Genomic DNA, 57671 nt, shown 5'->3' with positions numbered 1-57671 from the left:
AGTCGATGTTCATCCCATTTTTAAGCAGGTATTGCGCCTCGAATCCCGATTCCATCAAATTACCGATGTTCAATATAAGCAAGACGACGATAACCGACTTGATACCCGGCAGCGTAACGTTCCACATCCGTCTGAAACGTCCTGCTCCATCCATTTCCGCCGCTTCGTATTGTGAGGGATCGATCGTAGCCATCGCAGCCAAATACACGATCGTATTCCACCCGAGGTCTTTCCACACGGTCCCAAGTCCTAATATGGTCCAGAAATCTTTCGGAATGCCCAGGAACAATAATTCTTGGCCTTTCTCGATCATTCCCAATTTAATCATCAACACATTGATAATGCCATCCGGCGCAAGCGTCGCTTGAATAATCCCTGCGGCAACGACCCAAGAAAGAAAATGCGGCATATAAGTAACCGTCTGTACGACACGCTTAAACAAAATTCCTCGCAATTCGTTGAGCAAGAGAGCAAGGGTTATCGCGGTTATGAAGCCAAGAACGAGATTGATTCCGCTCTGTGCGAGCGTATTTCTCAACACACGAATAAATCGGTCGTCGTGAAACAGAAACTTAAATTGATCGAAACCGATCCATTCTTGTTCCGAGAAGCTTTTGTTCGGTCTATATTTTTGAAAGGCTGTCGTCCAACCCCATAACGGCAAGTATTTGAAAAGAAAGAGCCATATGAGAAATGGAACGGACATCAAGACGAGTATCCGTTGTTGCACGAGTTTCTTGAAGAAAAGCTTCAGTCCCGTCGGCTTTTGATTAGACGTCATGGAAGACGTTGCTGATTTGATGTTGCTCTCCATTTTCATTCTCCTTCCGGCGGACCTTACTAATGGAATACGCGAAAGGCGGCTTGTGCGAGCTAACAGCACGCATAAGCCGCCCTTTCGCTTATTACTAATATTAGGTTACTTGGCAGCTTCGATAGCGGCTTTAATTTGTTCCGTATACCACTTTTCATATCCAGCCGTGTCAAGCTTGCCGAACGCGGCTAAGTATTGGTCCCAAATTTTATCGAATTCGGCCGGTTTCGCCAGGACGAGTTTCGGGTAGTACTTCTTCGTAACTTCGTCTTTCGTCGTTTCCCAAATTTGTTCAGGCGAGCCTTGCGGTTTCGGAATCCCCCAAGCAGGGTACCATGGACGGTTATCCGGAGCAGCGAAGAGCTCGGAGTACGTTTTGACGCCGTATTTGTCGAGAATCGATTTGTCCGCATCCGTCAAGTTCATTTGGAATACTTCTGGTTGGTAGCCAGGCGCGAACGCGTTGCCGTCAGTCAGCGTGGAGTTCGTGCCGTATTGCGGCCAATCCCAATTGTAGTATCTGAAGCCGAATTTCAAATTGAACGGCTCGTCGATTTTTTTGATTTGCTCAGCCGTACGGTAGAAGCGGCCTTTGTCGTCCACTTCGTACGTTTCGCCTTTGATTCCCCAGCTTTTAAGGATTTGGTTCTCTTCTTTCAGCAAGTTATCCCAGTACGCCATGATCCGTTCAGGATCTTTCGCGCTTGTGCTAATGCCGATACCGCGGTTCATAACGAATCCCGGAGGATCCAGAAGCTGGTCTTTAGAGCCATCCCATGTAAGCGGCATCGGGAAGTATACGAAATCGTCTTGCGTTGGATCCTGTCTTGCAGCGTCTTTCAGCAGGTTGCGGGCATTGGCCGATTGCCAGCCGTAGTCGAAGAATCCGACGACTTTTTTGGAAGAGAGCTTCGCGATATATTGGTCGAAGTTGTCTACGAAGGAAGCTTTGTCGAACAGACCTTTGGAATTAAGATCATTCAATTTTTGCAACCAACGCTTCGTGGAGTCGGTCGTGTAATACGTTTTGGCTTCGAACGTCGTCATGTCGACTTCGACGTTACCGTCGTTCGGATAACCGTCCAAGTGCATCGGTACGTTGGAGGTCGAGAAGAATCTCCAGTCATGCGTCAAGGAAACGAGTCCGGTCAAATTTTCGTCTTTATGTTTGGCTACGAAGTCTTCGATCAGTTTCGTGTATTCGTCCAACGTTTTGATCTTCGGATAACCCGCTTCTTTCAACACGCGGCGTTGAATCCAGAAAGCGCCTTGGTTGATTTCAGGATCAGGCGTATAGTCGCCGACTTGGCTGGAGAACGGGATGAAGTAAATTTTGCCGTCCGCCGCTTTCATTTGGTTGAGATATGGGCCGTAAACGCGCTTGACGTTCGGGCTCTTATTAATCAAATCAGTCAGGTCAATAAACGCGCCAGCGTCAAGAAGCTGGGCGATACCGTCATCCGGATCGATGACGTCCGGATAGTTGTTGGAAGCGATCATCGTACCGACTTTCGCTTTCAGGTCGCCTACCAAGTGTTCCATCTTGAAGTTAACGCCAGTTTGATCTTCGAGGATTTTACCGATTGTCGTTTCGTTCATATTAGCGTCCGGAGCGTTCGCTACGCCGTTGAAGAACGTGAAAGTCACTTTATCCTTAGGCGTTTCAGAAGCTGGAGCGCTTTCAGATGTTGAAGGACTGCCGTCGACCGTGCTTGGCGCAGCAGTGTTCCCGTTATTCTTGTTGTCTTTCGAACAAGCGGCGGTGAACACCAAGATTGCGGCCATGCAAGTCAATAATAATTTCTTAGCCAATTGATTCGAGCCCCTTTCAAAGATGTTATTTATTTTTTTGTAAGCACTTTCATTATAAAAGCAATCAGGGGCCTTGTTTACCCAATAAACTATAGATCATATTGTGAAAAATATATATGTCAATGCAATAGCCTATCATTCGACTGGAATTTGCAAACGAATGTACGTTCCTTTACCAGGTGCGCTATTGATCAAGAGCTGGAAACGGTCGCCGTAAATCAACTTCAGTCGGTAGATGACGTTCTGCATGCCGATTCGCTCCCCGATGACCTCCTCGCTTTCCAGATAGGAGTAAATCCGTTTCACCCGCTCCTCGTCCATCCCTATGCCGTTGTCCATTATCGCTAGTATCAATTTGTCCGCTTTCCGTTCGATGCGGATATCTATTTTTCCACCGTTCTTAATCGGCTCGATGCCATGTATACTCGCGTTTTCCACAAGTGGCTGAAGCGTCATCTTCGGGATTAACTCCTCTAGGCTCGCCTCGTCTGCTTCGATCCGATAATTCAGCTTATCCCCGAATCTGTATTTCTGAATTTGAAGAAAACTTTCAACCAGCTCCAGCTCATCCTTCACCGTTACTAAATCATTGCCCCAAGTTAAAGATTTGCGGAAGATTTTCGCCATGTGATGAATGATCTTGGCGGTTTCCTTCTCGGACTTCATTAAGCTCCTCATGCGGATCGTTTCAAGCGAATTGAAGAGAAAGTGCGGGTTGATCTGGCTTTGCAAGGCATGAAGCTGGGTCTGATTCCGTTGCAGTTCCAACTCCTTCTTCTGGATATCCGCCTTATACACATCGTGGATCAGACTACTGATTTGCGAAGTCATTCGATTGAATTCCGTCGTTAACTGACCGATCTCGTCCTTCGTCTCCTCGTTGTCGATCGTTTCGAAGCTGTGATTTTTCACGCGTTTCATCTGTTTCAGAATCCGAATGAGACGAACGTTCAGCGAACGCGTGAACCAAATAATGATCAAGGTCGGAACGAGGACATTCGGGAGCGCCATATAAATAACGAATTCTCTGGATTTTCGCACCTCCTCAAGCACTTTCCATTCTTGGAATTCACCGCTGATGCGCCAGCCTTGGAGGTATTCCACGGAAGGAAAGTTTTCTTCCAGCACGATAGCGCCATCCTCCGTTGCATGATGAGCCGTGTCGCCCTGCTCCTCATTCTCATCCGGCGAGGATTCATATTGCACCACATCGTCCGCGAGTAAGATTACATTTCCTTCGAACATCAAATTGCTGAACACTTGCTTGATCAGCTCGGGATGGAGATCGATTTTGATCACTTTTTCATAGTGGGCTTGTCCGACCGCGGTGTTCATTTTACGAACGATGCTGATCGTCGGTTGAATGGTCGAGTTAGAATCGCGTACGATGATCGGATTAGAGGTTCTGGAGCTCTTCAGTCTCTTATACCAGTCTTCTTTCTCTATATCCGAGATCGCAAGAACGGATCCCCCGTAAATAATCGTATTGTTGTCCGTGAAGAGACTGATGTTCTGGATCGCTCTATACACCGGCGCGTATTTCTCCAGCATATCCGTGATATAAGAGTGATAATTAAAAACATAGTCCGATGAGATATCATATTGCTGGTCCAAATAACCGTTTAATATCGAGTCATTGTATAGAACGGTTGAAATTCCGACGACTACGTCGATTTGATACAGAAACTCATTGCGCATCTGCTCGATAGCCAGCGACAAATCTTGCATCTTCTGCTTCTTAACGTTGTTCGTCGTAATATTATAAAAAATGACGTTCGTGAGAATCACCGGAACAAGGACGGATAAAAAGTAAATGATCAGCATTTTATTTCTAAGTCTTATATTGTGGAGCGCGCCGCTCAACTTCATAGTCCTTGTTCCTCCTGCAGCCGTCTAAGCTTTTGCGATCATGGCATTCTTATATTCGGTCGGCGTTTTTCCTTCTACCTTCTCGAATTGGCTGACGAAATAATCCGCGTTGCCGAATCCGACGTTCGCGGCGATCTCGTAAACCCTCTTATTGGTTTGCCTGAGCTGCTTCTTGGCCTCGTCTATTCGGATATGAAGCAAAAACTCATTGAAATACACTCCGTATGTTTTCTTGAAGAGCTGGCCCAAATAAACCGGATTCATATAAAATCGCTTGGATATGCTTTTCAGGCTCATATTCTCGTTATAATGATTTTCGATGTAAAGCTTGATTTTTCCGATATCTCCCTTTCCTTTGGAGCATCGCAGTTCCGAGATATAGCCAGAGCATTCGGATAAGAAATCGATAAACAGCCGTTTCACGCCTTGCAACGTTCTTGGTTCATGTTGCCATTGCATAATCGGCTTCAGGTTCACGATCGTATTCTCGCTACCTTGCATGGTCTGAATAATGCGGGTAATTCCATGCACGCATCTGGATATCGAGGATGTTATCGATTCCGGAGTGAATCTGTGTTCTTTGAATGCCTCGAACATTTGGTCTACGTGTAAGGCCATAGTTTCCTTATCATTCAATTCCAAGCTTTCCATCAATCCGGAAAATAGCGATGTATCGATATCCCTTAACTGTAATACGACGTCCTTGGTTTCTTCGTACAGCGTTATGCGCCGGGCCTCCAAAGCGTATTTATAGGCCATCGCTTCTAATGCGGTCAAATACGAATTCCTGACGAGCGTAAGCTCAGGGGACGTCGCCCCCACATAAATACGTACCTCTCCCTCGATCTTCTTGCTAATCGCCCGGAGAAGCTCTTCGGCGAGATTTATCGCACTTTCCGTTCCCGTCTCTAACGCCAGAAAACCGATTTCCGATGAGCTGCGCGCATATAAGAACGGCTCCTTTCCAGGCGAGCGTCTGGCCAGAACCGATCCCGCTGCCTCTTTGGCCATCTCCAATCGTTCCAATCGATCGGCCTCGGTTAGCATCGTCGGAGCATCGTTCAATTCCAGCGTAAAATAGCGCATCGGCTTATCTTTCGACAGTCCTAGCATCCGCGCAGCCTCCGATATGCCCGTATCGTCCAACTGTCCCGACAGCAGCCGCTCGAACAGCGAAGAATGAATGAGACGATCGCCAGCTTCCGCCCAAGTTGGCTTGCTTGACTCCGCGATTCTTTGTAAGGTATCCGTCAGTTCGATCTCGTCGATCGGCTTAAGCAAATAATCCTGAACTCCGAACCTAACCGCTTGTTGAGCATATTTAAAATCTCCATAACCGCTAATGATAATGAACTTCGTTGATTTGTCTCCGCGTTCCCTTATGGTCTGGATGAGCTCAAGTCCATCTATAACGGGCATTCGGATATCCGTGATGACCAAATCCGGCACAAGCCGCTCGATGAGTTCAAGCGCTTCTTCGCCGTCTTCCGCTTCACCGACAATTTCATAACCATATTTCTCCCAAGGAATAAGACCTAATAGACCTTTGCGCGCGAAATATTCATCGTCGACTAATATCGTTTTTTTCACTAGATGTCCCACTCCCGGCCTCTAAAATGTAATCGCTTCCATAATTAAGAGACAGAAGATTCATGATTAGAACAATTGAATTAGACTAACATTCTAATCGATGAATCAAACCTTTGTATACCATATAAATTAAAGATTTTTCTTTGAAAACTTTACATCGAACGATTCAAACTACACTACGGGGTAAATCCCGGCATTGCTGCCGGGATTCCACAATCGTATTCCATCATCCTTTTACGGATCCTGCCGCAATGCCCTCGACGATCCGATTGCTTAGTAGGAAGAACGCTAGCAATATAGGTAAAATGCTGATCATGAGCGTTGCCCCGATAGCGCCCCAATTGGTCGTATACTGTCCGACGAAATTTTGCACGCCGACGGTGAGCGTCTTCAGGTTATCGGAGCTGATGAACGTATTAACGAAAATAAACTCGTTCCAGTTGTAGATCATATTGATAATCGCCGCAGTCACGATCACGGATGCGGTCATCGGAAGCACGATTTGGAAAAATACCCTATTCACGCTGCACCCGTCCATTACGGCCGCTTCTTCGACTTCCCTTGGCAGCGCATAATAGAAGCCTAACAAAATCATAATCGTAATCGGCAAGTTAAAAGCCGTATAAGAGAGGACGAGGCTCGCTTGGTTGTCCGTCAGATGAAGCTTCTGGAACAGGTTAAATAATGGAATCAACGTGGAATGGACGGGAATCATCATTCCGACCATGAACAGTCCGAGCACGAACGGCCGCAGCTTCCATTTCATACGCGTTATCGCGAAAGTAACGAAGCTAGCTAGCAGGATCGTGAGCGCGACGGACACGACTGTTATCCATACGCTGTTTATGAAGTATTTGCTAATATTGCCCTGAGACCAGACGCTTTCGTAGTTCTCCCAACGAAGCTTCGTCGGCAATGAGAACGGAGGAAGATTAAACACTTCTTGGTTGTTCTTGAGCGAGAAGAACAAAAGCCAGACGAGCGGAAGAATCTGTACTACGGACGCTATGATCAGCACCGCGTACAAAATTCCGTTGACGATTCCGCCCCCGATCGAGCGGGATGTAGAGTTCGTGCGGCTGCTTACGGCCATTTTGGCGGTTGTCATTCGGATTTCCTCCTCTTACGAATATTGGATCGAGTCTTTCGTTTCGGTTAGCTTGCGAATTCCCCATGTAGCCACCAAGCAAATGAGAAGCAGGAAGAATCCGATCGCGCTGCCATATCCGAATTCGAATCCGCGGAACGCCTTGTGATACATATACGAGGCCATAACCTCGCTCGCTCCGTTCGGTCCTCCATCGGTCATGACATAGATCAAATCGAAATATTTCAGCGACCCTACAACTGCAAGCACGATCGTCACCTTAATAACCTCGGAGATAAGTGGAATCTTAATCCGCAAGGCAATCTGTATCGGTGAAGCGCCATCTATGCGAGCCGCCTCGATAAGAGATGCGGGAATGTTCTTGAATGCCGCGTAATAGATTAAGATGTAAAACCCTGCGTATTGCCACAAGATCGGAACGAATAATGCACCTAGCACGATTGAGGGATCCGCCAGCCATTCAGGCGTTTCCTTTACTCCGAGGGAAGTCAGGAAATCATTAAGAATCCCCGTTGTCGGATGATAGATTTTCAACCATAGCTGCGCGATGGCGACGGATGACAGAAGCATGGGAAGCAAATAAATTTTACGAAATAGATTAGCTCCGCGAATGTTGCCCGACAGAACCAACGCAACCGCCATATAGACGCTCAGGAATACCGTTGAAAGAACCGCGAACAAGAAGGAATGATACACGCTGCTCCAAAACTTCTCGTCGTGCAGAAGGGTAGAGTAATTTTCTAAACCGATAAATGTCATCGGACTGATTCCGTCCCATTGCATAAGCCCGTAGTATCCCGTTAATACGATCGGCAAATAAATGATAGCAATGATCAAGAGCAAAGAGGGAAGCACGTAGAGAGCTATAATTCCTTTGTTTGACATGACTTTTTCCATATGGGTTAGCCTCCTTATGCTATGCAAAGAGGAAGGACATAGCCGGAACGCTCCGGTACGTCCTTCCCCCTTTCATTACCCGTCTTTATTTTCCGGCTTTCAATACATCCTCTTGTTTCTTCGCGAATTCCTCAGGCGTAACCGCTTTGCCGAATAGCGCTTGTACGAGGTTATGATGCTCCTCGGAGGCGACTGGTTTCATTTGAACGTCCGCATAAAGCGTAACTTTCTTAGCTGTATTCAGCTCGTTCAGCAAGTCGATGAACATTTGCGGAAGTTTGACCGTAGTCGTGTCGACTTTCGTTGCAGGGATGATGCCCGCATCGGTTACGGAGTGCTCTCCCCACTTCTGAACGAAGAAGCTTACGAATTTCTTAGCTTCGTCTTTGTATTTGGACTTCTCGGATACGAAGAGTCCTACGCCTACTCCGCCTACCCAATCGGATACATCGCCTTTGCCGCCTGATACCGTCGGGAATTTGAAGTAGCCGATCTTGTCTTTGAATTCTTGCGGTACGTCCGGATTCGTCGTATAGTTCGGCACTTCCCATGTTCCCATTGCGTACATAGCCGCTTTGCCGTTCATGAATTCGGATTTGGCCTCGTCGTTAGACAAGCCGTTAAAGCCTTTGACAAATGCCTTCATATCCACAAGTTCCTGTGCTTGCTTAGCTGCTTCGATCAAGGATGGATCAGAGAATGTGTTGCTCGCGATCGATTTATCGAGCAGATCCGGTCCTCCGAAGCGGTCGACAAGGTACATGTACCAGAACGAAGCCGTCCAAGCATCTTTAGCGCCAAGCGTGATCGGCGTAACGCCTTTATCATTCAAGGTTTTGATAATGTTCTTGAGATCATCCAGAGTTTGCGGAGGTTGCAAATTGTTCTGGGCGAAAATTTCTTTATTGTAATACACCGGAACAATGTTCAATTCTACCGGGAGACCATACGTTTTACCGTCGAACGCATAACCGTCCGTCGTCCCCGCGACGAATTTATCTTTCAGATCGCCTTGGAGAAGATCATCCAGCGATGTGAACATGTTCCCTTTCACGTAAGGCTCCATGAATCCGGCTGCCCACGTAAAACCTACGTCCGGAAGATCGTTCGAAGCCGAGAGAACTTTCAGTTTGCTCTTATATTGTTCGTTCTCCAGCACTTCCGTTTTAATCGTGACGTTCGGATTAGCGTTCTGATATTCTTCGATGATTTGCTTGATGACTTTGTTCTGCGCGGAGTTGCTTCCGTCCGGCCACAAGTGCATCAGCTTAAGCGTAATTTTCTCATCCGACGACTTGCTTGCGCCGCTATCGCTGCTGCTCGGCGAGCTGTTCTTTTTGCCGTTGTTGGAACCGCTTCCACAAGCGGTAACGACCAATACCAATGCGAGAATCAAAGTACATGCGGCTAACATTTTTCTTTTCATGTTTCTTTCCCCCTTGGCGGTATGAGAAGGTTGTATGCGCTTTCCTTCTGGATCCAGTGTATCACCGGGCAACCATCGGGAATAAGGGTACAACGATTAGATATTAGTCCACTATTTTTAGGTAGCTATTCCTGTTCCGATATTTCCGAACGATACTGGCCAGGACTACACCCTTCGTATTCTTTAAATAGCTTGTGAAAATATTTCGTCGTCTGGTAGCCTACCCTTTCGGCGATTTCCGCTATCGGAAGCTTCGTGCGAAGCAGCATTTCCTTGGCATTCTGAAGTTTTCTCCGCGTGACGTATTCGCTGAAGTTCATATGCATTTGTTCCTTGAACAAGACGCTGAAGTAACTCGGATTTAATTGGATATGGTCGGCGACCTCCCGCAGTCCGAATACTTGTCCCATATGCTCGTCCACGTACAAGAGCGCATCTCCGATAGGCTTGCTAAGAGCGGAATAGTCCTCCTCCATGAGCCTTGAATCTACGATTTTGCTCATCACGCTGACGCGGTTGCGTTCCTCGCCGGCTTCGAGTGCCTGTTCGACCGCGGCGATAAGCTTATCTTTGCTTATGGGCTTCAGCAAATAGTTAACGACGCCTAGCTGGATCGCCTGCTGCGCGTAATCGAATTCGGCGTAACCGGAGATCAAGATAACAACGGGTTTATGCGGAAGTTGCTTGTCCGCGATTTGGCTCACCAAGCTGAGGCCATTGATCCCAGGCATACGAATATCGGTAATGATGAGATCGAATTCCTGATTGTCCAATAGCTCAAGCGCGGCAAGCCCATTGTCAGCCATCACGATCTGATAGCGCCCGCTCTCTTTGGTTTCGAGAATTCTCTTCAGTCCCTGCCTCGTTCTCGGCTCATCGTCAACGATCATAATCGTTTGCGTTCTCATAACTGCCTTCCGCTCCTCTTGGAATCGTTAGAATGACCCTCGTTCCTTCTCCGCTTCGGCTGTGAATGGCTATGCGACCCGGCGTTCTCGCATCGTCAGCGTAATAGAGCTTGATTCTACGATAAACGTTGCCGATTCCCATGCCGGATTTTTTCGTCGAAGGAACCTGGCCGTACTCCAAGCTTTCGGTAACCGACCGTAGCGTCGCTTCGTCCATTCCCGCTCCATTATCTTCGACGGTGATTGCAAGCTCGTCTTCATTCTCGGTTCGCGATACCGATACGATGACCGTCCCCCGGCCGATATTATTTTCCACGCCATGCAGGATGGCATTTTCCACGAACGGCTGAATCAGAAGCTTAGGCAGCCTAACCGAATCGAATTCGGGCAAAGTGACAATGTCCCACGTCAGTCGTTCTCCGAAACGCATTTTCATGATCAGCAAATATCTTTCGATATGCTCCAACTCATCTCCCAAAGACACCCATTCGTCCTTATTCGGCCCCACGATCGTGTAACGAAACAGATCGGACATCGCAACGACGAACTCCGCAAGCTCATCCTCCGCTTTTTCCTGAAGCGACCAGTACAACGCCTCCAAAGTATTAAACAAGAAGTGCGGATTGATCTGCGCCTGCAGCGCCTTCAGTTCCGTTCGGCTTTGCAACAACTCTTTCTCGTATACGAGCCGGATCAACTCGTTGATGTTGTTTACCATCTGGTTATAAGTGTGGTTGAGCTCATTGATCTCTATCGTCGACGTAACGATATCCGTAGGCTTCAACACGCCTAACCGGGTACCCCTCATCGTCTTGATCAGCTTAAATACCGGTCTCGTGATGATAGTCGAGAGCAACAAGGAGAGTAATATGAACAGCAATGTTCCGATACCTGCCGAAACGAAGATCGCCGTCCGCAACACGGTAATCCCCTTCGTAATCGCGCTGATCGGGGTGAGAATGAACAAAGTCCATCCGGTTACATCGGACTTCTGGCTTACCAGGATATACGATTGTTTACCGATATTTACCGTCTGACTCTCGGATCCTACCCAAGCGGCGGCATCGGCTTTGGAAATCGATGGATCATTCGACGCAATAATTTGTCCGTCATTGCCAAGGAGCAACATCGTCTCGCGTTCGCCTTCGCCGGACAGCGGCTCCTGGAAAGTGAACACGTCGGGTTTAATCCGTACCAACAAATAACCTCCCGACGAGAAGTTGTTATCTATCAGGCTGATTCTGCGAATGGCCAGAACGGAATCCTTATCCGCCGGATCGATACCAAACCAGATAATGCCGCCCTTCTCTGCCGTTGTCTGGGCGATTCTCTCCTCGCTGATCTTGTCTTCGAGCTGGGCTTCATCGAGAGGAAAGATTCGCTTGCGGTCATAGTTATAGAGTTCCACGGATTTAACGCCGTCCGAGTAGATTTGAATCACATTTACGATAGGCGGAAGCGCCTGCCGCTCGGTAAAGGTCGCCGGCTGTCCGTTTAGTTCTTTAAGCAGTAGGCTTTGAACGTATGAATTGGTCGAGACCAACGTCGTAAGCGAATCGATCTGTTCGAGAATTCCCTCCAACCTTCCGTTCGCTTGAACCGCCGTTTGCTGAATATGCACTTCCGCCTTGTTCTTGAGCAAGGTGGATACGGAATCGAACGTAACGATCCCGACAACCGCGAGAATGATGATCATGACGAGAAGAAATCCGAACAGCATCTGGTTACGGAGCGTATTGAATTTGATAATCTGGCGCAGCCACACCTCGATCAACCTTTCCTCCGGCTAGCGGAAATGGATTGTTTCGCTATTGTTGCACCATTATTCCCAAGCTGTAAAGAGTCGAATGCGGCAAAGCGAGGAAAGGCGCCTATAAGTTACTGAACGTAACAGAAACGGGACGGTGAGGGTTCGCACCCACTCCTTCCCGTTTCTATCCCTTAACTACGTATTACTCTTCCAGCCACAACACGTTGGTTACGCCCCTTGGATAATACTTGCTGCCGATAATTTCCCCGGACAGAATCTGGTCGCTCCAGCTCCAGTAGGATAACTCGGGATGCGTCAGCCATCCGACGTGAGCCGCGTCTGCCGCGCGCCCGGAATCTCCGAAGGAAACACCCATAATTTTTCTAGCGATAAACTGGGACAAATAGATTTTACTAAGCCACGAATTGTTACTCGTAGAGCTCAGCTTCCAACCTCCGTCTTCGAATAAACAAACTCCAGGTACGAGTACCGTATCCAGATGGGTTCTTAAAGCTTGCAGATAACTCGCGAAACGGCCTTCCGGTTCGAGAGCCTCCCGACATCCCGTCGTATACGGGAAAATAAGGCCTTCGATCGCGGGAATGATCCGGGAATCGTTCCCTTCGCCGATAACCGCGGGAATATAACCGCCATCCGTCAACTCGCCGGTCATCGTAACGGCGCAGCGCTCCGCTTGCAGCCCGGCTTCCTTGGCAAGCTCCGTTAAGCCGCGGCCTAGGAACAGCTTCTCCAAAGCTACGTACGCAGCCCAGCATTTGCCCGCCATATAAATATTGTTCCTGGATTGCCCTAAGGAGACATCTAGGCTATCATACGTCGTAATCTCGGCCCCGCCCATCGTGCGGGAGCTGTCCAAGCTCATTAAGCCGTTGCGCTTAAACGGATCTGGATTATCCCTGTTCAGCATGCTTTGGAAGCAATTCTCCAAGAGCTTCCATCGTTTGCCTAGCCATTGCTCATCGCGGGTTTGCTCGACGTAAACAGCAGCGCATAGAATCCAGTTCACTAGCTGCTCATGCGTCATGTGTGAGAAACAATCGTCGATGCCGAACATCTCGTAAGAAGAATAGGAAGGTCTGGAGAACACGTTTCCGACGCCCATGTCATGCGTAAAGCTGATCCCTCCGGGATGAAGCTTCTCATCGCCCGGGAATCTAACCTCATCGCTGTAACTGTACCTGTCCACGAATTGGTCGAGCACGTTCTTAACCGTCCACGGATTCATTTTCATCTCGAAGAAAAGTTGGTCGACCGTCAGATCGAACGTGTTCATCATCCGATATTCGCCTTCATTGACGACCCAGATCGGATTTCCTTCCTTGTCTGCGAGTAGCTGCGAATTCCCGTAGTAACTACGGAAAGCGTGACGCATCATGAACTTCTGATCCTCGCTGAGCGAGGCGTCGGCGATCGTATCGTCCGAACTCACGCAAGCTTCCGTCAGCTTATCGAAGTGTGATAGGGCATACTCCGCGACGGCCTCTATATTCGGGAATAAGCGAGTATAATAGTAACTCGTCTCCAACCCGGAAGTCGCAACCCCGCCTCGATAGAAACAGATGGCGAAACGTGTCGTCTTAATCTCTCCCGGTTGTACGTCAATGACGACGGTACCGGTCATTCCTAGACCGAACGTCCAGTTTTCCTTCAACTTGGCTCCAAGTATTCTTTCCATGCCGAACCCGAGCGCAGAATTCGCCGCCGGATCGTCCGTTGCGATAGCGGTTAGCAAGCCTTGTCCGAAACCTGCCAGCTTGCCGTCGGTAGTATCATCCAGTCTGCGCATATTCGAGTAAGGATCGTTGCCTTGATAACCGAAAAATGCTTTCCGGCTTCTCGTCCCGGATCGATTATCGATCGTCAACTCGGCGAATACCGCAGGAAGCAAGGCATCCCTAAGCTCCTCATCGGAAGCGGTAGATGGATCGGGCACGGAACGAACTGGCGAATATACTCGGAAAGTCAAATCCCCCGCTTGCCAAGTGTCCGTCCCCAGTCGGAACTCCCGCTGAATCTCTTCCTGCGGGAAGGCAACGATTCGTGTATCGCCTGATTTATTTTCGGTTTCTTTCTCGACGTCGTATCTCTTACTTTCATCGACAGCGTTCGCGAAAAACGGAAGCGCGTGATAGAGTTGGTTTCCATTGTCCGCTTCTACGCCGACGTAAATATTTTGGTCCGCCGGCTTACCAAGTTCGAGGCCTAGTCCTCCCTTAGCTCCTCTAAATCCGAGAGTAAAGCTAGCGAAAGCACCGATTGGCGAGTGATGAGCGTTATAAAACTTGTTCATTCAATATTTCGCTCCTTTGCGTTAATATGGCTTTCTCCCAAATTAACACCTAGACTCTAGCAGAACCATGCTCATTTCACGCTAACTTTTTACCCAAATCGAGCCGATCCCATGTATAATAATAAAACGATTACAAATCCATGGAGGGAGTTGTCGGAGATGGACAGCAGCTTACGTACAGGACAGAAAAACAGCGTAATGGAGCAGTTTATTCCCGATCTCCGATCGACCCACTATATTTCCTTCCTGCATGTCAGGGAAGTCAATGCGGATTGGGTTTACCCTTCCCACGAGCACAAACAGTACGAGATCAATTATGTGTTGAAGGGCTGCCAAATTATTTATATTAATGGCAAAGCTTATCACCAACAGGCTGGGGATTTCGCGTTGATCCGTCCGGGAGATATCCATTCCAGCAGCGTTGGTTCCCCCGAGGGCTTTACCTACCTTTGTTTGCATTTCGAGCTGGACGACCGACCGCTTCTGCATTTACTCCGAACGACCGAGCTCTCGCTAATTCCTGGCACGTCGCCGGACGGTGAAAGCCTCAAGCCCCTACTCGAGCGGCTAGCCGATTGGGTCGTATCCGAACAACGCTTCGACCTGACCGCGCGGGCGCTCGTACAGTCGTTATTTTTCCAGATCATCGCGCAACTCTGCGTTACGCTGAACGCCTCGAAGGACAAACAAGACGACAACAAGCTGCCTCACTGGGAGACAGCCCATCGAATCGAATCTTATATTCAGGCGGCGGCCAAACAGCCGATCTATCACGGGCACCCCGACCAAGGTCGGCTGCTTATCAGCCAGATCGCCCGAAGGTTAGGCATCAGCGAATCGCACTGCAATCGCCTATTCAAGAAAGTATACGGCATCCCGCCGCGGCAATACTTATCGCGCATGATCCAAGAAGAAGCTATGCGTCTGCTGCGGGATACAACGTTAAATATCGATCATATATCCAATCTGCTAGGTTATACGGATATCGCCCACTTTAGCCGCCAATTCAAACGGTGGACTGGCGAATCTCCCCGCAGCTATCGGGATAGGCAAACGAACCACGCGTCGCTCTAACTCAGCCTTCTCGGAATTACTTGAATTGAGCCCAATATTCGTCCAGGACGTCTTTAATCTTCACGCTTTGACCATTCGAGCGGAGCGTGCGTTCCATCGCTTCCATTAAAGCAAGCGTCGTAACGGCTTCTTCGATATTCGGCGTAGGCGTAATCCCTTGATCGAGACATTCCGCGAAATATTCGATGTAATTCTGATATTCTCCCGCGTGGTGGCTAATGCCTTCGAACCGGAAGTAATAATCATGCATATCATCCATTGAATGCACCGCAGGCTCCTCGTCTTCAAAGTGCGTATGGTAACGCAGGTTCGGATATTCTCCCCTCGTCGTCCCTTTCGTCCCCCGGATCGTGCAGCCTATTGCCGTCTCTGCCGCAAGGTCCAAGATCGGGAGCGTGTAACTCCCGGACACCGTAGCGATTCTGCCGCTCGAATCCCGAAGCAGGAACCTTACCGTATCCCACGTCTCAAGTCCGAATGCCGCGTTATTGGCGCTGCTGCGCCCGAAACCCATCACTTCCGTGATGTCCGGAAGGTACCAGCGAACCATATCCACGGCGTGAATGACGAAATTGTACATCCAACTGAAGCCCTTCTGCCTGCTCCAAGCTTTCCCCAAGAACCATCTGGCGTCGGTAATGTAATAAGCCTCCACGGTCTCGACGTCTCCGTTACGTCCCGCCTCGAAGTCTTTGCGCTGCATCTTCATCGGCTCGAAGAAACGCGAGCTTTGGCCGATGAATACATGCTTGCCCGTCCGCTGTTGTACGTCCATCAGCTCCTTCGCCCCTTCGAGGGAAGGAAGCAGCGGCTTCGTGCAGATCACGTGCTTGCCCGCTTCCAGTGCTTGGCACACATGTCTGAAATGGAGCTGGTCCGGCGTATAAATCGCGATAACGTCGATGTCCGGATCTTCCAGCATTTCATTATAATCCGTCGTCCAATCGTGGAAATCGAATTCTTTCGCCCGGTGCTCGCACAACTCGCGGTTAAGATCGCACACTTTGGCCAGCGTCCAACGACTGCTGCTCAGCGCCGCGGACATGATGCTGCGCCCCTCCCCTAAACCGACTACGCCCATTCGATATGTTGATGCTGCCATTGCCTTTCATCCTCTCTGTGTCTTCCCTAGCAAGTATGGTGCAGTAATCTCTTAACCTTTAACGGAACCTGAAGTCATGCCCGAGATAATGTATTTCTGTCCGAGCAAGTAAATCACGATAACCGGAAGCGTAGTCAACACGATATCGGCGGACACAAGGTTCCAACTGACTTGGAATTGCCCGAAGAAGTTATAGACCGCCAGCGTCATCGGCCATTTGCCCGAATCGTTCAAATAGTATAGCGGGAGAACGAATTCGTTCCACGCGTTCATGAAGTTCAGTACGCCGACGGTGGCGACTACTGGCGCGAGTAGCGGAAGCACGATCCTGTAAAATAACTTGAACGGTGAACAGCCGTCGACGATCCCTGCTTCATCCAGCTCCCGTGGGACCGATCCGATGTATCCGTGCATAAGAAACACAGTGAAAGGAAGCGAAATGACCGTCAACAGAACGATAATCCCGAACTGGGTGTTAATGATATGCGTATATTGCATAACTTTCGTTAACGTAACGAAGTTGATCGGCATCGCGATTCCCAGAACGAGAAAGAAGTAAAAGAATTTGTTCAGCTTCGTCGGATTCCGCGAGAAAATATAAGCCGCGACCGAGGCTAAGGCGATCCCCAGAATGGTTGACGTTGCGGAATAGAGCAAGCTGTTCAAGAACGAAGTCACTAATTTCCCTTGTTCGATAACGACGGAATAATTGCCCCATTCCCAATGAGTCGGCAGACTCAGCTTCATGGGAGCGGCTTCCGTCTGCGTCTTGAACGAGTTCACGACGATAAGAAGCAACGGCGTTAGCATCGTGAGGCTAAGCACCCATGCCAATCCGTTGATCAGCACGCTACGAACGTTCTTGTTCATGACTGTTCCTCCCCTTTGGTCATCAAGCGGATGACAAAGTATCCCGCAACGGTCATGAACAGGAACAACAAGGTAGAAAGCGCAGTTCCCACGCCATAACGTCCCATCGAGAATTCCTTGAATATGGCCGTGTAAAGCACGTCAGTCGCGTAACCCGGACCTCCGTTCGTGAGCACGTAGACCGCTTCGAATACTTTTAAGCCGTAGAGCAAGTTAAGTACGGTCGTCACGACAAGCGCCGGCATGAGCAATGGTAAAGTCACGAATCTGAACTTGTGCCAAATATTCGCGCCATCGATAGAAGCCGCCTCGTAGTAGGATTTAGATATCGATTGCAGGCCGGCGAGCAGGATGATCATAATGTATCCGACGCCTTTCCACGTATCGACCGCAATGATCGACTTAAATGCCCAATTCACGTCGACCAGCCATTTTTGAGCGAGAAAATCCAATCCGATAAAACGTAAAGTTTCATTCAGGAGGCCTGTCGCCGGATTGAGCACCGACTTGAATACGAGACCGACGACGAGCATCGGGATAATCGCGGGCATGAACACCATAACCCGATGAAAGCCTTTCATCTTAATTCCTTCATTTAATGCTATCGCCAGCAGAAGGCCGAGCGCCGTCTTAAGCACGACGGTCGATACCGTAAAATTCAAAGTGTTGTAGACATAGCTCATATAATGTTCGCCGGAGGAGAACAAGGTTTTGAAGTTGTCCAGCCCAATAAAGTTAATCTCGCTCGAGTAACTGTTCCAGTCCGTTAGCGAGTAATAGAAGCCCATAATTCCAGGGATGACCAGAAACACGGTATAAACGATGAGTGTTAAGAGCGTAAAGTAGAACGGATATGTTTTGTTCCTCAACATGATGCTATCAACTCCGCATGCTCATGGAATTCGTTAATACATGACCCTAATCCCGAATGCGTATTACCAGGATTAGGGTCAGTCGTTTCCATTCGCTATATTTTACTTATTCCAGCCTTCGTCCTTAGCGATCTTAGCCATGTCGCTTCTGCGTTTGTCGATGCTCTTGAGGACATCCACAGGTTTCGCGGCGCCGCCGAACATTCCTACGATGTCTTTGCCCATATCCATCCATTGCGGGTTCACGTAGTTTACGTAATCTTGAATGTCTGTTCCTTTGACCGGGTAAGTCTCATGAAGCTTCTTCTGTTCATCGGTATATTTGTCCTTAAGCCCGGTGAAATTTAAGTTAGAGAAAGTTGCAGTGTTGTCCATCAAGTATTGCAGATTCTCCGGTTCCGCCAAGAAGCTCAAATATTGCTTCGCTTCTTCGATATGCTTACCGCCGGAGTATACGAATTTACTCGGACCGCCTGGATTGACGTAATAGAATTGGTTATCCGCCAACGGGATGACGAAAAATCCGAATTCCGTTGCTTTCAGCTCGGGATTGATTTTCTCGATTTGCTGAGGTAGGTCTTGGGTCATCACCGACATCGCGTATTTTCCGGTTGCCATCTGGTTAGCCGTATCGGCGAAAGTATCGGAAAGCGTGTTGTCGCCGAACAACCCTAAATCGTACAATTCTTTAAGCTGCGTAAGGGAAGCGGCCATAGGAGCGCTAGTCTCGAAGTTCACTTTGTTCGCATTCAAATCGTTGTAGAGGTTCGGTTGCAGCTTGTCATACTGCGGTCCTGGCTCGGCAAACCACAATACGTGATGCCAGCCGTCCGCTACCGGCTCATAGATCGGCGTGATTCCGGCTTTCTGGATTTTAAGAGCCGCCTCTTTGAACTCCGCGTACGTAGTCGGAACGTTAATGCCTTGTTCCGCGAAAATCTTCTTATTGTACACGAGCACGTAGCTGTTTGAAGTATCCCAGATCGTCTGTGCGTACACTTTGCCGTTCAAGGACAATTGATCGATGGATAATGGATCTTCCCGTTTTACCCATTCCTGGTCGCTCAGGTCGACCGCGTTTTTCTCGGCGTTATAATTGAGACTGATTTCGCTTTTTCCGCTTTGGCCGCCGAACAGATCAGGGCCTTCACCTGAATTGAGCTTCGTTTTCAGTACGTTGAAGTATTGGTCGGACGGAATGATCTGATAATCGATATGGATACCCGTCTGTTCCTCGAACTTCTTGGCCAGCTCCATTTCCGCGTCCTTGATCCAATCTTGGCTGGCAATATAAGTCAATGTAATATCTTTCTTCGCGGCTCCGGAGCTAGCAGCCGTTTCCGAAGCATTCGGCTGAGACGCGGATGGCGAGGATTCCGTTTCTTTCTTGCTTCCGCATGCCGTCACCATAATGGCGATCAGCATAATGGCGGTACACATGGCGATAAACCTTTTCACATGATCACTCCCCTTGTCGTATACAACGATAAATTGCGATGAATCCGTTTACATATCTGATCTGTAGCAGCCCGCTTTTGTTTTGGACTGTCTTCATTATAGGTTCGGGGAGAGGGAGAAACCATGGAGAAAACGGTTACATTTTATGTACTTATTTAACCCTCCCAACATTTCGTTTTTGACAAAAAGAAAAAGCGACCTCACAATATGAATATGAAAACGGTATCACTATGGCTTGGCGGAGGGCAATATGTGGAGAAAAATGCGGAACATCCAGACGATTCTTTTTGCGACTTATACGCTGATCATCATTATCGTCTTCACGATTCTCGTCGTCTGGGTTTATGTATGGGTATCGGAGCTCATCAAGAACAACGCTACGGACTCCCTAGTAAATGTAGGCCAATCCATGCAAAACCAGATCGATTCCGAAATCCGTAAGATGAACGACGTCTCTCTTAACGTCATGTATTCCAATCTGGTCAAAAGCCAGTTCCTCGCATATTTATCCGAAATAGACAAAGTGCCGCACTCTACCCTATCGTCGGGTACGGAGCAACCGGCCACGATTCCGGGGGCGTCAGCTAATTCCATTCAAAGCGCCAAAGAGCTTGCCGAAATTTTAACCGCAGCAATCGGTCCCTCGAGAGCCGCCGAGCAGCTGTATTTATACGATTTCAAAGGAAAGGCTTACGGAAACGGCTTCGATAACGGGGAACGCTCCTATAATCCTAATTCCACGCCTTGGTTCCAAGCGGTTATGGCTACCCAGGGTAAATATATTACTTTACCGGTGGAAGACGCGGAAATGTCCAAATTCATCTCTACGCGGGAGAAGCAGTACTCCATGTCTCTGTTTCGCCAATTCTATGACAATTACAACGTTCCGATCGGGATCGTCGAGGTCAAGCAATATTACAACCGCATCTTCAAAAGCGTCCTGAGCTTCGTCAAACAAAGCGCATACGGGGAAAGCGTACTCGTTTACGACGACGTAGGGCAGATCATCTACCCGCTCAAAGCCGACCGCAGCCTGTACGAACCCTACATTCATCAATTAGTCGAGCGGCAAGCATCGAACGATAGCACGTACGAATCTTTCCAAAATCCGGTCACCGGGGATAGGGAGCTCCTGTCGCTTCATCGATCCGATCAAACGGGCTGGAGCACCGTCGTTATCGTGTCCGAGAAGAAGCTGCTCGCTCCGTTGGCCGATTTTACGCGTAAAACATTGCTAGTTGCTCTAGGTATCTTACTTTTTGCTATTCTACTCTCTTTTATCGCGGCCAAGAAAATCACGTTTCCAATCTATAGAATCCTCCGAACCGTGCGAAATATCCGCCTTGACGATCTCGGTTCTGGACGCATCGCCCAGCAGGAGCTGAATAGCGGACTCAACGAGCTGGACCAACTGCACGAAGCTTTCGTGAACATGAGTTCGAGATTGCGGCAGTCGATGGACGAGCTGCTCTTGTCTCAATCCCAAGAAGTACAATCGAAGCTAATCGCGCTCCAGTCGCAGATGAATCCGCATTTCCTGTACAATACGCTGACGACGATCAGCGTCATGGCCGAAGAGAACATGAACGAACAGATCGTCTCGATGTCGGAAAATATGTCGGATATTTTGCGCTATATCTCATCGGAAACGTCCTCTGTCGAGCTTGGGACGGAAATTTTGTATACGCGCAAGTATCTCGAAGTGAACGCGATTCGTCATGGCCAGAAGCTTAAATTTTCATTCGACATCGACGATGCCCTCAATCGGATTATCATTCCGAAGCTCGTCGTACAACCGCTCGTCGAGAACTCTCTCAAATTCGCCACTCAACAGGAGCCTCCGTGGAACATACGCATAGTTGGCGTTGTGGACGGCAACGAATGGCGGATTACGGTATCCGACAACGGACCGGGCTTCAGCGAAGAGAGTATGAAAACGCTTAGGGACCAAGTCGACGAGACCTATCTGACTAACGTTACTCCCGTTTTGCAGTTGGGCGGCATGGGGTTGCTTAATATTTTCATCCGCATGAGACTCACTTATGGTTCGGATTCCGTGTTTCTCTTCGGGAATTCCTCGTCAGGAGGAGCTGAGGTTACCATCGGGGGCCACTTGGAGAAGGGGGAACAAACATGACGAACGCAGACAACTCCATTCGAATCGTCGTTGCCGAGGACGAGGACTTGATTCGCAACAACCTGATCAAAAAAATCGAAGGCATAGACGACGCATTAAAGGTCGTATATGCCGCCGAGGATGGCAAAAGCGCCTTGAACTATATTCGGAACAACGCCGCCGACCTTATCGTGACGGATATTCGCATGCCCGTCATGGACGGGCTTGAATTGATCAAATCGCTGCAATCCCATTACCCGCATATTCGCAAAATCATCACGACCGGCTACGCGGATTTCGAATACGCCAGGCAAGCGGTTCGCTACGAGGCTAGCGAATATCTGCTAAAGCCTATCAAATCCAGCGAGCTTCAGAAGGCGATCTCGCGGATTCAGACTTCGATCGAAACCGAAAAGTCTAGATATAATAAGAACGTTGCGGAAGGTTTGCGCGTACAAGGGGCGGTGTCTTCCGAGGATATCGTCGGGCAGGTGCAGCATTACTTGAGGGAGAATTTTACTAGGGATATCAGCCTGGAGGAAATTTCGAGGCAATTCAACTTCACGCCTTCTTACTTGAGCAAAATCTTCATCAAGCATACAGGAGAAGCGCCCTCCAAATATTTGATCTCTCTGCGCATAAACGAAGCCAAATACTTGCTTGCCAATCATCCGAGCCTCTCGGTCAAAGAAGTCGCCGAACGCGTCGGCTACCCGGATCAGTTTTACTTTAGCCGCTTGTTCAAGCAGGTAGCCGGATGTACGCCTAAAGAGTATCAGAAGTAGAAAGGGTAACACGCTAAAAAGTGGTGGGCAGCAGGTCGCTGCTTCACCACTTTTTTTGTTTAGTGCCGCGTGGCGGCTCTAATTCGTCCAACTTCACACTTGCTGCTCCATAAGTGCCGCGTGGCGGCTCTAATTCGACCAAATTCACACTTACTGCCACCATAAGTGCCGCGTGGCGGCTCTAATTCGTCCAACTTCACACTTCCAGCCCCATTAGTGCCGCGTGGCGGCTCTAATTCGTCCAACTTCACACTTACTGCTCCATTAGTACCGCGTGGCGGCTCTAATTCGTCCAACTTCACACTTGCTGCTCCATTAGTGCCGCGTGGCGGCTCTAATTCGTCCAACTTCACACTTCCTGCCACCATAATTGCCGCGTGGCGGCTCTAATTCAACCAACTTCACACTTGCTGCTCCATTAGTGCCGCGTTGCGGCTCTAATTCGTCCAACTTCACACGTCCTGCCTCCATTAGTGCCGCGTGGCGGCTCTAATTCGTCCATCTTCACACTTACTGCTCCATTAGTACCGCGTGGCGGCTCTAATTCATCCAACTTCTCACTTGCTGCTCCATTAGTGCCGCGTGGCGGCTCTAATTCGTCCAACTTCACACTTCCTGCCTCCATTAGTGCCGCGTGGCGGCTCTAATTCATCCAACTTCACACTTGCTGCTCCATTAGTGCCGCGTGGCGGCTCTAATTCGTCCAAAATCACACTTGCTGCTCCATTCGTGCCGCGTGGCGGCTCTAATTCATCCAAAGTCACACTTCCAGCCCCATTAGTGCCGCTAGGCGGCTCTAATTCGTCCAAAATCACACTTGCTGCTCCATTCGTGCCGCGTGGCGGCTCTAATTCATCCAAAGTCACACTTCCAGCCCCATTAGTGCCGCTAGGCGGCTCTAATTCGTCCAAAATCACACTTGCTGCTCCATTCGTGCCGCGTGGCGGCTCTAATTCATCCGACTTCACACTTGCTGCTCCATTAGTGCCGCGTGGCGGCTCTAATTCATCCAAATTCACACTTCCAGCCCCATTAGTGCCGCTTGGCGGCTCTAATTCGTCCAAATTCACACTTGCTGCTCCATTAGTGCCGCGTGGCGGCTCTAATTCATCCAAATTCACACTACCAGCCCCATAAGTGCCGCTTGGCGGCTCTAATTCGTCCAAATTCACACTAGCTGCTCCATTAGTGCCGCGTGGCGGCTCTAATTCGTCAAACTTCACACTAACTGCCTCCATTAGTGCCGCGTGGCGGCTCTAATTCATCCAACTTCACACTTGCTGCTCCATTAGTGCCGCGTGGCGGCTCTAATGGTAAACGTTACTGCTTCTTTCACCGATAACGCTCATACGGTTTCCACTGGGACTGCGGCGATACCGAACTCTGTGACGGCCACGGGTTTGCCGTAACCCATTGATCCGCTTGTTGCGAGACCTCTCTCCATATCTCCTCGATGTCGGCGTAGGAGAGCCTCGGAATAGGAACCGTGACCGCCTTCACCGCCGTCTGCGATTCCGACTTCATTCGCGCAGCTGCCTCAACCATGCTCTCCAGACAAGCTTCCATGATCATCTTGCCCAACTCCGGATTAGCCTCGCCCGCGTCGGAGCCCAACGCTAATCGACCGCCCGTACCCGCCAGATCTCCCAATCCCGCTCTGTCCATTTCCACGAGTTCCGGCCTAATGTACATTAACTGCGAGATTTCGTATTTGCCGGCATGATCCCCTTCATAGAGCCCTTCCACCAATTCCGGGTCGCTCCGCACCCATACCTCGACCTCGTAGCGCTTCATGAACGCCTCCGCCGCAAGCCTCAGATCCTTCTGGTTTCCTCCGCTATGTCCGGACAGGACCACGATTTTCCGAAATCCCGCATTCACGAACGTTCTCAGCTGATAGAGAAACAAATGGATAAAAATAGCCGGAGGAATGCCCGTCATCAGGGGATTCTCATCCCCTACTTCATCCTCTAGCCAACGAGCGTGATAACCCGTTTCGTGGATATGATAGCCCATGGAGGGCGCGACTACGCCGCCGACCTTCTCGGCCGTTCGCAGGCACAACCATTCCGCTTTGAGCGTATCCAGGCCGAACGCGCTGACTTGTCCGTGAGGCTCGCACAGTCCGAGCGGCAAATAGACGATCGGACATTCGTCCAATCGTCTATTAAACTCGTACGGCAATAGCTCGGACCACAGCGTTTTACTGCCAGTACTTGGTTTCATAGAAATTTCTCACCCATCTGTGATGTTGTCTGATTTCTTCGAACACTTCCTCCGGCAACGGCTCGCGATCGACTGCCGCAATGTTCTCGTCCGCATATTGCGGAACGTGCATAGAACTGATTGCCGCGGTAACCCCGGGGTGATGCAACACGAATTTAATAGCCAATTCCGCAAGGCTGTTCGCGTATTTCGGCACGAACGCTTCTTTCAGCCGGTTAACGCGTTCAATGTAAAGGTGGCGCGGCATATAATCGAAATACGATTTGCGGAAATCGCCTTCTCCGAACACGGTATCTTCTTTCAAGAATCCCGTCAGTCCGCCTTCATCCAATATGCATCTCGCGATAACCGCGACGTTGTTTTCTTGGCAAATAGGGATCAGACAATCCAGCGGCAACGGGTCGAAAATGTGAAATACCGTCTGCACGGAATCGATCTTTCCGCTTTGAACGAGGGACAGAACGATGTCATGCCGTTGATCGGGTACGGAAACGCCGATGCCGCGGATTTTGCCCTCTTGTTTTAACTGCAGCAATTCATCCATCCAATAATCTACGTTATCCCATTGCGGCCAATATTGGTGCAACTGCATAAGATCGATCGTGTCGACGCCAAGCAATCGAAGCGAGGTTTCCGTGCTTTCTCTAAGCCATCCTTTCGGAAAAGCCGTCTCGACGGGAATCGGTTTACCCCAGCCAAGATTGCCCGGGCCTTTGGATTGAATCTTGGAGGCGATGAACGGACGTTCTCCCTTCCATTCGCGCAGCGCTAAGCCGAGAATACGCTCCGACTCTCCATAGTTTCTTGCGGTATCGATAAAGTTGACGCCCTTCTCCAAGCTGTGCAAGACCGAACGAACCAGTTCCTTCTCGTCATATTGGCCGAATACTCCGCCCAAGCCCATTGCCCCGAATCCTAATCGGGACACCTGGTTCCCTAATTTACCGAATGCGTTATATTTCATGGATGGTTTCATTCCTTTCGCTTAGCGCCCTATATTTACGCGCGCAGTAGCTCCTTCAATCTTCTGGATGGATCCGACAGAGCGGCTAACTCGGGCCGGACTTGCTTCTCGATCAACATTTCCGCTAATCGAAACTCCTTCGCAATGCCCCCGGATGGACCCATTCCGCTTACGGAAACGAGCCTGCCGTCGGTCGCGACATGGAAGAACAGCTTGCCCGCCTCGCCTAGATCTCGCTCCACGGTTGTATCCGTAGTCTCGGACAGCCCCGCTACTTGCAACGTTTGGTCGTATTGGTCGGACCAGAACCAAGGTAATGCCGAATAAGGTACAGCCGCACCTAGCATATTGCCCGCGACGTGTGTTCCTTGATCCTGCGCGTTACGCCATGCTTCCAACCGAATTCGCTTTCCGCCATAGAGCGGATGCGGGAAAGAACAACAGTCGCCCGCGGCGAAGATGTCCGGATCGCTCGTCACGAGCAGTTCGCTTACCTTCACTCCGTTATCGACCTCTAACTCGCTTGTGACGGCCAGCGTCATCTCGGGAATCGCTCCGATTCCCGTAATAATGACATCGCAGTTAACCGTCGTTCCGTCAGCCAAAGAGATAACGTACTCTCCGCTAACTTCCTTGTCCACGCTTTCGATCATTACGCCGATCTTGAATTTAACTCCAGCCGCGCGATGCCTTTCCTCGACCATAACCGCGATCTGTTCCGGTACGCCGCGCATCAATATTCGAGGAGCCACTTCCACGAGCGTGACCTCGCACCCTTTCGTTACCGCGCTAGCCGCAACTTCAAGGCCGATAAAACCGCCCCCGATGACCGCTACTCTTTTGCCGGGTTGAAGCTGTTCCCGTATTCGAATCGCATCCGCGAACGTACGAAGGTACAGCATCTCCTCCGCAGCGTTCCCTTGGACGGATAGTTTTCTTGGATTAGCGCCCGTAGCGAGCAGCAATCTCTCGTAAGGTACTTGTATCCCACTCACCAGCTCGACATTATGGGCTTGCCTGTTAATCCGTACAGCTGCATCGCTCGTAAGAAGACCGATGTTATGTTCGTTCAATCTATCGCTACCGAGAATCGTGGTCGGAGCCGGTTCACCCGCTTCATAGAGCTGGTGCTTGGAAAGAGGCGGGCGCTCGTAGGGATGCCACCTCTCGTTGCCGATCATCGTAATTGCACCCGTCCAGCCTTGCGTCCGAAGCTCCACCGCTGCGCGCGCTCCCGCTTCGCCTGCTCCGACGATAACCATTCCATAGTCCTTCATAGTCCTGCTCCTTCAACATCAAATCTGGATATATACCTTATCTGCCTCGATCTTCACGGGATAGGTTTTAAGATCCACGCATACCGGCGCTCTCTTGGCTTGACCGGTTGCGATGTCGAAGCGTCCGTTATGTTTGGGACATTCAATCACGTTACCCATAACCAATCCGTTAGATAAATGAAATTTCTCATGCGTGCAATACCCGTCGGAAGCGAAAAAATCTCCCTTTTCCGTGCGATAGATAGCGAAAGTCCTGTCTTCATGGTCAAACCGAATGACGTCCTCAACCTCGATATCGTCCACTTCGCAAGCTTCAATCCATTGTCCACTGCTCATGACCTTCACTCCTTGCGATAATCTAGTTGAAACTTCTATGAATAAGAGAAACCGCGATTCTTACCTCAATATAAACAATTTTAAGTACCCGGAATACGAGGTGGATTAGACATTTTACATGACGGATTAAACGAATTCGCTGCTTCTTGCCTCTCCGGTTACGCCTCGACCTTGATGTTCAGATCATGCTCGATTCCGTACATGTACGGACGCGCGGTGCTCGGGAGCGGCTTGACGACGACATAAGCCGGGTCGTGCTTCTGCTTGCGCAACGCCGTGACGACTTCCTTCAATGCCGCCCATAATCCCGGCCGTGCCGCCGGACAATCGTCCTTCATCTCCGCGTGAAGCTTAGCGAGCGCATGGTACGGTACCATCGGAAACATATGATGCTCCGTGTGATAGTTCATGTTCCAGTACAAAAATCTAAGAATCGGGTTCATGTAGATCGTCCGCGAATTCAGCCTATGGTCCAGCACGTCCTCGTATAAGCCGAGATGCTGCGTGACGCCGAACGTAATGACCACGATACCGCCGAAGAAGGAAGGTAAGAAGATGAACATTGCCGGCAGGATGCTGCCCGCATAGACGCAAGCTCCGATGATCGCCAAAATAATGAGCATGTATACGCGCGCTTCCCAGAACGTCTTGTTATGCTGGGACTCCGGAATATACTCCTTCTCCTGCGCCTCCAGCTTGCCGAACGTATGAAGGATGAAGCGCTTGATCTCGACCGGTCCGCCGTACAGATGGAAAATCTGCATCAACAGAATTCGCCATACCGGAGGCCGCTCCGTAATAATCTCCGGGTCCCGCCCGACGATGATCGTATCGGTATGATGTCGCGCATGGCTCCACCGCCACGGGGTTGCCGACCTCAGTACCATGAAGGACGCGATCTGGTAGATCACTTCGTTCATCCACGGCGTCTTGAATGCCGTGCCGTGTCCGCACTCGTGCCATCTGGAATCCCCCGGCGTCGCATAAAGGATGCCGTAAGCGAGAAATGCCGGAATGGCCCACCATGTTCCCCAGGAAAGGAAGGCGAGATAGCCCAGAATAGCAAGGCCGCCGAACCAGATAATCGTATCCCGGATGGCCGGACCGTTCCTTCTTTTCATAAGCTCCTTCATCTTCGCTCGCGGAATCGGGCTTGTGTACCACTCCGCCGTCGCCAATCCTTTTTCCTGAGCCCGTTTATTTTCCGGACCCGTAATACTGTAATCTCTCTTCTGCACAACGATCGCCATGCTCTAATCCACCCCGCTCGTATAAATATCTAACAGATAAGCGCGATCGCGCTTATCTGCAGACAACTTTGCTTGCTTACATATCGATTAAACTCCGTTTTTCTTCAGCTTCCCGTCCAAGAACTTCTTCGCGCGCGGAATGTCCGCTTCGTCCAAATGCTCGATGATGATCGGAATGTTCGGATGCAGCTTCCCGAGCCTTTGCAAATACAGATCGTAATTCAGAATTCCAAGACCTGGAGCTGGAAGTTCGACTGCTCCTGCGCCGCGGAACGTATGCGATTCGTCAGCGTCGATGTCCGCATGCTTCTCTGAGGTATCTTCTGCCGGCTTGCAATCCTTCGCATGAGCGATTTTAATTTTATCGCCCAATGTATTGAAGATGTGGTTAATCTGATCGTCGACATGATTAATGTTATCGCCCGTGAAATAGTTGGTTGGATCCATCAGCAATCCAAGCCCCGGATGGTTCACGTCATGGAATAAGCGAGACAACTGTTCGACAGAGCCGATGACGTTCTGGATGTAGTTCTCTACCAGGAAGACCGAACCATGTTCGTATGCGAACTTCGCGAGATCTTCGAGCGTCTTGCACACTTCCTGATAAGCTTCTTCCGTTCCGTTCTTCGGATCCCATACCCAGTCGCTCTCGACGTTGTAAGTTCCCGTTTCACTGATGACATAAGGGGTTCCGAGATCGCGTGCGAATTTTAGCAGATTTTTAAGTCCGCTAATGTTCCGCTCGCGTATCTTCGAATCGGGATGAATAATATTCGTATAACCGGAGATTCCAACAATCGGCAGATTCGCGTCCCGGAATGCATCACGAATGATGTGCGCTTTCTCTCGAGTCAGGTTATGCTCATTCACGTCCATGTCTTTGAACGAAAGGTCCAATTGAACGCTGCTGAATCCGTCTCTCTTAATTCTGGAAATGACTTCTGCCAAAGAATGAGGATAATAACCGGTAAAAATACCTACTGAGATCATGTGCAAGTTCCTCCCTTAAATGGTTTGTTTATGAGTTGGATTGTGTAACTTCGCTGAAGGTTACCGTGCGGCTTTCGGCAATGGATTTGTAACAAGCGTCTACGGCGGCCATCGTATTCAGGTTATCCCTGCCGCCGATCTCCGGCTCGCTGTCCGTCTCCACCGCGCGAAGCAATTGCGCCATCGTTCCTTGGAAAGCATCCGGAAACCATACTTGGTCCCACGTCGGCCGGAACCATTGGTTCGGCGACTGCTTTGTCGTAAATTCGAGCGTACTCGGCGTTCTTTCGGGATGAGGCCATCCGATAGTACCTTGGGCCATTCCGTCCAGTCCGACGACTCTCCATTTGATATAGATGTCCTTCTCGGCGCCTTCGCCCGGCCAAGCCCAAACGTCGTCTAGACTCGTAGCCATGAGTTCGTTGCTGTACTGGAACGTATATTGGGAAATCCCGTCGATGTGCTTGAACTTCGTTCTCGGATCCTTGCGCGCGACAGCTGTAATTTTCTCCGGATCGCCGAACAGGTACCGGAACGCGTCGATGTGGTGGATGCCCATGTTGAGGATTTCAATTCTCTCGTATTGATGAAGGAAATCCTGCCAATGAGGGATCGCCCGCATTTCGATCGTCGCCAGCACGGGGTCTCCGAGATAACCCCGGTCGAGCACCGTTTTGAGCGCCCGGATCGATTGGTCGTAGCGCATATTCGAATTTACTCCGATTTTAATGCCCGCGGCTTCGCACAATTCGACGATCTCCCGCGCTTCTTGCGAGTTCATGGCTAGCGGCTTCTGGCACAGAATTCCTTTGATATGCGGTTGCTTGACGGCCAACCTCACGACTTCGAGCTGCCTGTCCGGGGGAACCGCGACGTCGAGAATCTCGATCTCGGGATCTTGGACCAGCTGTTCCCATGTCTCGTGTACCTTCGGAATATTCCGCAGTTCGGCAACCGCCTTCGCATTCGCGTACGTACGCGATGCGATTGCGACGGGATTAAAGCCCGCATCCTTGTACGCGACCAAATGACAATCCCGCATGATGAATCCGGAACCGATGCAGCCGATCCGGTAATCTTTGCGGTTAGGCATTTCCGGTTCGATGTTCAAGTTCAAGTCAATTGCGCTCAATCGTTGTTCCTCCTCTTCAGCCAAGCCGTTGTTATGTTCTAATCATAAAATTCCGAGCCCTCTAAGCCGACTCATAAAATCAACTTCTTAGGAGTGTTTTTTATACCTGTTGAAGCGCTTACTTTTGTTGGGTACGCGGTAATGCGCCGAACGTAAAAAAACCGCCGGGATTCCCTGACGGTTTACACGATGGAACGGATTCTAGAATCATTGAAGGCTGCACATTGGGAGTAAATTGAGCGGGTTTTCCGCTCTAGATCAACTAAACAAGGCAAAACAACAAAAAGGAGCTATTTCACCGCGTCTTCCGACGAGGAAATAGCTCTCTTAGAAAACTGCCTTTCCTACTCCACCCACATGCTCGTGCTGAAACTAAATGTTTCTCCCGCTTCGATGCCCCGCGCACCCGTCCGTTCTTGCTCATATGGAAGGTTAAACGCATCTGTAACGTACGTGTACGGTTCGAGCGAATAAGCGGATGACCAATCCGGACGGAAGAGCAACACGTAAGGAAACTCCGGTCCGAATCGATAGGCGATCGTATACCCTCTGTCTTTCATTTCCATGCGACAGGTGCTTTCCCCGCCAGACAGAGTGAAGAGGTTGCAGCCCAGCTGCGGATAGTCGGCAATAGAGACGCCTTCTTTCAAACAAAGGCTGTAGTCCGTCACCGACGGCTCCCCTGCAACCAGAGCTAAGTTCGTCACCGGCCACTCCGCCGTCGCGGGTACTTGTAGCCTAATCTCTTCTCCGCTATCGAACGGAATAGAGAAATACGGATGGAGCCCGAACGCTAACGGCGCCTCGTCTTCTCCCTCGTTCGCGATCGTCCCGTTCAACTCCAATCGTCCTTCTAGCAACCTGACCGTAACGGTAAAGATCAGCGGGTGAGGAAAATAAGCCATGATGTCAGGATGCTCGGCATAGCGGAATTGGCTGATCACGTAAGCTCCGCCTTCGTCCGATGCCCCCGTCTCGATCACTTCCCAAGCTCTCGAACAAATCTCGCCGTGCAGATGAAAGTTCGGCGGCTCGTTCAACGGAAGACGATATTCTCTACCTTTATAGGTCAATCGGCCGTTCTTCACCCGATTCGGAGGGAATAGAATCGGCGTTCCGTATTGAAAATCGGTTAGCTCAACGTTCTTGAACGAACTCACGCTGGCAGGCGGTACGAGAACCTGCCGTCCTCCGCTCTCGAAACGATAGAGATTGTTCCCGACCTCGGGAACAATCTCCGCTACAGAATCGCTTCCTGCATCCGTTAACTCAATAACGGCCATTCCGTCTTTCATTATTCGGTTCGCTGCATATCGATCCATTACGCATCAACCTTTCGTCATAACTTCATCATGTTGTTTTCTGCCTGCCATAAGCAATGAGCAAGAGCAACAATATGATACCATAGACGATCTGCCGCCCGCCCTCGCTAATGTTCAGCGTGATGAGAATACTGCTCAAGGATGTCAGAAGAATAGCTCCCGCAACTGTACCATTATAGCTTCCAAGTCCGCCCGTTAGAGCGATTCCTCCGATGACGACCGCAATGATCGTAGGCAGCATGTAAGTCGCTCCGATATCGAGGAAAGCCGTCCCGGTATAGCTAAGGAGCATCATTCCGCTTATAGCCGATATCGCTCCGCTTGCGCCGTATACGACCGTACGGACGACCCTGGTTCTTACGCCGGACAGCTCCGTCGTTAGCCTATTGGTACCCAAGCCGTACAGCAGCTTGCCCCATTTCGTCCGCGTAAGGAACACGGCAACGATAACGGCAACCACGATCCATAGAAACACGAGATTAGGAATACCCGCCGTTCTTCCGGTACCGAGTTCCTTAAGGAGCGGAGAGGCCATTCCTTTCGGTTGGCCGTTCGTGTAGACGAGAGCTCCCCCTTGAATAACGCTGGCCATCGCTAGCGTCATGACGAGCGGAGGTACCTTGAAGTACGAAATGCCTATCCCGCTGACGCAGCCGATCAGAAATCCGACCGCCAATACGATGAGGATAGCCAGAGGCAGGTTCCCGTCCAAACCGCCAATGATCTGCGAAGACATGACAGCTCCGAAAGAAGCCATCGCGCCCACGGATAAGTCGATGCCTTCGCCGCCGGATAAGACGACGAGCATCTGCGCCAAGGCAATAAACCCTAGCAAAGCGGATATGTTCAACACGTTCATAATGTTGGAGAATTCTCCGAACCCCGGGGAGATGATCTGCCCCGCGATGAAGATCAATACGGCGAGCGCGTAAGCGATTAGCACCTTAAAATTGCCAAGGTTTTTGACGCTTTTCAGCGTCAGGCCCGGGTTTCGCGCTTCGCTTGTTTGCAATTGGCTCATGCTTATGGTCAACCTCCCGATTAGGCAAGCGCCTTCTTCCGAAGCGTCGGAAGAATGGACAGCGTCAGCGCGAATATAATGATCAAGCCCTTAATCAAATCTTGGTAGAAGGAAGACAGGTTCGCGAAGAAAATAATGTTGGAAATGAATCCGAGAATGAGAGCGCCCAGAACAGCGCCGATCAGGTTGCCTTTACCGCCCTGGAGACTGATTCCTCCGATTACGACGGCCGCGATCGAGTTCAACGTATACGCCCGGCCCATGTTCGCATCGCCGGTTGCCGTTTGAGAGACGACGACCAATGCCGTCAACACGATAAAAATACTGCTGATCAGAAAAGCGTATAGTTTAACCTTCTTCGTGTTGATTCCGTTAGCGTAAGCCGCTTGCTCGCTGCCGCCGACGGCATAGATGTAACGGTAAATTTTCCGCCTCTGGATGAATCCCCAGATCACCAACCCGATGATAATGATCACCAAAGATACCGGCAGGATAGAAGCGATGTTCGTTTGATAAGCCTCGTAAAAAAAGGAAGGAATATACCCGCCGGGCTGCGGCATAATCAGAAGCGCCGCCCCGTAGCAGATCGCCGACACCGCGAAGGTGGAAATGATCGCCGGGAGCTTCAAATAACCGACCGTGATCCCGTTTAACGCTCCGACCGCGAAGGTCGCAACGAGCGAGAGACCGATTCCCACGAAGACGCTTGAAGGCGAATCGTTCATCGTCGCGGCCATGATAACCGTCGACAAAGTTACCGCCATCCCGAGGGAGAGATCGATTCCGCCGACCAGAATGACGACCGCTTGCGCCATGCTGGCGAGTACGAGCGGAGTAAAGCTGGCCAGGTTGGATTGAAAGACGTCAAAGGTGAAAAATCCGGGCTGCAAGTAGGCATTCACGGCAATCACAATGAGAAAGATAATAACAATCGGGAACAAGCTATGATGTTGGAGCTTATGCAAGCGATTTTGTCCTTTCAATTCGACTCACCCCAAAGTAGAGATAAACTAGTTTCCCGCAGCCTTCGCCGAACGCAAGGAAGCAGCCACGAAGCGTTGTTCGCTGTAATCGGAAGGCATCAATTCATCCACGATCTGATCCTCGAACAGAATGAATACGCGATCGCAAATATCCATTAATTCTTCATGGTCGCTTGCGTACAGAAGAACGGAAGTTCCCTGTTCGGCCAGTTTTCTAACCGTGTCGTACAATTCCTTCTTGGCCCCGATGTCAACGCCCTTAGCCGGATCGCTGAGCAGCAGCACCTTAGGAGATAACGGGAGCCATTTGCCCACGACGACCTTCTGCTGGTTGCCTCCGCTTAAGTATTGCACGACTTTGCCGGGATCGTTCGGAACGATGTTCACTTGGCCGATGACTTCATTGGCCTCCGCCTTAAGCTTCTTCATGTTCAGGAAAAACCCGGTTTTCTTCGTTGCGAATTGCGGAAAGATCAGATTAAGCAGCACATCATGCTGGAGGAACAAGCCTTCCTTATGCCGATCTCCCGGTACAAGGACCATTCCCTCCCGAACGGCATGTTTCGGATGCCGCAGCTTCAGCTTTTTCCCGCCTAGCGAGATTTGCCCCTGCTTCGGCTGGATAAGGCCGGACAATACGAGCAGCAGCTCTTCTTGCCCTTGCCCTTGAAGTCCTCCAAGGCCGACGACCTCGCCTTTCTTTATATCAAAGCTCACCCGATCCTTCGATTTGCGGAGCATGAGCTCCCGGACTTCGAGCATCTTTTCCGACTGTATGGCGCTACTCGCAGAAGCATTGTCTTTGGCATGCCGATGTTCTTTGCCGGATATCATGGAGACGATCAGGTTCTCGTCCTTGGCTTCGGTTTCGAAATCGATGGCGCCGACGGTTTCCCCGTTACGGAACACCACTACGTAGTCGCAAATGGTTTTGATTTCCCACAAGCGATGGGAGATAAAGATAATCGAGGTATGATTCGCCTTCAACTCCCGCATGACGGCGAACAATTTCTCTACTTCGGACTGCTCAAGCGGAGCGGTAGGTTCGTCTAGAATAAGTAGCTTGGGTTTCTGGGAAATCGCTTTGGCGATTTCTACGAATTGTTTCTGCGCAAGCGATAAGTCCTTCACTTTCTCGTCAATCGAGAGCTCGGGAGAGAATTTGGATAAATACGTTTGCGCGATCTCCCTCGATTGCTGATCCTTCATGAATCCCATGGCGCTTTCCGGTTCGGAGCCTAACGTCATGTTCTCCCAGATCGTCAGCTCGGGAACGAGACTGAGATGCTGATGAACCATGATAATCCCTTGCTTCTTGGCCTCTTGAGGGTTCGCGACGTTTAGCCGCTCGCCGTCGAACCAGATTTCTCCTCCGTCCGGTTTCACGACTCCTGATATCATTTTCGAGAACGTCGATTTCCCCGATCCGTTAGCTCCAAGCAGCCCGCATACTTTTCCTTGCTTGCAGATCAAATTACCGTCGCGAAGTGCCATGACTCCGCCATAGGATTTGCGCAACGATTTCGCTTCGAGTAATTGCATGGCCATTCTCCTCTTATTCGAAAGAGGGAATACCTCAGTACTCCCTCTTTCGTCGTATCGATTGTTACCCGTATGGCGTTATTCGAAAAACGCGTTCAATTGATCCTCAGAAAGATGCTCGTCAAGCGTAAACGTATCCGGCTTGTCCGATACTTTGCCCAATTCGGCTTCCAAGCTGTCGTTCTTGATGTGCGTGCTGATCGGATAGTAGAACGTGTTATCTCTCATCGGAAGATTGCTCTTCTGGCCCTGTAGCATTCTTACGCCAATTCCGAGCGCCGTCGCGCCGATACCCGGAGGGTTATTCTGGCCATACGTGCTGAAGCCTTCGCTGTCTTTTAATTCCTTCCACTTCTTCAGGAAGGCGACATTGTTTTCGCCCGTAATAACAGGGAGCTTCTTGTTCGCTGCTTGGAATGCGTTCACTACGCCAAGCGCCATTCCGTCCTGAGTAAGGACGCCGTCGATCTTAGGATAAGAAGCGATCAGGTTCGATGTGACTTGCTGCGCGTTCGCTTCGTCCCAGTTGCCGTTGACTTCCGTCAGAACTTTAATATCCGGGTTTTTCGCGAGCACTTCTTTCATCCCGATCAAACGGTTAACGTTAGCAGAGCTTCCCGCCAATCCGCTGACGATCACGATATCTCCTTTGCCGCCAAGCTCGTTCACGAACCACTCGGCAAGGTTTCTGCCGAACTCTTGTTGGTCGATGACAACGTTGATCGATTTCGGCGTCGTTACCGGCTGATCGAACGTGATTACGGTAATGCCTTTCTTAACCGCTTCTTCGATTACCGGATTGAGAGCGGTTTCAGAATTGGGATCGATAAGCAGCAAATCGACTTTGGCGTTAATCATATTGCGAATTTGCGCGATTTGGTTGTTCACGTCAACGCCCGCGTGCTGTACGATAATTTTCTCTATCCAACCTTTTTGTTTGTATTCTTCCGCGAGCTGTTCGATCGCTTCCGTCATTTGCGTTCTCCAGCCGTTGCCGATGTATCCGTTGCTCACTCCGACGACGATCGGTTTAATTTCTTTGGATTCCCCTTGCGAAGCGCTTGCGCTGCTAGATGCTGCCGAGTTGGACGGCTTGTTCTCGTTTTTGCCGCATGCGGACAAGACAAGAACCGAAGCAAGCATGATGCTGAGTACGATGGACAAACTTCTTTTCATTGAAAAGCCTCCCTTTGAAATGGAAAATCCATGATTCCACTCTCCACAGCATCCCGGTTTGTGTGATTGCTTTTGCGTGTATGGGTGTCTGTCTGAGACTTAGGTTATCATGGATGGCTGATTCCGCAGACTCACATAATCAACTAAACAAGTGCAAAAATTATACCTTTCGGTTCGGCTACCCGTTCATCGAGGGGAGGTCCTGTTGCCGATTTTCCGTATACTGGCTCGGGCTGATGCCGAAAAACTTCTTGAACACCTTGCTAAAATATTTCGGGTCCTCATAACCCACGATCTCCGATATCTCTTGCTGCCTCAAGGAAGTCGTCTCGAGGAGATGCTTCGCTTCTTCCATCCGAATTCTCGTAATATAGCTATTAAAACTTTCCCCGGTGTAGGTCTTGAAAATTCTACTGAAATAGATCGGATTAATGTGGTACTTCTCCGAAACCAAGTTCAGGGTAAGTTCCGAGCTGCAAAATTCCTTAATATAAGCTTTTACCCGGTACACGATTTCCTTGCCCGTCGCGTCTTGTCCTCCGATCAAGTGTTGGCAAGAGCTCTCTAAATATTGATACAACCAATCCACCATCTGATCCAGATGGCTGAATCCGGTGACGATCTCCGTAATATCCGCCACCGAGCCGACCAAAGCGGCATCGGAATGGACGGCCGCTTCCTCCTGAGCGAATTGCTTGATCACGAAATAAACCTCGAAGAACAACTCGTGAGCTTGCGTATGGTTGGCAATGAGCTTCTTCATAAGCGCGTTCTTGAACAAATAATCGATATGTTCCTTAACCTTGTCCCACTTCTTTTCTTTCAGAAAACGCGTCAGCAATTTCATATCCGCAGCAAAATTCGGTTTGTCGGCCTTAACCGGAACCTGAGAGAAATCGATGGCTTTGCCCGTCCCGAGCAAAAGTCTTTCCTTCACGGCAAAGAGCGCTTCGCGATAAGAAGCTTTGATCGCATTCGCTTGATCATAGACGCCGCCGAGTCCGACCGTCACCCGGATGCCGAATTTTTCTTCCAAGCTTTTCAAGAAAGGGACTAAGGAACGAACGATTTTTTCTTTGCCGTTCGAAGGCTCCGGGTGAAGCAGCAATATGAATTCATGATCGGGCATGATGTTCTTGATCACGCATCCCGCCCCCACGTTGGCCATATATTCGCCGCAAGCCGTTTCCATCTCATTGTAGAGCACGAGGTTGCGGATTCGGTTCGGATCGTCGGCGGAGGACTCCGACAACAGTTCGGACTTGATAATGCCGATCAGAAAACGCTGCTCCGCAAGCTCCTTCCTCCACTCTTGTTCCACATCGGCCGGAACCTGCTTGGAGCTTTTATCCCTGAGCCAATGGAGCAAAGACTCTTCTTTCTGCCTAAGCTTCTCCCGCTTCTCCCGCTCCTTCATCCAGGCGCTTTCCGAGGCGAGAATCTCGTCTTTGACAGCTAGAAGCGACGCCCTCATCTCGTTTTCTTTAAGCGGCTTAAGCAAATATTCCGATATTCCGTATTTCATCGCGGTGCGCGCGTATTCGAACTCGCTATACCCGCTGATCACGATAAATTTAACGGCTTGGTTGATTTCGGCTGTTTGACGGATAAGGGTAAGACCGTCCATGACCGGCATCGTAATGTCCGTTATGACCAGATCAATTGTACCGCCGGCGATATATTCCATTGCCTCGGCTCCATCGCTCGCTTCCGCGGCCACCTGCATGCCAAGGGAATTCCAATCGACTTTCATCTTAATGCCGTTCCGAATATGCAGCTCATCGTCCACGATCAATACGTTTAATAACATAGCTATTGAACTCCTTTCCATGTCCGAAGCTTAAGCGATATTATCACTCGGCGAATTTGACGAGGTTTGCGTTAATTGCGAGGTGTCTCGAACGATAGGAATCGTAATGGTCACCTTCGTTCCCAACCCTTCGGAGCTCACGATAGTCAAACCGAAAGCGTCCCCGTAGAAGCTCTTTATCCTGTGGCATACATTCGCAAGCCCGATATGCGCTCCACCGTCCGTCTTGCTGCGAAGACGGTTGGACGATGTTTCCAGCCGCTGAACGAGCGAGTTAAGCTCCTCATCCGTCATCCCGGCCCCATTATCCTGAACGGCAATCGCGAGATGGTCTCCATCAGGCAAAATAAACACTTTAATCGTCCCGGCTTTCCGGATTCCATGAATGACGGCATTCTCTACGAGAGGCTGGATCAGTAGTTTAACGATCTGGCAATCGCGCACGTTCGGATCTATGATGAATTGCCAACGAAGATCGTCTCCGTACCTTGTTTTCTGAATGTGCAAGTAACGTTGTAATTGGCCCACTTCCTCATCGATCGTCGCCACGTCGTTGCCGTTCGTGCTATATCGGAAAATGTCCGCCAGCATTTGGGTAATGGAGCTGATTTCCTTCTCTTGCTTCACGGTAGCGATACTATCGATGACCGATAACGTATTGTACAGAAAATGAGGATTAATCTGGGATTGCAATGCTTTAATCTCGGCATCCTTCTGCAAAATTTCCGCCTCGTAGACCCGATCGATCAGCTGGTTAATCCGTTTGAGCATCCGATTGAAGCTGCTGCCTAGTATTCCGATTTCATTATTGCTGTTCAGGTTGACGAACACCTTGAGATCGCCTCCCTCAACCTTGCGCATCGCGTCGGCAAGCCTTTGCACCGGCCTTGAGATGCTAATGGAGATGGACAGGGAAATCACAACGGCCAGCACGAGCAGCACGAGGTCGAGTTGAATCGAGAATTTACCGACGGAGACGATCCGTTCCATCAAATAGGAGTAAGGAATCGCGCTGACGACGTACCATCCGGTCGCCGTCGATTTGGCATAGGTGACCATGAACTTCTGTCCGTCCAGACTGGAGGAGAACATGCGCTGGTCTCCTTCTTGGGAATCGACAATTTGCGGAACGAACGAATACTCCGCGGGTTTAGTGAGCTTTTTCTTGCTCAGATGAGAGACGACCTTGCCCTCCTTATCCATGATGAACACGAATCCGTTAGGGCCCAAGTCGATATAGGAGAACGTATCCGCGAGCGCGAACTCTTTGGTACCGAGAACTAAAGTTCCCACTACAGTACCGCTGGACGGATCGTAGATCTTGCGCGTGAGCGTCGTTAAATATTCATACAGCATCGACGGGCTATGATTCTGAATCGTTCCCCGCCAATATACCGGTTCCGTCCGACTCATCGCCTGCGTATATTCGTTGGACAATTTGTAATCGTCCGGTACCATCGTCTCGCCCGATGTAATCGCCAAGTCCTGCCCGGTCATCAGAATTTGCGCTCCGACGATCTCTCTCTTCGAGCTAAGAATTTGCCCGAGCTTCTTCTTGAGCTTATCCGCTGCACGATCTCGGACCTTGTCGTTATCCTCAGCGGATATTTCCCTGATCGATTGTTGAATGTCGATCGAGGAAACGATTTGCAGGCTTATGTCCTCGATCCCGGTGAGCAAGGCATCGAGCCGTCCGGCAGACTGTACCATGATCTGCTCGGAATACAAGCCGGTTTTCTCTTCAATGGCTTTGTAGGAGTTATTGTATAACACGTATCCGATCACGATTGCCGGAATGACGGTCAAAATTAAGAAAAAGATGAACAGCTTCCACTGCAATCGCCCGAAAAACGAGCGCGACAACCGGTTCCATTGACCGAACACCGTTGTTCCCCCTAACTGATGCCTTATCTGTATGCGCTTCCACGATCACTTCTAGCATAGGGGAAAAGATCGAAACCTACTTAACCAAAGATCAAGCCAAGTTTGTGATTTTGTTCACCGCGGGACGAAGCAAAGGCAGCTTATTCCGTCCAATATTCCGTTCGGCTACGGTACTGGCTTGGGGAAACTCCCCGGTGTTCCTTGAAAACTTTGTTGAAATAATGAATCGAATTGTACCCGCATTCGAATCCGATCGAAGTGACGGGCCGATCCGTCGTGTCCAAGAGATGCATCGCTATCTGGACGCGTAATCTATGAATAAATTGATTGGGCGATACCCCCATCAAGCTTCGGAAATCATGATAGAACCGTGTCTTGCCTTTGCCATAGAGCTGAATCAGCACTTGAATGTCGATCTCCTCGGTCATATGCTGGAGCAAATATTCCAGCACGAGGATCATTCCCGAATCGACGATCGTACTGCCCGTTTCGGCTTGCCGCTCTAACGTATACCGATAGATTTGAATAAGAATATCGATAAAATACATAAATTGTTGCGTCTCCCAACCGGGAGCCTTGCGTTGTTCTTCCTCATAGGCACGGATTGCCGCTTGGTGAATAAGAGCCGCGTACGGACTCGATTTCTCGATATGGGGCGATACGGAATCGGAGTAGAAAGGGTATAGCAATTGGTATCCCTGCGGAATCAGCTTTACGATAGACGGGGAGAACAGCACCAGTATCCAGACGATCGGCCTGCCCGGCTCTTGAACGAGATTATAATGCGGCTCGAAAGGCCTGAACACGAACACGTCTCCCGCTTCCCCGGCAATATCGCTGTTTAGCAGGCGAAAGATAGCCTTATTTTCCAAGAGAACGTTAATCTCCAACCAATCATGCATATGCAGCTCATGCTCGACATCATAATCGACTCTCTTGCTGAACATCAATTGCTTCTCGTACTTCAAATCGACGAAGAACATGCGTCGCAACCCCTTATGCGCGTTCGATTTCACTGATCGTGGTTTCTATTATAAAGCACTTCATGCGTTGGTCTACTAAAGAAAAGCCACAGCTTTATGAACTAACGATTGCCGATGTATGCGTTTTATTGTTAAGATGAAGCTATTATCGCCTCTTGTTACGGAGCAGCGAACCTGCTACCGGCCATGAGGATTAGAGGGATAGCGATGAATCGATACGAAGCCGAATTCAGCAATCTAGTGAAAGCTTACCGTAAGCAACATATGGGCAAAGGCCCGAGCCGGATAATAACAACGTTCTGCAAAAACTGGGCAATCTGCGAAATGGAAGGCAACCTGTCCCCCGTAGAGAAATTCATGGCTTCCGCAAGCGAGGGCAAGAACATGGTCCGCGATGCGCGCACGCTATGGGTGAAGGACATCTATCGCAAATACCCCCCGGTAGACATGGAACGATTGCTAGGCGCGAAGTTTCTCGATCTATACCTCGACATCGACGTGGACAAAGACTTCGGCATGTCGATATTCGTATTCGATACGGATCTGCAGCTTAAATTCTGTTCGTCATAACTTAATTATTTCGTGAGCTTGAGATGCACTTTATACGATTGGCACCCGGCAGCGCACCTGCCAGGGACTACCGCGAGACTTGATTTCTTCTTCCTGAAGACTCATAGGCTTAGCGGTTTTTTATTTTATAACGCGTGGAATGAGACTAGGGGGAATCACCATGGGAACAACGAAACATTCCGGCAGAACGAAGCTGCCAGGACGACCGAGTCCAAAGCTATGGGTGAGCAAAGTTCCGTTCGGATTAGGAAAAATAAAGCCGAAGCATATCCGGGAAACGATGAAAATCATGTGGGAAAACCGGGACAATCTGCCATATGCTTACCGGATATTAACGAAAGGCGTATGCGACGGATGCGCACTCGGCGTTTCCGGCCTCTATGACCAGACGTTGACGGGTCCTCATCTCTGCACGACGAGGCTGAACGTGCTCCGGCTCAATACGATGCCGGCTATCAAACCGGAGGTGCTTCATTCGGATATCGAAGAGCTTCGTCGCATGGACAGCACGCAGCTCCGGGCGCTTGGCCGAATTCCTTATCCGATGGTTCGGAGCAAAGGCGAACGCTCGTTCAGACGCGCCACTTGGGAGGAAGCGATGGAACGAATCGCGAGCAAAATCCGCGACATCGACCCTAAGCAGCTCGCGTTCTATTTAACGGCGCGCGGCATTACTAATGAATCCTACTACGCGGCGGCTAAGGCTGCCCGATATATCGGCACGAACAATATCGATAACGCTTCCCGCATCTGCCACTCCCCCTCCAAGACGGCATTGAAGCGTTCGCTCGGAATCGGAGCATCCAGCTGTAACTACAAGGACTGGATCGGCACCGACGTTCTCATCTTCTGGGGAAGCGTTGCGGCCAACAATCAGCCGGTATCGACGAAATACATGTATGCGGCCAAGCGCAAGGGAACCAAAATTATCGTCATCAATCCTTATCGCGAGCCTGCTATGGAGGGATATTGGATTCCTTCGATCCCGGAGTCTGCCTTATTCGGAACGAAGCTTGCCGATGATTTCTATCAGGTGAACATCGGCGGAGATATCGCCTTCATGAACGGCGTCATGAAAGCATGGTTCGAGATGGAGAAGGAAAATCCGGGATCCGCGATCGACCATGCCTTCGTTCGCGAACACGCGAACGGGTACGAAGATTTGCAAGCGCACATCGAAACCCAAGATTGGGAATCTCTCGAACGTTCTTCCGGCCTAACTCGCGAGCGAATCGAGGAATTCGCCAAGCTGCTCGCCGGCTCGCGATCGGGCGTATTCGTCTGGAGTATGGGGCTGACGCAGCATCGGTTCGGAACGGATAACATTTCTCAGGTCGCTAACCTGGCTCTTCTCCGGGGATTCCTCGGACGCGAGTTTTGCGGCGTCATGCCCATCCGGGGACATAGCGGAGTGCAAGGCTCCGGCGAGATGGGAGCCGATCCGTTCAGCTTGCCCGGCGGAGAATTCCATGGGAAAGATATCGAGCGAATTGAACGGTTATGGGGGTTCGAGCTTCCGAAGTGGCAAGGCGATATCGTAGGCGTTTCTCTCGAAAACGCCATGCTGCCGAACAATCATGAACGCAAACTCAAGCTGTTCTATACGTCGGGAGGCAATTTCCTGGAGACGATGCCGGAGCCCGAGTTCGTTCAACTTTGCTTGGAGAACGTGGAGCTGCGCGTGCATCAGGACATCGTGCTTAACACTTCGACGCTCGCCGACGCCAAGGAAGAAGTATGGGTGTTGCCGGCGATGACCCGATACGAGCAGCCCGGCGGAGGAACGTCCACTTCTACCGAGCGCATGGTGTATTTCTCGCCGGAAATCCGGGGACCTAGAATCGGCGAAGCCCGTCCGGAATGGGCGATTTATGCCGATCTGGCCACGCGCGTGAAGCCGGATAACCGCCAGTCGATCATATTCAAAGATGCGGCTCATATTCGAGAGGAAATCGCTAAGGCAGCTCCCAATTATAGCGGCATTCAGCATCTAGCCAATCAGGGAGACGTCTTCCAATGGGGTGGCGCTTGGCTTTGCGAGGGCGGGATTTGTCCTACCGAAGACGGCAAAGGCCGCTTGCTTGCGATCGAACTTCCCGAGCTTCGCAAGCCGGAAGGAAAGTTTTACGCCACTACGCGCCGGGGCAAGCAGTTCAATTCGATGGTGTACAGCGAGACGGACTCGTTCAACGGAGCCGGACGTTACGACGTGCTGATGAATCGCGAGGACGCGGAGAAGCTCGGCATTCGCGAAGGAGATGCCATCGTCGCTTACAATCGTTACGGCGTTATGCATGGACGGTCGAAGCTTGAAGATATCGCGCCGGGCAACATCGAGCTATATTGGCCGGAAGGCAACTGTCTGCTCCCGAAAGGAGTATACGAGCCATATGCCGGAATTCCCGAGTATAATGCTGCCGTCGTTGTGGAGAAGGCCGAGTCTTATCACGCGCTGAAGGACACCCGTTACGTAGAACGCCGGATCGAAGAATTAGAGCTGGATTTACCGGGATGATCCGGTGCCGGAATGAAAGGGGATATTCCTAATGGAACAACAATCTTGCGTCACTTGGCGAACGATTAAAGTTAATGGGGAGCATTCCGTAGAAATAGACGATGATATTGCCGCCGAATTTCCGCTGACGATCCGGCTTGACGGCGAGGAATTCGCGACGCTTGTCTGCTCTCCCAGCGATCTGACCGATCTCGTCGTCGGTTTCCTCGCTTCGGAAGGCATAATACGCGCGATAGAGGATATTAAAATGATGTCGATCGACGAAGACCGTGGTTTTGCCTACGTCGATCTTCATCGGCCGCAATCGACCGCGAAGGAATTCCACTCGAAGCGGATTATCGGCTCCTGCTGCGGCAAGAGCCGACAATTCTACTTCCATAACGATGCGCGCACCGCGAAAACCCTGATCGGAGGAAATCCGATTCCGGCGGAACGGTGCTTCGAGCTGATGAAGCGCATGCAGATGAGCTCCGTCGATTTTCATCTCACCGGCGGGTTCCATAATGCGGCGCTGTACGACAAAGACGATCTCATGGAAGTTCGTACCGACATCGGCCGGCACAACGCCCTCGATAAGCTGTTCGGCCATAGCCTCCGCCAGCGCATCCCGACGAGACAGTGCGTCATCGCGTTCAGCGGACGGCTATCCTCCGAAGTCGTGTTAAAGGCAGCCAAAATCGGCTGCCCCATTTTATTATCCAAATCCGCTCCGACCGATCTGGCTCTCCGGCTAGCCGAAGACCTGGGCATTACCTGCGTCGGATTCATCCGCGCGGATTCCATGAACGTGTATACCCATCGGGAGCGGATAGCGGGCTTGTGATCGAATTCGGGTCTTGTTTACGAATCTCCCTAGTAAATCGGTCGACCCTGTGCGTCCGCGATTCCGGATTTACGATAGAAGTACGTATTGATCTGATCTCGCCATTCCTGGGCATGTTCCGCCTGATGAACGAGTCGCTCCCTTACGCGATTGTGTTTTCCGGAATCGACCTTCCGCTCGACCGAGTTCCATGATTCCAGTAGTTCGGCTGCCCGATCGGCTCCTTCGAAGTGTGAATCGTAAATATGCTGGATGACCGTCTTACCGGATTTCAATACATGCGTGTACGGGACGTGATGGAAAAATAGGAGAAGCTCGTCCGGACATGATTCGAGCGATTCGTACAAGTCCGACATCGGTGAATGATACTGCCTGGTGTAGCCCGTTCCGGTGCTTGCCGTTCGATCAACGCCGATTCCTTCGCAATCCGCAAAATGGTATGTTCCCCACTTCGAATATTCGTATCCGTCAACGCTCGGTCCGTAATGGTGTGAAGGATTAACCATCCAACCGACGCCAAGCGGTGCCGTATAGGCCTCGTAGATCGAATAAGAATCAAGGAGCATTCCAAGTATGACCCGCTCCGCTTCCGCATCATGCGCGAAAGTTCTGCGAATCCATTCTCGCGCGATTTGCTCGGAACTCAAATGCGGATTCCAAGCCAACCGTGCAAAGCCATAGAAATTAGCCTGGGCAAAATCATGTCCGGTCCAATTCAGGTCATCCCCGATATTCGATACCGCCGCGATTCCTCCCCTTGTTCTCCCAAACATCCTGCCGCTAGTCAGTTCCGAGATGGTCGATCCTTGCCCTTTGGCATAAGTGTCGAACTCCAGCACTTCCCTCCACTGGGGCACAAGATAGCACAGATGACGCTGCTGTCCGGTATATTCTTGGGCTATTTGCAGCTCCATCACTTGATTCGTCAGTGTCAATCCGCCTAGTAAAGGCGAGATGGGCTCACGGACTTGGAAGTCCATCGGACCGTTCTTGATCTGAAGCAGCACGTTGTCCCGAAACTGTCCGTCGAGCGGCATGAAATGGTCATAAGCCGCACGTGCCCTATCGGTTATCCGATCGCGCCAATCCTGCAAGCAGTCGTACACGAAACAGCGCCAAATGACTTCTCCTCCGAAAGGCTTAAGCGCATCCGCGAACATATTCGCCCCGTCCGCATGGTTTCTCCCATACGTGAACGGACCTGGCCGGAATTCCGAATCCGCCTTGACGACGAAGCCGCCAAAATCCGGGATCCAACGATAAATCCTCTCTGCCGTGTCCTTCCACCATGCGCAGACATCCGGGTGAAGCGGGTCCGCCGTCTCCAGTCCGCCGATTTCCATCGGGCCCGCAAAATTAGCGCTCAAATACAGACGAATTCCGTAATCCCGGAAAATATTCGCGACCCTAGCCACATCCGGTAATATAGGCTCGGTGATGAGCTTCGACTCTTCGCGATGCACGTTAACGTTATTGATCGACACCGCGTTAATAGCCCCGGAAGCCAGCAGCCTTGCGTAATCCCTAAGCCGACCCGTTTCCGCAATCATTCGATTGTCCCGGAAAAAAATGCTGTTCCCCGCGTATCCGCGCTCGATCGATCCATCCATGTTATCCCAATGGTTAATCATGCGCAGACCGTTGGAGGGAATTTCGCGAACGTTTAACTTTTCGATATTTCCCCCTTGTTGTAACAGCCCGATCAAGTGGAACGTCGCGTATAGCACGCCTTTATCCGTAGCCGCCAACAAATAGATATTGCCATTATCGGACGAATGAACGATATAACCCTCATCACCCAAATCCGCGATATTATATTCGGTAGCCAGCGAAGCGAACTGCGGAGAACTGTCGAAGGTTCCGGCCACGATACCCGTTCCTTCTAATGGAACTCGGCCATCCTGGAACGTTAACCCAAGCATCGTTCCAAGCGCAAGCTGTAGCTCCTTTCGCGCTGACTCTACTAGTGCCGTCTCTCCAATGACCTCCACACGCGAACAGTACTTCGAATACGTTTCCCGCAATTGATTGTCATCGATAGTTCGATATTCCAGCCAACAATCGTAGCCGCTTTCGGCATTCCATTGCTTCATGTTCGTTGTCCTACCGCCTCTCTATGATTCGCCGATCATACCCCCCTCCCAAATTAACACCTTGTCTACAGCCGTTCCATGCTCATTTCGCGCAGATTATTTATCCAATTCAAGCCGATAACAGCGGCTGACAGATCCTATCGAACGGAGCCTTTATCCCAGCAATACACACCGATCGCAAGCATCACTCCGATCAGAGATAGCGCCGCTCCAGTCCAAGGTAGCATGTCTAATCCCGCGTGCGTAATGACGAGACCGCCTAGGAAAGCTCCTCCCGCATTGCCGAAGTTCAATGCAGAGTGATTGGACGTAGAGGCCAGGGCCGGAGCATCCTTGGCGAGCGTCATGATCCGAACCTGCAATCCCGGCAATACGGAGAATGAAACGACTCCCCAGATGAAGATCGTAATCACAACGGCAACGGGAAGTTCATCTACCAACGCTAATACCGCTAGAATAATAGCGAGAGACGCGAATCCCCCTATGAGAGTAGGCATCAGCTTCCAATCCGCGAGTTTGCCCCCGAGAATATTTCCGATCGTCACGCCTATTCCGAACAGCATGAGAACCCAAGTCACGCTATGCTCGGCAAAGCCGGTCACTTCTTGGAGCAGCGGGGCGATATAAGTAAATACCGTAAAAAGACTGCTGCAGCCGATTGCGCCGGTAAGCAAAACGACTAATAACTTCGGTTGGAGAAGAGCGCGAATTTGCCGAATCGCGCTGGAGCTCTCCGTCTGACGAATATCGGGAATCAACGCAATGATTCCAATGAGCGTAATGAAACCCATCACGACGACCGCGCCGAACGAGGCCCTCCAGCCCATGTGCTGGCCGATAAACGTTCCGAAAGGCACGCCGATGACATTCGCGACCGTCAACCCCGCCATCATGACCGATACCGCCGCAGCGCGTCTATTCGGCGAGACCAGATTAGCGGCGAGAATCGAACCGACGCCGAAGAACGTTCCATGAGCAAGCGCCGTAAAGAGCCTTGCCCCCATCAGCACAGAATAGTTCGGGGCGACCGCGGCAATTCCGTTACCAATGATGAAGAGAATCATCAGTAAGATCAGCAGCTTTTTCTGAGGTACGCGGTGAGTGGCCACGGCTAAGATCGGCGCACCGATCGCAACGCTTAGCGCATATCCGGTAATGAGCTGTCCCGCTTGAGAGATCGATACGTTCAAATCATTCGCCACATTAGGCAGCAGCCCCATGATGACAAATTCGGTCATGCCGATCGCGAAAGCTCCTGCGGTTAAAGAGAATAATGCTAGCGGAAACCGATCTACCGCTTTTCCGCTAGCTAAAGTTTTAGTGTTCACTTGCTTTGCTAACCTTCTTTCTGTCTGACTAGGATGTATAAGCGTCCATTCCTCCGGAAGCTACCGAGCTTTACTAGAATAATAGCAAATCGGATAAATCACAACCTAAACCTATTGGAATGAACGCTAATCTAATCATGTAATAAAGACCTTCAGCCCGAAGCTCCACAAAGTAGCGGAACTTGCCAAAGGTCTTTTATCCCTGCGGTGTAACGCAGACGAAGCCGCAGCCGGTTTCTCTCGGTTCGGCAAGCTGGCAGAATAGTCTCCTACGTTAGCTGTCCAAGGACATGCCGGGCAAAATCAAAGCCGAACCTACTGCATTCCTCAGCCTCTTGCGGCGATGGCGCCAATTCGATCTTCAAACCGGGCAGTACGACTTCCGCCCCTTGCTGTTCCAGCTTCTCGATCAATTGGTCCACAGCCACGCCGTATTCCGGGTATACGGAGTCGCAAGAGCCGAATGCCGCCGCTTTTTTATTGTTCAGTCGGAGCCTATCCATTTCTTCATAGAAGTCTACGAATTCGTCGGGAAGATCTCCGTCTCCCCATGTATACGCGCCTAACAATATACCGTCGTATTGCTCCAGTTCGGAAGCTACGGCATCCAAAACCGATTTCATGACCGGCTCCACGCCGGCTTCGCGAATGCCCTTGGCAATCGCTTCGGCTATTTCTTCCGTATTCCCTGTCATGCTCGCATATATCAAGACGATGCTAGCCACTCAACTTCCCCTTTCCATCGGTTCACCGAAATACCGGATATCCGTTACCTATCTTCGGCTTTATATTAATTGATAATGATTATCATTGTCAACAAAAGGAGGCAATAAAAAAAACCCTCGGTCAACAAGGGATTTTCTTTGAACAATATTCCATTACGACTACGACGAGATACCACTCCCGGTTACGAGCGGACGATCAAGCGGCTGGCGGAATGCGGAGGCGAATACCCCCGACTTCCGATGATGCCGCCAGCGGAACCACATGAAAATCCCGCGCGCGTATTCATCCAGAATCATGCCGGCGTAGACACCGTATAATCCCCATTCTAAGGATATACCGAGCAAGTAGGTCAGACCGACGGCAACGATCCACATGCACGGCAATGACACCTTCATGCTGAATCGGCCGTCGCCAATTGCGTTAATCGATTGCCCGAGCGCCATGTTAAGCATTTTACCCGGCTGCAGTAACAAATTAAGCCATAACAACGTAACCGCCATATCCACGATCCACGGATCCGTCGTGAAGAAGTTAAGAATCGACTCTCGGAACAAGAGGATCAATCCCGTATTCATTAAGACTAGAGCCATCCCGATTCCGAGTACCCGGTAGCAGCTATAATAAGCTTCCCGGTACCGTCCGGCACCGTACTCATGGGCGATCTGGATCTGTACGGCCATCGCGAGCGACCATCCGATCGTGAAAGCGAACGATTCCATCGTGTTCATATACGTTCTTGCCGCCAGCGCCTGAGCTCCCATAACGCCAATTAAGCTCGTAATCGCAAGCTGCGACACCTGCCAAGAAGCCCCGTTCACGCTCATCGGCCAACCGATCTTGAACACATCCTTCAACAAGCGAAAATCGAACTTGCCGAATTCGCGCCATGTGATCGGTGTTTCAAACGCATGGCGGAATAGCCTAAGCAACAATATGACCGCCAGCACTCGAACGAACAGCGTGGATATTGCCACTCCGAACAGTCCCCACTTCGGAAAACCGAGCGCTCCGAAGATGAAAAGCGCATTCAAAGTAATGTGCAGAACGTTCATCGCGAACGCGATATACATAGGGGAACGCGTATCTCCCGTATTCCGCACGCAAGTGCTAAGCGCGGCGTTCAAAGCGGTGAACACCATCCCTCCGCCAACAATGGACATATAGGTATGTCCTAACGGACGAATTTCCTCCGGCATCTGCAGCGCCGCCGCGAACTGTCCGGTACCGAACAAGAGCACCACGCTGACGACGACTCCGAGTCCTCCCGTCAATACGATCGCCATCGTACCGATCGTGCGGGCTTCCGTGCGAAGCCCGGCTCCCAACCGCTGAGAAATGAGAATACCCGCGCCGCTGGCGACTAGCATAAACATAATAAGAACGGCATTGAAAAACTGATTCGAGAAACCGACAACCGCTACCGCGTCATCGGAAATGCGACTAACCATTAACGTATCCGCCGTTCCTATCGCAAACTGAAGGAACATCTCGATCATAACCGGCCACGAAAGTGCCCACAGTGAACGCTTTTTCTCCATACCCCTTCGATAATCCCCTTCACCCAGTACCGCAATAATTGATAAATATAGTTGGCATCATACCACGGAGCAGGACGAGGAGAAAGGCCTTCCGGATGTCTCCCAAGCGCTTTCGGGCCTGAATCGGGGGCAAAACGGCCTTCTGCATCTCCCAGCGGAACATTATTCGCACGATTCTCGGTTTTTCGCCCCCTCTCTCTCGTTCTTGGTCATCGGGGGACGAGCTTATACTTTAAACTTTCCGATCTGATCTCGTAATTGTTCAGCCATTTTGGACAACGAAGATGCTGAGGAGAAAACTTCCTCCGCGGACGCGATCTGCTCTTCCGTAAAAGCAGATACTTGCTGCATCCCCGTTGCCGATTCCTCGACAATTGTGGAAATGTAATTCATAGAGCTACCGACCTGTTCCGTACTAGCAGACATTTCTTGAGCAGCCGCTGCCACCTCTTGAATTTGAGTGACAACTTTATGTACCGATTGTTGAATATGCTCAAATGAAGTTCCCGCCCTACTTACGACGCGAATTCCTTCGTTCACTTCTTTTGTTCCGACTTCCATAGATTGCGCGGCGGCAATTGTTTCTTGTTGTATGGATGCGATTAGTTCGGCAATCTGCTGTGACGATTGAGTCGACTGTTCGGCTAATTTCCGAATTTCGCTTGCCACTACCGCGAATCCTCTTCCCTGCTCCCCTGCTCTCGCTGCTTCTATGGAAGCATTAAGCGCTAGTAGATTCGTTTGCGAAGCGATGTCCGTAATAAATCCAACGATTTCTCCAATATCCTGTGAACGTTCTCCCAATCGGTTGATCACTTCCGATAAATCTTCAATGGTTTGATGAATAAAGTTCATCTGATTAACTACCTGTTCAATGGCTTGATTTCCTTCTAACGAGTTGTCAGCCGCCTCGGATGCAGAAGATGAGACGCTTTGAGCATTGATAGCAATTTGTTGCGCTCCTTCCGACATCTCGTTAACGGCCTGCACGCTTTCGTTCACGCTTTTAACTTGATTATCCGCTCCGGAAGCAACTTCCTGAATGGTAGATGAGATTTGTAGCGTAGCAAGGTTGGTCTGTTCGGCGCTCGCCGTTAACTCCTCTGAGGATATGGCAACATTTTTTGCGCTCATTCCTACTTGCAAGATTAAATCGCGAAGGTTTTGGGACATTCGGTTAAAAGATTCCGCCATTTCGCCGAGTTCATCCCGACTTTTTACGTTCATTTTCTCTGACGTTAGATCACCTGAAGCAATTCGTTTTGCTGCGTTCGCGATATGAACGATCGGTTTGGAGATCAATCTGGAAATGATGTAACCTATCGCAAGAGCGGTTAGGAATAGGATTATACTTAGGATCATAACCGTCGTTCGGATGGAATCAACCATCAACGAATTCTCTTTGCCACCTTCATCAACTAGCTTTTGCTGGCCATCGGCAATCTCATTCGCCAATTTCTCCATTTGACGTCCGAGCGGAATGACATCGCTTGCTGCCAATTTTGTTGCCTCTTCATTGTTCTTTCCCTCTAATGAAATGACCTGGTCTGCGCCCTTCTTGAATTGTAGGCCTAGTTCATTCAGGTTTTGTAATTGGTTAATGTCCGCATCACGATGTACCAACTTTAAAGTAACGCTTATCAAATTCGACAATTGCTTATTCGATTCGTCAATCCTATCCAAACCGTCTTTGTTTTGGCTCAAAAGAAAGTCTCGCAAGCTGCTCATCTGCTGCAGCGTGCTAGCCCTCATATCCTTTGTATTAGATAAGATCTGTACTCGCCTATTAATTAAATCCGAATAGGAATCGTCAATTTTCTTTAAATAAAATAATGATAGACCGCTTACGACTCCAAAAAGAACCGCAATACTTAAAAAAGCACTAATCATTTTCTTGCCTATAGTAATTCTCATAAAACACTTGCCCCCTCGATTTTTACAAAATCAGTAAGATACTTACAACTCATATGTAACTAACTTTTCTTTAATATTAGGATTACGTATTTTTCCACATTGGGTTTCGTCTTATCATTAGCATTGAGTGATTCGCGCGATTAATTGAATGAACGCTATTTGGAAATTGAAAATCAAAAAAATCCTTGCGATAGATCACAAGGATTTGTCATTGATAAGTATGGTGCGGTCGAGAGGACTCGAATCTCCACGAGATTGCTCCCGCCAGCCCCTCAATGTCGGGACACACTCTCCTGATATATCCGCGAATGCTCGGAAGTCTACCGCATTATGGCTTCTGGGCATTCGACCTTTCCTGCTGTATACCGCCATTTTCGGCTGTTATTTGGAGTTTGCTACCACCGTGCTACCACGAATAATTAACCAGTCAACACACAGCTGCTCGGCGGCTCTAGAGGGACCGATCGCGGCGGTTAAAATTTCGGCAAGTTCCTTGGTAGACGATACCCATTGCGTCGACTTCCGGATATCGAACTATTAGACAATAATGATGCCATTCTTCCATGACTTTCCTCCTCCCGCTAATGGACGATATAAAACCCCATAATCTCTAAATTGTACATTCCGCCCAAAACCATTATATGCATTCTTCCATTTCTTGGCTATAGCTACATGTGTCGAACACGACACAATAATTGGACAGATGGCCTCTGAATTAATTAGTAAATTCGAATGATTTCCTATATACAAACCGTTTACATAGGTGTATTATGCGTCGTATATGATACGTCGCACGCGACTCATATACACGAGGAGGAGTTTCATCTGGAGAAACAGAACGTTCGACTTTTGCTTCTGATGATCGGACTTCTGCTGGGGATGCTGATGTCGGCTTTGGACGATACCATTGTATCTACCAACATACCAACCATCGTTTCGCAAATCGGAGGCTTGGATATTTTCCCGTGGGTGTTTTCCTCCTACCTGTTGACTTCCACGACGCTGATCCCGATCTTCGGGAAATTGGCGGACCTATATGGAAAAAAGAAAATGTATTTGTTCGGGTTGAGCTTGTTTATGGCGGGCTCCTTGATGTCCGCATGCTCGGAAACGATGATGCAGCTGATCCTGTTCCGAGCCGTGCAAGGCATTGGGGCCGCTGCCCTCGTCCCCATTACGTTCGCCATGATCGCCGATGTATTCTCGATGAAACAGCGCGGCAAGATGACCGCCCTGTTCTCGTCCGTATTCGGACTGGCGGCCGTGGCGGGACCTGGCATGGGCGCGTTTATTAACACCCACCTGTCCTGGCATTGGATATTTATTATCAACGTTCCGTTCGGCATGGTCGCCGTCGTATTGCTGTTTCTTTTCTACGAGGATAACAGAAGGCGCAGCGAAAAGCCGATCATCGATTATGCCGGGGCCTTTCTGCTTACCGGTTCGATCGTCTGCCTTCTCATCGGGCTCGATCTGGGACAAAACCGCCATTCGTGGGGCAATCCGTGGGTCATCGGCCTATTGGCTCTGTCCGTGATCGGCTCATTCGCTTTCTTGCTGGTGGAATGGCGCTCTCCCGAACCGATCATTCCGGTTCGGCTGTTCGGCTCGAAACTGACGTCCGCATCCGTGACGGCATTTTTACAAGGCGTGATCTTGATCGGTGCGAGCGGCTACATCCCTTTGTTCATCCAAGGGGTAATCGCCGGCAGCGCTTCGAATTCCGGGCAAGTTTTGACGCCTCTGATGGTCAGCCTGATCGTTTCGGCTTCGATCAGCGGCATATTTCTGAGAAACGTTCCTTTCCGCACCACGATGCTCTTCAGCGCGGTATTGATGGGAATCGCGTGCTCCATGCTAGCCATGCTCAACGTGCATACAACCTATTTCTATTTGCATGTAGCCATGATTTTGCTTGGCGCAGGGATCGGGCCTTTGATGGCGGTCACCCTCCTCTTGGCGCAAAATTCGATCGGCAAGGAGCACTTGGCGACCGCCTCCTCCTTGATCACCTTTCTGAGAACGATCGGCATGGCGATCGGCGTCAGCATTTTCGGAATTATCGTCAACAGCCGATTGCGCGTTTCCATCCTCCAGTTGACCACCGGACGGACAATAAGCCCATCTTCGGCCAATTCGCTCCGCGATTCGTACGCGTTGTTTTCTCCCGAGTTAAGGACGGCGATTCCCGCGGATCTCTATGCCCGGCTGCAGCAATCCCTCAGTTCCGGCATCGCCTGCGTCTTTGCCATCTGTTTGGGGATCTGTGCGCTGAGCTTGCTATTATCCTTTATGGCAGGCAACGCAAGAGCGATCGATAAGCAGAATTCAAGGATGATACAGGGATGAGCGATCCTTCGAATTGATCGCCGGCTTCGATCGGTGCTACAATCAAGCTATCCCAACACTCAGAGCCGGAGGCATTTATGGACGACAAAGAACTCATGGTGCAAGCGAACTATATTCGCACGGTTGTGAGAAAAGCCAATCGCAAGTTTGACAAAATGCTGCGTGATCAAGTGGATCCCTACGGCCTGACCGGTCCGCAGGTTCGTATCCTTAAGGAGCTTGTAGAGCATCCCGGCCTTTCCACGAAGGATCTTTGTTCCCGCCTGCATATGACGCATAGCACCGTATCGGGCATTGCGGACCGGCTGGAAAAGAACCAATTGGTCGTACGCCGCAAAGATGAGCAGGATAAACGCTATATTCGCATTTATGTAACCGACGCGGTCAAATCGTTCGTGGACGATGGCATTCATGATTTCGTATCGTCTCCGCTCATGGAACACCTATCCCAATTGTCGGATATCGAACGTGAATTGATTATTATGGGCATGAAAGTGCTGAACAAGCTGTCGGATTCTATCAAATAATCTTAACTGCCCCTTTGAACGAACAAAGGTTCCAGACGCATGTGCTGAAACCTTTTTTTCATCTTCCAGAAGGAAGCAGCGATAATCTACTTGACGTGACCCTTAGACAACATAGTTGCTTCAGTTGAAATGAGTTCGTGTTTAGTCGGTAGGTGTTGAAGGTGAACGAACCCACATTGGGCAAGGCGATGTCCGCGCTTGAATTTTTAAGTCAAGATGCCAAAGCACGCTGGCCGTACGAAATGAGACAAAAGGCACTTCATGATGAAGCTTCAATGCTCTAAGGTGCGCGTACAGAGGGCGAGACTAAAGGAAAATTAGAATCGCCCGGAATTTGATTCAAATAGCATGGATATTACAAAAGTAGCTCAAGCAACAGGATTCTCTGTCCAGGAGTTAGAAAAATTGAACCAGATGCATTAATGATACGATGGCATTGAGCAAGCCTTGTGAACCAAGGGCGCTTCTAGAAGCGATGATCTCGCCGCTGGAGATGCCCTTTTCTACTTGCTATCACGGTGCTAACACGGAGACAATTTTACCTATTCTCGCTTGCTCTGTTCTCTTGACTCCATAAAATACAAATAAAAAAAACCCCTTACGTATCAAGGGATTTCAGCTTATTAAGTATGGTGCGGTCGAGAGGACTCGAACCTCCACGAGATTGCTCCCGCCAGCCCCTCAAGCTGGTGCGTCTGCCATTCCGCCACGACCGCATACTATATAATGTCGCCCGATTCGGCTTACGCCTTACGGAGCAAATAAATGGTGAGCCATGAAGGACTCGAACCTTCGACACCCTGATTAAAAGTCAGGTGCTCTACCAACTGAGCTAATGGCTCGCATGGTGACCCCTAGGGGATTCGAACCCCTGTTACCTCCGTGAAAGGGAGGTGTCTTAACCGCTTGACCAAGGGGCCATTACCGGTCTGCGATTTCCGTAATTTCGCGTTACCCGCTTCAGACGACAAATATGATTATATCCGAATCAAACGACGAGTGCAAGCATTTTTTTGAACAAGTTTTGCGAGGTAAATCGTTCCAGTTATTGAGCCTGTTTGTAGACTACTTCATTAGGTATCAAACGATGCCAAATGTTAATGCGCTGTGCTGCTGAGCTTGAATAACAACATTACATCTTCACCTTATTCTCCCCCTGCTCGCTTGTACTTATCAAATAATACCTTCGTATCGTTACTACTGAGAACCCTACCCTATACAAACAACATCTTGTAAAAAGCCTTCGTTGAAACATAACCGCCACACTCAGGGTACGAAGGCCAAAAAAGTGCCTTGGTTGAGATACAATCTCCGCGCTTGGGGCACGAAGGCCAAAAAAGTGCCTTGGTTGAGACATACTCTCCGCGCTCGGGGCACGAAGGCCAAAAAAGTGCCTTGGTTGAGACACAATCTCCGCGCTCGGGGTACGAAGGCCAAAAAAGTGCCTTGGTTGAGACATTACCACCGCGCTTGGGGAACGAAGGCTAAAAAAAGTGCCTTGGTTGAGACATACTCTCCGCGCTTGGGGAACGAAGGCCAAAAAAGTGCCTTGGTCTGAACAACTCTTCGATGTACTCGAATTTAAGAGCGGTCTGCGGTCTGTGGTCTGCGGTCTGCGGTCTGCGGTCTG

43 protein-coding genes, 3 tRNA genes and 1 pseudogene (1 of these 47 running past the window's edge) are annotated in these 57671 nt (G+C 50.1%); 9 read left to right on the top strand and 38 right to left on the bottom strand.

What is annotated here, in order from left to right; genetic code table 11:
* The 10 genes from L3D05_RS24830 to L3D05_RS24785 all read right to left on the bottom strand — a co-directional run.
* On the bottom strand, positions 1–814 hold the 5' portion of the coding sequence (locus L3D05_RS24830; RefSeq protein ID WP_439647984.1) for an ABC transporter permease. It extends 161 nt beyond the left edge of the window; 814 of the gene's 975 nt are visible here — the first part of the coding sequence; its start codon is at positions 812–814; its stop codon lies beyond the left edge, outside the window.
* A 105-nt stretch (positions 815–919) separates the two neighbouring features.
* On the bottom strand, positions 920–2626 hold the full coding sequence (locus tag L3D05_RS24825) for a type 2 periplasmic-binding domain-containing protein (protein ID WP_439647983.1): 1707 nt from the start codon (positions 2624–2626) through the stop codon (positions 920–922).
* A gap of 135 nt (positions 2627–2761) precedes the next feature.
* A complete protein-coding gene (locus tag L3D05_RS24820) occupies positions 2762–4495 on the bottom strand; it encodes a sensor histidine kinase (protein WP_239619067.1) in 1734 nt (577 codons plus the stop codon).
* A gap of 24 nt (positions 4496–4519) precedes the next feature.
* Positions 4520–6085 carry a response regulator gene (locus tag L3D05_RS26840; protein ID WP_239619066.1) on the bottom strand — a complete coding sequence of 522 codons (1566 nt, stop codon included), beginning with the start codon at positions 6083–6085 and terminating at the stop codon, positions 4520–4522.
* Positions 6086–6311: 226 nt separating this feature from the next.
* Entirely contained in the window at positions 6312–7193 is an 882-nt protein-coding gene (locus tag L3D05_RS24810) for a carbohydrate ABC transporter permease (protein WP_439647982.1), read from the bottom strand.
* A gap of 15 nt (positions 7194–7208) precedes the next feature.
* On the bottom strand, positions 7209–8090 hold the full coding sequence (locus L3D05_RS24805; protein ID WP_239619065.1) for a carbohydrate ABC transporter permease: 882 nt from the start codon (positions 8088–8090) through the stop codon (positions 7209–7211).
* A gap of 85 nt (positions 8091–8175) precedes the next feature.
* Complete coding sequence (locus L3D05_RS24800) at positions 8176–9516, bottom strand: extracellular solute-binding protein (RefSeq protein WP_239619064.1); 1341 nt, start codon at positions 9514–9516, stop codon at positions 8176–8178.
* 125 nt (positions 9517–9641) lie between these two features.
* On the bottom strand, positions 9642–10424 hold the full coding sequence (locus L3D05_RS24795) for a response regulator transcription factor (RefSeq protein WP_239619063.1): 783 nt from the start codon (positions 10422–10424) through the stop codon (positions 9642–9644).
* Positions 10396–12189 carry a cache domain-containing sensor histidine kinase gene (locus tag L3D05_RS24790; RefSeq protein ID WP_239619082.1) on the bottom strand — a complete coding sequence of 598 codons (1794 nt, stop codon included), beginning with the start codon at positions 12187–12189 and terminating at the stop codon, positions 10396–10398. Before L3D05_RS24790 ends, L3D05_RS24795 begins: the two co-directional genes overlap by 29 nt.
* A gap of 187 nt (positions 12190–12376) precedes the next feature.
* The gene (locus tag L3D05_RS24785; protein WP_239619062.1) at positions 12377–14485 is read right to left on the bottom strand and encodes a glycoside hydrolase family 52 protein; all 2109 of its coding nucleotides are present in this window, start codon (positions 14483–14485) and stop codon (positions 12377–12379) included.
* A 159-nt stretch (positions 14486–14644) separates the two neighbouring features.
* Here L3D05_RS24785 and L3D05_RS24780 point away from each other — a divergent pair, with 159 nt between their 5' ends.
* Complete coding sequence (locus L3D05_RS24780) at positions 14645–15559, top strand: AraC family transcriptional regulator (protein ID WP_239619061.1); 915 nt, start codon at positions 14645–14647, stop codon at positions 15557–15559.
* Between the two features lie 16 nt (positions 15560–15575).
* On the opposite strand, the gene L3D05_RS24775 is transcribed toward L3D05_RS24780, so the two are convergent.
* The 4 genes from L3D05_RS24775 to L3D05_RS24760 all read right to left on the bottom strand — a co-directional run bounded on the left by L3D05_RS24775 (position 15576) and on the right by L3D05_RS24760 (position 19861).
* Positions 15576–16661 (bottom strand): Gfo/Idh/MocA family protein, encoded by a 1086-nt coding sequence (locus tag L3D05_RS24775; RefSeq protein WP_239619060.1) that lies wholly within the window; start codon positions 16659–16661, stop codon positions 15576–15578.
* A 51-nt stretch (positions 16662–16712) separates the two neighbouring features.
* Complete coding sequence (locus L3D05_RS24770; RefSeq protein ID WP_239619059.1) at positions 16713–17531, bottom strand: carbohydrate ABC transporter permease; 819 nt, start codon at positions 17529–17531, stop codon at positions 16713–16715.
* Complete coding sequence (locus L3D05_RS24765) at positions 17528–18403, bottom strand: carbohydrate ABC transporter permease (protein WP_239619058.1); 876 nt, start codon at positions 18401–18403, stop codon at positions 17528–17530. Before L3D05_RS24765 ends, L3D05_RS24770 begins: the two co-directional genes overlap by 4 nt.
* Positions 18404–18505: 102 nt before the next feature.
* A complete protein-coding gene (locus L3D05_RS24760) occupies positions 18506–19861 on the bottom strand; it encodes an ABC transporter substrate-binding protein (protein ID WP_239619057.1) in 1356 nt (451 codons plus the stop codon).
* Positions 19862–20111: 250 nt separating this feature from the next.
* Between L3D05_RS24760 and L3D05_RS24755 the strand changes: the two genes are divergently transcribed.
* Both L3D05_RS24755 and L3D05_RS24750 read left to right on the top strand, forming a co-directional pair.
* Positions 20112–21998, top strand: a complete 1887-nt coding sequence (locus L3D05_RS24755) for a cache domain-containing sensor histidine kinase (protein ID WP_239619056.1) — start codon at positions 20112–20114, stop codon at positions 21996–21998.
* Positions 21995–22762, top strand: a complete 768-nt coding sequence (locus tag L3D05_RS24750) for a response regulator transcription factor (RefSeq protein WP_239619055.1) — start codon at positions 21995–21997, stop codon at positions 22760–22762. The genes L3D05_RS24755 and L3D05_RS24750 overlap by 4 nt, the downstream gene beginning before the upstream one ends.
* A gap of 572 nt (positions 22763–23334) precedes the next feature.
* On the opposite strand, the gene L3D05_RS24745 is transcribed toward L3D05_RS24750, so the two are convergent.
* The 16 genes from L3D05_RS24745 to L3D05_RS24670 all read right to left on the bottom strand — a co-directional run bounded on the left by L3D05_RS24745 (position 23335) and on the right by L3D05_RS24670 (position 41658).
* Positions 23335–23934 carry a hypothetical protein gene (locus L3D05_RS24745; protein WP_239619054.1) on the bottom strand — a complete coding sequence of 200 codons (600 nt, stop codon included), beginning with the start codon at positions 23932–23934 and terminating at the stop codon, positions 23335–23337.
* A gap of 160 nt (positions 23935–24094) precedes the next feature.
* The gene (locus L3D05_RS24740; protein ID WP_239619053.1) at positions 24095–24988 is read right to left on the bottom strand and encodes a creatininase family protein; all 894 of its coding nucleotides are present in this window, start codon (positions 24986–24988) and stop codon (positions 24095–24097) included.
* Complete coding sequence (locus L3D05_RS24735) at positions 24966–25952, bottom strand: aldo/keto reductase (RefSeq protein ID WP_239619052.1); 987 nt, start codon at positions 25950–25952, stop codon at positions 24966–24968. The genes L3D05_RS24740 and L3D05_RS24735 overlap by 23 nt, the downstream gene beginning before the upstream one ends.
* A 35-nt stretch (positions 25953–25987) precedes the next feature.
* Positions 25988–27229, bottom strand: a complete 1242-nt coding sequence (locus L3D05_RS24730) for an NAD(P)/FAD-dependent oxidoreductase (protein ID WP_239619051.1) — start codon at positions 27227–27229, stop codon at positions 25988–25990.
* 18 nt (positions 27230–27247) lie between these two features.
* Positions 27248–27565, bottom strand: coding sequence for a MocE family 2Fe-2S type ferredoxin (locus L3D05_RS24725; RefSeq protein WP_239619050.1), 318 nt, complete (start codon positions 27563–27565; stop codon positions 27248–27250).
* Between the two features lie 158 nt (positions 27566–27723).
* Positions 27724–28815: a fatty acid desaturase family protein gene (locus L3D05_RS24720; RefSeq protein ID WP_239619049.1), complete on the bottom strand. Its 1092-nt coding sequence runs from the start codon at positions 28813–28815 to the stop codon at positions 27724–27726.
* Positions 28816–28902: 87 nt separating this feature from the next.
* A complete protein-coding gene (locus L3D05_RS24715; protein ID WP_239619048.1) occupies positions 28903–29805 on the bottom strand; it encodes a sugar phosphate isomerase/epimerase family protein in 903 nt (300 codons plus the stop codon).
* A 28-nt stretch (positions 29806–29833) separates the two neighbouring features.
* Positions 29834–30937, bottom strand: a complete 1104-nt coding sequence (locus L3D05_RS24710) for a Gfo/Idh/MocA family protein (protein ID WP_239619047.1) — start codon at positions 30935–30937, stop codon at positions 29834–29836.
* 344 nt (positions 30938–31281) lie between these two features.
* Positions 31282–32259 carry an aldose 1-epimerase gene (locus tag L3D05_RS24705; RefSeq protein WP_239619046.1) on the bottom strand — a complete coding sequence of 326 codons (978 nt, stop codon included), beginning with the start codon at positions 32257–32259 and terminating at the stop codon, positions 31282–31284.
* 28 nt (positions 32260–32287) lie between these two features.
* Entirely contained in the window at positions 32288–33280 is a 993-nt protein-coding gene (locus tag L3D05_RS24700; protein ID WP_239619045.1) for an ABC transporter permease, read from the bottom strand.
* Positions 33281–33300: 20 nt separating this feature from the next.
* A complete protein-coding gene (locus L3D05_RS24695) occupies positions 33301–34263 on the bottom strand; it encodes an ABC transporter permease (RefSeq protein WP_239619044.1) in 963 nt (320 codons plus the stop codon).
* A 27-nt stretch (positions 34264–34290) separates the two neighbouring features.
* Positions 34291–35805 carry a sugar ABC transporter ATP-binding protein gene (locus L3D05_RS24690; RefSeq protein WP_239619043.1) on the bottom strand — a complete coding sequence of 505 codons (1515 nt, stop codon included), beginning with the start codon at positions 35803–35805 and terminating at the stop codon, positions 34291–34293.
* Positions 35806–35883: 78 nt separating this feature from the next.
* Positions 35884–36981 carry an ABC transporter substrate-binding protein gene (locus L3D05_RS24685; RefSeq protein WP_239619042.1) on the bottom strand — a complete coding sequence of 366 codons (1098 nt, stop codon included), beginning with the start codon at positions 36979–36981 and terminating at the stop codon, positions 35884–35886.
* Between the two features lie 178 nt (positions 36982–37159).
* Positions 37160–38791: a response regulator transcription factor gene (locus L3D05_RS24680; RefSeq protein WP_239619041.1), complete on the bottom strand. Its 1632-nt coding sequence runs from the start codon at positions 38789–38791 to the stop codon at positions 37160–37162.
* Positions 38792–38821: 30 nt separating this feature from the next.
* Positions 38822–40675, bottom strand: coding sequence for a cache domain-containing sensor histidine kinase (locus tag L3D05_RS24675; RefSeq protein WP_239619040.1), 1854 nt, complete (start codon positions 40673–40675; stop codon positions 38822–38824).
* Positions 40676–40815: 140 nt separating this feature from the next.
* Entirely contained in the window at positions 40816–41658 is an 843-nt protein-coding gene (locus tag L3D05_RS24670) for a helix-turn-helix transcriptional regulator (protein ID WP_239619039.1), read from the bottom strand.
* A gap of 207 nt (positions 41659–41865) precedes the next feature.
* Here L3D05_RS24670 and L3D05_RS24665 point away from each other — a divergent pair, with 207 nt between their 5' ends.
* The 3 genes from L3D05_RS24665 (at position 41866) to fdhD (ending at position 45566) form a co-directional block, all read left to right on the top strand.
* Positions 41866–42228, top strand: a complete 363-nt coding sequence (locus L3D05_RS24665; RefSeq protein WP_239619038.1) for a Na-translocating system protein MpsC family protein — start codon at positions 41866–41868, stop codon at positions 42226–42228.
* Between the two features lie 160 nt (positions 42229–42388).
* The gene (locus tag L3D05_RS24660) at positions 42389–44743 is read left to right on the top strand and encodes an FdhF/YdeP family oxidoreductase (protein ID WP_239619037.1); all 2355 of its coding nucleotides are present in this window, start codon (positions 42389–42391) and stop codon (positions 44741–44743) included.
* Positions 44744–44774: 31 nt separating this feature from the next.
* Positions 44775–45566 carry a formate dehydrogenase accessory sulfurtransferase FdhD gene (gene fdhD, locus L3D05_RS24655; protein WP_239619036.1) on the top strand — a complete coding sequence of 264 codons (792 nt, stop codon included), beginning with the start codon at positions 44775–44777 and terminating at the stop codon, positions 45564–45566.
* Between the two features lie 29 nt (positions 45567–45595).
* Here the strand turns inward: fdhD and L3D05_RS24650 are convergent, their stop codons facing one another.
* The 5 genes from L3D05_RS24650 to L3D05_RS24630 all read right to left on the bottom strand — a co-directional run bounded on the left by L3D05_RS24650 (position 45596) and on the right by L3D05_RS24630 (position 53165).
* A complete protein-coding gene (locus L3D05_RS24650; RefSeq protein WP_239619035.1) occupies positions 45596–47659 on the bottom strand; it encodes an alpha-glucuronidase family glycosyl hydrolase in 2064 nt (687 codons plus the stop codon).
* A gap of 137 nt (positions 47660–47796) precedes the next feature.
* On the bottom strand, positions 47797–48987 hold the full coding sequence (locus L3D05_RS24645; RefSeq protein WP_239619034.1) for an MFS transporter: 1191 nt from the start codon (positions 48985–48987) through the stop codon (positions 47797–47799).
* A 269-nt stretch (positions 48988–49256) separates the two neighbouring features.
* A complete protein-coding gene (locus tag L3D05_RS24640) occupies positions 49257–49712 on the bottom strand; it encodes a flavodoxin (protein ID WP_239619033.1) in 456 nt (151 codons plus the stop codon).
* Positions 49713–49871: 159 nt separating this feature from the next.
* Positions 49872–51251: an MATE family efflux transporter gene (locus tag L3D05_RS24635; RefSeq protein WP_239619032.1), complete on the bottom strand. Its 1380-nt coding sequence runs from the start codon at positions 51249–51251 to the stop codon at positions 49872–49874.
* Between the two features lie 225 nt (positions 51252–51476).
* Positions 51477–53165 (bottom strand): methyl-accepting chemotaxis protein, encoded by a 1689-nt coding sequence (locus L3D05_RS24630; RefSeq protein WP_239619031.1) that lies wholly within the window; start codon positions 53163–53165, stop codon positions 51477–51479.
* A 732-nt stretch (positions 53166–53897) separates the two neighbouring features.
* On the opposite strand from L3D05_RS24630, the gene L3D05_RS24625 reads away from it, so the two are divergent.
* The 3 genes and pseudogenes from L3D05_RS24625 to L3D05_RS26900 form a co-directional block, all read left to right on the top strand.
* Positions 53898–55514, top strand: coding sequence for an MDR family MFS transporter (locus L3D05_RS24625; RefSeq protein ID WP_239619030.1), 1617 nt, complete (start codon positions 53898–53900; stop codon positions 55512–55514).
* Positions 55515–55591: 77 nt separating this feature from the next.
* Positions 55592–56041, top strand: coding sequence for a MarR family winged helix-turn-helix transcriptional regulator (locus L3D05_RS24620; protein WP_239619029.1), 450 nt, complete (start codon positions 55592–55594; stop codon positions 56039–56041).
* A gap of 152 nt (positions 56042–56193) precedes the next feature.
* Positions 56194–56464: pseudogene (locus L3D05_RS26900) on the top strand (Rpn family recombination-promoting nuclease/putative transposase); the annotation flags it as partial.
* A gap of 207 nt (positions 56465–56671) precedes the next feature.
* On the opposite strand, the gene L3D05_RS24615 reads toward L3D05_RS26900, so the two are convergent.
* The 3 genes from L3D05_RS24615 to L3D05_RS24605 all read right to left on the bottom strand — a co-directional run bounded on the left by L3D05_RS24615 (position 56672) and on the right by L3D05_RS24605 (position 56961).
* Positions 56672–56757: transfer RNA gene (locus L3D05_RS24615), tRNA-Leu, on the bottom strand.
* Positions 56758–56807: 50 nt separating this feature from the next.
* Positions 56808–56883, bottom strand: a tRNA-Lys gene (locus L3D05_RS24610).
* Between the two features lie 3 nt (positions 56884–56886).
* Positions 56887–56961: transfer RNA gene (locus tag L3D05_RS24605), tRNA-Glu, on the bottom strand.
* Between the last annotated feature and the right edge of the window lie 710 nt (positions 56962–57671).

The sequence above is a fragment of the Cohnella mopanensis genome (genome assembly GCF_022352055.1).
In the GTDB taxonomy this organism is placed as follows: Bacteria; Bacillota; Bacilli; order Paenibacillales; family Paenibacillaceae; genus Cohnella; species Cohnella mopanensis.
This window is presented reverse-complemented; position numbering and strand designations above follow the sequence as displayed.

What these genes read in the sequence shown, in the direction of transcription:
- L3D05_RS24820 (WP_239619067.1), bottom strand. Translation starts at nt 4,495, where the DNA reads ATGAAGTTGAGCGGCGCGCTCCACAATATAAGACTTAGAAATAAAATG.
- L3D05_RS24665 (WP_239619038.1), top strand. Translation starts at nt 41,866, where the DNA reads ATGAATCGATACGAAGCCGAATTCAGCAATCTAGTGAAAGCTTACCGT.
- fdhD (WP_239619036.1), top strand. Translation starts at nt 44,775, where the DNA reads ATGGAACAACAATCTTGCGTCACTTGGCGAACGATTAAAGTTAATGGG.
- L3D05_RS24630 (WP_239619031.1), bottom strand. Translation starts at nt 53,165, where the DNA reads ATGAGAATTACTATAGGCAAGAAAATGATTAGTGCTTTTTTAAGTATT.
- L3D05_RS24755 (WP_239619056.1), top strand. Translation starts at nt 20,112, where the DNA reads ATGTGGAGAAAAATGCGGAACATCCAGACGATTCTTTTTGCGACTTAT.
- L3D05_RS24720 (WP_239619049.1), bottom strand. Translation starts at nt 28,815, where the DNA reads ATGGCGATCGTTGTGCAGAAGAGAGATTACAGTATTACGGGTCCGGAA.
- L3D05_RS24800 (WP_239619064.1), bottom strand. Translation starts at nt 9,516, where the DNA reads ATGAAAAGAAAAATGTTAGCCGCATGTACTTTGATTCTCGCATTGGTA.
- L3D05_RS24780 (WP_239619061.1), top strand. Translation starts at nt 14,645, where the DNA reads ATGGACAGCAGCTTACGTACAGGACAGAAAAACAGCGTAATGGAGCAG.
- L3D05_RS24620 (WP_239619029.1), top strand. Translation starts at nt 55,592, where the DNA reads ATGGACGACAAAGAACTCATGGTGCAAGCGAACTATATTCGCACGGTT.
- L3D05_RS24785 (WP_239619062.1), bottom strand. Translation starts at nt 14,485, where the DNA reads ATGAACAAGTTTTATAACGCTCATCACTCGCCAATCGGTGCTTTCGCT.
- L3D05_RS24700 (WP_239619045.1), bottom strand. Translation starts at nt 33,280, where the DNA reads ATGAGCCAATTGCAAACAAGCGAAGCGCGAAACCCGGGCCTGACGCTG.
- L3D05_RS24715 (WP_239619048.1), bottom strand. Translation starts at nt 29,805, where the DNA reads ATGATCTCAGTAGGTATTTTTACCGGTTATTATCCTCATTCTTTGGCA.
- L3D05_RS24660 (WP_239619037.1), top strand. Translation starts at nt 42,389, where the DNA reads ATGGGAACAACGAAACATTCCGGCAGAACGAAGCTGCCAGGACGACCG.
- L3D05_RS24670 (WP_239619039.1), bottom strand. Translation starts at nt 41,658, where the DNA reads ATGTTCTTCGTCGATTTGAAGTACGAGAAGCAATTGATGTTCAGCAAG.
- L3D05_RS24805 (WP_239619065.1), bottom strand. Translation starts at nt 8,090, where the DNA reads ATGGAAAAAGTCATGTCAAACAAAGGAATTATAGCTCTCTACGTGCTT.
- L3D05_RS24650 (WP_239619035.1), bottom strand. Translation starts at nt 47,659, where the DNA reads ATGAAGCAATGGAATGCCGAAAGCGGCTACGATTGTTGGCTGGAATAT.
- L3D05_RS24795 (WP_239619063.1), bottom strand. Translation starts at nt 10,424, where the DNA reads ATGAGAACGCAAACGATTATGATCGTTGACGATGAGCCGAGAACGAGG.
- L3D05_RS24680 (WP_239619041.1), bottom strand. Translation starts at nt 38,791, where the DNA reads ATGTTATTAAACGTATTGATCGTGGACGATGAGCTGCATATTCGGAAC.
- L3D05_RS24685 (WP_239619042.1), bottom strand. Translation starts at nt 36,981, where the DNA reads ATGAAAAGAAGTTTGTCCATCGTACTCAGCATCATGCTTGCTTCGGTT.
- L3D05_RS24765 (WP_239619058.1), bottom strand. Translation starts at nt 18,403, where the DNA reads ATGTTGAGGAACAAAACATATCCGTTCTACTTTACGCTCTTAACACTC.
- L3D05_RS24625 (WP_239619030.1), top strand. Translation starts at nt 53,898, where the DNA reads ATGATTTCCTATATACAAACCGTTTACATAGGTGTATTATGCGTCGTA.
- L3D05_RS24770 (WP_239619059.1), bottom strand. Translation starts at nt 17,531, where the DNA reads ATGAACAAGAACGTTCGTAGCGTGCTGATCAACGGATTGGCATGGGTG.
- L3D05_RS24775 (WP_239619060.1), bottom strand. Translation starts at nt 16,661, where the DNA reads ATGGCAGCATCAACATATCGAATGGGCGTAGTCGGTTTAGGGGAGGGG.
- L3D05_RS24705 (WP_239619046.1), bottom strand. Translation starts at nt 32,259, where the DNA reads ATGGATCGATATGCAGCGAACCGAATAATGAAAGACGGAATGGCCGTT.
- L3D05_RS24635 (WP_239619032.1), bottom strand. Translation starts at nt 51,251, where the DNA reads ATGGAGAAAAAGCGTTCACTGTGGGCACTTTCGTGGCCGGTTATGATC.
- L3D05_RS24740 (WP_239619053.1), bottom strand. Translation starts at nt 24,988, where the DNA reads ATGAAACCAAGTACTGGCAGTAAAACGCTGTGGTCCGAGCTATTGCCG.
- L3D05_RS24730 (WP_239619051.1), bottom strand. Translation starts at nt 27,229, where the DNA reads ATGAAGGACTATGGAATGGTTATCGTCGGAGCAGGCGAAGCGGGAGCG.
- L3D05_RS24735 (WP_239619052.1), bottom strand. Translation starts at nt 25,952, where the DNA reads ATGAAATATAACGCATTCGGTAAATTAGGGAACCAGGTGTCCCGATTA.
- L3D05_RS24810 (WP_439647982.1), bottom strand. Translation starts at nt 7,193, where the DNA reads ATGACAACCGCCAAAATGGCCGTAAGCAGCCGCACGAACTCTACATCC.
- L3D05_RS24690 (WP_239619043.1), bottom strand. Translation starts at nt 35,805, where the DNA reads ATGCAATTACTCGAAGCGAAATCGTTGCGCAAATCCTATGGCGGAGTC.
- L3D05_RS24725 (WP_239619050.1), bottom strand. Translation starts at nt 27,565, where the DNA reads ATGAGCAGTGGACAATGGATTGAAGCTTGCGAAGTGGACGATATCGAG.
- L3D05_RS24750 (WP_239619055.1), top strand. Translation starts at nt 21,995, where the DNA reads ATGACGAACGCAGACAACTCCATTCGAATCGTCGTTGCCGAGGACGAG.